Origin of the sequence: Streptococcus tangpeifui, from assembly GCF_011038795.1 — a bacterium.
In the GTDB taxonomy this organism is placed as follows: Bacteria; Bacillota; Bacilli; order Lactobacillales; family Streptococcaceae; genus Streptococcus; species Streptococcus tangpeifui.
Window position 1 is genome coordinate 115,344 of the sequence record NZ_JAAKDU010000004.1, and the last position, 57,671, is coordinate 173,014.

At 42.3% G+C, this 57,671-nt stretch carries 53 protein-coding genes (1 of these 53 only partly in view); 10 read left to right on the forward strand and 43 right to left on the reverse strand.

Going from position 1 to position 57,671, the window contains the following annotated elements; translation table 11 throughout:
• Window positions 1-60 precede the first annotated feature (60 nt).
• The 3 genes from G7Y32_RS05205 to G7Y32_RS05215 form a co-directional block, all read right to left on the reverse strand.
• Entirely contained in the window at window positions 61-1,521 is a 1,461-nt protein-coding gene (locus tag G7Y32_RS05205; RefSeq protein ID WP_165211618.1) for an alpha-amylase, read from the reverse strand.
• Window positions 1,522-1,885: 364 nt separating this feature from the next.
• Entirely contained in the window at window positions 1,886-2,887 is a 1,002-nt protein-coding gene (gene ccpA / locus G7Y32_RS05210; RefSeq protein ID WP_165211621.1) for a catabolite control protein A, read from the reverse strand.
• A gap of 765 nt (window positions 2,888-3,652) precedes the next feature.
• The gene (locus tag G7Y32_RS05215; RefSeq protein ID WP_165211624.1) at window positions 3,653-5,302 is read right to left on the reverse strand and encodes a phosphoenolpyruvate carboxykinase (ATP); all 1,650 of its coding nucleotides are present in this window, start codon (window positions 5,300-5,302) and stop codon (window positions 3,653-3,655) included.
• 800 nt (window positions 5,303-6,102) lie between these two features.
• On the opposite strand from G7Y32_RS05215, the gene G7Y32_RS05220 reads away from it, so the two are divergent.
• Complete coding sequence (locus G7Y32_RS05220; RefSeq protein WP_165211627.1) at window positions 6,103-7,188, forward strand: M24 family metallopeptidase; 1,086 nt, start codon at window positions 6,103-6,105, stop codon at window positions 7,186-7,188.
• Window positions 7,189-7,936: 748 nt separating this feature from the next.
• Here G7Y32_RS05220 and G7Y32_RS05225 read toward each other — a convergent pair.
• Both G7Y32_RS05225 and G7Y32_RS05230 read right to left on the reverse strand, forming a co-directional pair.
• Window positions 7,937-9,478, reverse strand: coding sequence for a ClC family H(+)/Cl(-) exchange transporter (locus tag G7Y32_RS05225; protein ID WP_165211630.1), 1,542 nt, complete (start codon window positions 9,476-9,478; stop codon window positions 7,937-7,939).
• Window positions 9,479-9,579: 101 nt separating this feature from the next.
• Window positions 9,580-10,479, reverse strand: coding sequence for an ROK family protein (locus G7Y32_RS05230; protein WP_165211633.1), 900 nt, complete (start codon window positions 10,477-10,479; stop codon window positions 9,580-9,582).
• Window positions 10,480-10,587: 108 nt separating this feature from the next.
• On the opposite strand from G7Y32_RS05230, the gene G7Y32_RS05235 reads away from it, so the two are divergent.
• Together G7Y32_RS05235 and gloA are read left to right on the forward strand one after the other, a co-directional pair.
• Entirely contained in the window at window positions 10,588-11,265 is a 678-nt protein-coding gene (locus tag G7Y32_RS05235; RefSeq protein ID WP_165211636.1) for an NAD(P)H-dependent oxidoreductase, read from the forward strand.
• An 86-nt stretch (window positions 11,266-11,351) separates the two neighbouring features.
• The gene (gloA, locus tag G7Y32_RS05240; RefSeq protein WP_165211639.1) at window positions 11,352-11,744 is read left to right on the forward strand and encodes a lactoylglutathione lyase; all 393 of its coding nucleotides are present in this window, start codon (window positions 11,352-11,354) and stop codon (window positions 11,742-11,744) included.
• A gap of 320 nt (window positions 11,745-12,064) precedes the next feature.
• On the opposite strand, the gene G7Y32_RS05245 is transcribed toward gloA, so the two are convergent.
• The 3 genes from G7Y32_RS05245 to G7Y32_RS05255 all read right to left on the reverse strand — a co-directional run bounded on the left by G7Y32_RS05245 (window position 12,065) and on the right by G7Y32_RS05255 (window position 16,652).
• Entirely contained in the window at window positions 12,065-12,967 is a 903-nt protein-coding gene (locus G7Y32_RS05245) for a hypothetical protein (protein ID WP_206221355.1), read from the reverse strand.
• 108 nt (window positions 12,968-13,075) lie between these two features.
• Window positions 13,076-14,548, reverse strand: coding sequence for a glycoside hydrolase family 1 protein (locus G7Y32_RS05250; RefSeq protein ID WP_165211642.1), 1,473 nt, complete (start codon window positions 14,546-14,548; stop codon window positions 13,076-13,078).
• 244 nt (window positions 14,549-14,792) lie between these two features.
• On the reverse strand, window positions 14,793-16,652 hold the full coding sequence (locus tag G7Y32_RS05255; RefSeq protein ID WP_165211645.1) for a glucose PTS transporter subunit IIA: 1,860 nt from the start codon (window positions 16,650-16,652) through the stop codon (window positions 14,793-14,795).
• A gap of 169 nt (window positions 16,653-16,821) precedes the next feature.
• On the opposite strand from G7Y32_RS05255, the gene G7Y32_RS05260 reads away from it, so the two are divergent.
• Window positions 16,822-17,574 carry a MurR/RpiR family transcriptional regulator gene (locus tag G7Y32_RS05260; RefSeq protein WP_165211648.1) on the forward strand — a complete coding sequence of 251 codons (753 nt, stop codon included), beginning with the start codon at window positions 16,822-16,824 and terminating at the stop codon, window positions 17,572-17,574.
• Between the two features lie 54 nt (window positions 17,575-17,628).
• Here G7Y32_RS05260 and smpB read toward each other — a convergent pair whose 3' ends face one another.
• From smpB to G7Y32_RS05425, 33 genes are all read right to left on the reverse strand, one after another.
• Complete coding sequence (smpB, locus tag G7Y32_RS05265) at window positions 17,629-18,105, reverse strand: SsrA-binding protein SmpB (protein WP_165211651.1); 477 nt, start codon at window positions 18,103-18,105, stop codon at window positions 17,629-17,631.
• 266 nt (window positions 18,106-18,371) lie between these two features.
• Window positions 18,372-20,777 carry a ribonuclease R gene (gene rnr / locus G7Y32_RS05270; RefSeq protein WP_004227462.1) on the reverse strand — a complete coding sequence of 802 codons (2,406 nt, stop codon included), beginning with the start codon at window positions 20,775-20,777 and terminating at the stop codon, window positions 18,372-18,374.
• Window positions 20,778-20,896: 119 nt separating this feature from the next.
• Window positions 20,897-21,133, reverse strand: a complete 237-nt coding sequence (secG, locus tag G7Y32_RS05275; RefSeq protein ID WP_004226742.1) for a preprotein translocase subunit SecG — start codon at window positions 21,131-21,133, stop codon at window positions 20,897-20,899.
• 44 nt (window positions 21,134-21,177) lie between these two features.
• Entirely contained in the window at window positions 21,178-21,324 is a 147-nt protein-coding gene (gene rpmG, locus G7Y32_RS05280; RefSeq protein ID WP_004227942.1) for a 50S ribosomal protein L33, read from the reverse strand.
• Window positions 21,324-22,538: a multidrug efflux MFS transporter gene (locus G7Y32_RS05285; RefSeq protein ID WP_165211789.1), complete on the reverse strand. Its 1,215-nt coding sequence runs from the start codon at window positions 22,536-22,538 to the stop codon at window positions 21,324-21,326. The genes rpmG and G7Y32_RS05285 overlap by 1 nt, the downstream gene beginning before the upstream one ends.
• 378 nt (window positions 22,539-22,916) lie before the next feature.
• Window positions 22,917-23,513 (reverse strand): dephospho-CoA kinase, encoded by a 597-nt coding sequence (gene coaE, locus G7Y32_RS05290; RefSeq protein ID WP_277423764.1) that lies wholly within the window; start codon window positions 23,511-23,513, stop codon window positions 22,917-22,919.
• Window positions 23,510-24,331 carry a DNA-formamidopyrimidine glycosylase gene (gene mutM / locus G7Y32_RS05295; RefSeq protein ID WP_165211657.1) on the reverse strand — a complete coding sequence of 274 codons (822 nt, stop codon included), beginning with the start codon at window positions 24,329-24,331 and terminating at the stop codon, window positions 23,510-23,512. Before mutM ends, coaE begins: the two co-directional genes overlap by 4 nt.
• A gap of 157 nt (window positions 24,332-24,488) precedes the next feature.
• A complete protein-coding gene (locus tag G7Y32_RS05300) occupies window positions 24,489-25,013 on the reverse strand; it encodes a mycothiol transferase (protein WP_165211660.1) in 525 nt (174 codons plus the stop codon).
• 64 nt (window positions 25,014-25,077) lie between these two features.
• Window positions 25,078-25,863 carry an alpha/beta hydrolase gene (locus tag G7Y32_RS05305; RefSeq protein ID WP_165211663.1) on the reverse strand — a complete coding sequence of 262 codons (786 nt, stop codon included), beginning with the start codon at window positions 25,861-25,863 and terminating at the stop codon, window positions 25,078-25,080.
• A gap of 291 nt (window positions 25,864-26,154) precedes the next feature.
• Complete coding sequence (era, locus tag G7Y32_RS05310; protein ID WP_004226332.1) at window positions 26,155-27,051, reverse strand: GTPase Era; 897 nt, start codon at window positions 27,049-27,051, stop codon at window positions 26,155-26,157.
• Between the two features lie 169 nt (window positions 27,052-27,220).
• Window positions 27,221-27,625 (reverse strand): diacylglycerol kinase, encoded by a 405-nt coding sequence (dagK, locus tag G7Y32_RS05315; RefSeq protein ID WP_165211666.1) that lies wholly within the window; start codon window positions 27,623-27,625, stop codon window positions 27,221-27,223.
• Window positions 27,606-28,103, reverse strand: a complete 498-nt coding sequence (gene ybeY / locus G7Y32_RS05320; RefSeq protein ID WP_165211669.1) for an rRNA maturation RNase YbeY — start codon at window positions 28,101-28,103, stop codon at window positions 27,606-27,608. Before ybeY ends, dagK begins: the two co-directional genes overlap by 20 nt.
• Before the next feature lie 377 nt (window positions 28,104-28,480).
• Window positions 28,481-29,440: a PhoH family protein gene (locus tag G7Y32_RS05325; RefSeq protein ID WP_165211672.1), complete on the reverse strand. Its 960-nt coding sequence runs from the start codon at window positions 29,438-29,440 to the stop codon at window positions 28,481-28,483.
• A gap of 209 nt (window positions 29,441-29,649) precedes the next feature.
• Entirely contained in the window at window positions 29,650-29,865 is a 216-nt protein-coding gene (locus tag G7Y32_RS05330; RefSeq protein WP_004226230.1) for a YozE family protein, read from the reverse strand.
• A 187-nt stretch (window positions 29,866-30,052) separates the two neighbouring features.
• Window positions 30,053-30,955: a PepSY domain-containing protein gene (locus G7Y32_RS05335; protein WP_165211792.1), complete on the reverse strand. Its 903-nt coding sequence runs from the start codon at window positions 30,953-30,955 to the stop codon at window positions 30,053-30,055.
• 569 nt (window positions 30,956-31,524) lie between these two features.
• The gene (locus G7Y32_RS05340) at window positions 31,525-32,265 is read right to left on the reverse strand and encodes a tyrosine-protein kinase (protein ID WP_165211675.1); all 741 of its coding nucleotides are present in this window, start codon (window positions 32,263-32,265) and stop codon (window positions 31,525-31,527) included.
• Window positions 32,266-32,273: 8 nt separating this feature from the next.
• Window positions 32,274-32,963 carry a Wzz/FepE/Etk N-terminal domain-containing protein gene (locus G7Y32_RS05345; protein ID WP_004225963.1) on the reverse strand — a complete coding sequence of 230 codons (690 nt, stop codon included), beginning with the start codon at window positions 32,961-32,963 and terminating at the stop codon, window positions 32,274-32,276.
• A gap of 12 nt (window positions 32,964-32,975) precedes the next feature.
• Window positions 32,976-33,704 carry a capsular polysaccharide biosynthesis protein Cps4B gene (cps4B, locus tag G7Y32_RS05350; protein ID WP_004228022.1) on the reverse strand — a complete coding sequence of 243 codons (729 nt, stop codon included), beginning with the start codon at window positions 33,702-33,704 and terminating at the stop codon, window positions 32,976-32,978.
• A 2-nt stretch (window positions 33,705-33,706) separates the two neighbouring features.
• The gene (gene cpsA, locus G7Y32_RS05355) at window positions 33,707-35,167 is read right to left on the reverse strand and encodes an LCP family glycopolymer transferase CpsA (protein ID WP_165211678.1); all 1,461 of its coding nucleotides are present in this window, start codon (window positions 35,165-35,167) and stop codon (window positions 33,707-33,709) included.
• Between the two features lie 214 nt (window positions 35,168-35,381).
• Window positions 35,382-35,846: a hypothetical protein gene (locus tag G7Y32_RS05360; RefSeq protein WP_165211681.1), complete on the reverse strand. Its 465-nt coding sequence runs from the start codon at window positions 35,844-35,846 to the stop codon at window positions 35,382-35,384.
• A 296-nt stretch (window positions 35,847-36,142) separates the two neighbouring features.
• Window positions 36,143-36,853: an ABC transporter ATP-binding protein gene (locus G7Y32_RS05365; protein ID WP_165211684.1), complete on the reverse strand. Its 711-nt coding sequence runs from the start codon at window positions 36,851-36,853 to the stop codon at window positions 36,143-36,145.
• Entirely contained in the window at window positions 36,853-37,617 is a 765-nt protein-coding gene (locus tag G7Y32_RS05370) for an ABC transporter ATP-binding protein (RefSeq protein WP_165211687.1), read from the reverse strand. Before G7Y32_RS05370 ends, G7Y32_RS05365 begins: the two co-directional genes overlap by 1 nt.
• Window positions 37,617-38,570: a branched-chain amino acid ABC transporter permease gene (locus tag G7Y32_RS05375; protein ID WP_004227852.1), complete on the reverse strand. Its 954-nt coding sequence runs from the start codon at window positions 38,568-38,570 to the stop codon at window positions 37,617-37,619. Before G7Y32_RS05375 ends, G7Y32_RS05370 begins: the two co-directional genes overlap by 1 nt.
• Before the next feature lie 3 nt (window positions 38,571-38,573).
• Complete coding sequence (locus G7Y32_RS05380; RefSeq protein ID WP_165211690.1) at window positions 38,574-39,458, reverse strand: branched-chain amino acid ABC transporter permease; 885 nt, start codon at window positions 39,456-39,458, stop codon at window positions 38,574-38,576.
• A gap of 52 nt (window positions 39,459-39,510) precedes the next feature.
• A complete protein-coding gene (locus G7Y32_RS05385) occupies window positions 39,511-40,698 on the reverse strand; it encodes an ABC transporter substrate-binding protein (RefSeq protein WP_165211693.1) in 1,188 nt (395 codons plus the stop codon).
• A gap of 396 nt (window positions 40,699-41,094) precedes the next feature.
• The gene (locus tag G7Y32_RS05390; RefSeq protein WP_165211696.1) at window positions 41,095-41,379 is read right to left on the reverse strand and encodes a YlbG family protein; all 285 of its coding nucleotides are present in this window, start codon (window positions 41,377-41,379) and stop codon (window positions 41,095-41,097) included.
• 2 nt (window positions 41,380-41,381) lie between these two features.
• Window positions 41,382-41,834 carry a YlbF/YmcA family competence regulator gene (locus G7Y32_RS05395; RefSeq protein WP_165211699.1) on the reverse strand — a complete coding sequence of 151 codons (453 nt, stop codon included), beginning with the start codon at window positions 41,832-41,834 and terminating at the stop codon, window positions 41,382-41,384.
• A 54-nt stretch (window positions 41,835-41,888) separates the two neighbouring features.
• Entirely contained in the window at window positions 41,889-42,479 is a 591-nt protein-coding gene (locus tag G7Y32_RS05400) for an ATP-dependent Clp protease proteolytic subunit (RefSeq protein WP_165211702.1), read from the reverse strand.
• A 182-nt stretch (window positions 42,480-42,661) separates the two neighbouring features.
• Window positions 42,662-43,291 carry a uracil phosphoribosyltransferase gene (upp, locus tag G7Y32_RS05405; RefSeq protein WP_003048829.1) on the reverse strand — a complete coding sequence of 210 codons (630 nt, stop codon included), beginning with the start codon at window positions 43,289-43,291 and terminating at the stop codon, window positions 42,662-42,664.
• Window positions 43,292-43,414: 123 nt separating this feature from the next.
• Window positions 43,415-44,569: a MalY/PatB family protein gene (locus G7Y32_RS05410; RefSeq protein ID WP_165211705.1), complete on the reverse strand. Its 1,155-nt coding sequence runs from the start codon at window positions 44,567-44,569 to the stop codon at window positions 43,415-43,417.
• 72 nt (window positions 44,570-44,641) lie between these two features.
• Window positions 44,642-45,736, reverse strand: coding sequence for a cystathionine gamma-synthase (locus tag G7Y32_RS05415; protein WP_165211708.1), 1,095 nt, complete (start codon window positions 45,734-45,736; stop codon window positions 44,642-44,644).
• Between the two features lie 314 nt (window positions 45,737-46,050).
• Window positions 46,051-46,944, reverse strand: coding sequence for an ATP-binding cassette domain-containing protein (locus G7Y32_RS10385; protein WP_241154209.1), 894 nt, complete (start codon window positions 46,942-46,944; stop codon window positions 46,051-46,053).
• A gap of 1,232 nt (window positions 46,945-48,176) precedes the next feature.
• Window positions 48,177-49,805, reverse strand: coding sequence for a putative polysaccharide biosynthesis protein (locus G7Y32_RS05425; RefSeq protein ID WP_165211711.1), 1,629 nt, complete (start codon window positions 49,803-49,805; stop codon window positions 48,177-48,179).
• Between the two features lie 93 nt (window positions 49,806-49,898).
• Here G7Y32_RS05425 and G7Y32_RS05430 point away from each other — a divergent pair, with 93 nt between their 5' ends.
• From G7Y32_RS05430 to G7Y32_RS05455, 6 genes are all read left to right on the forward strand, one after another.
• Window positions 49,899-51,362, forward strand: a complete 1,464-nt coding sequence (locus tag G7Y32_RS05430; protein ID WP_165211713.1) for a UDP-N-acetylmuramoyl-L-alanyl-D-glutamate--L-lysine ligase — start codon at window positions 49,899-49,901, stop codon at window positions 51,360-51,362.
• Between the two features lie 270 nt (window positions 51,363-51,632).
• Window positions 51,633-52,418, forward strand: coding sequence for an ABC transporter ATP-binding protein (locus G7Y32_RS05435; protein ID WP_165211716.1), 786 nt, complete (start codon window positions 51,633-51,635; stop codon window positions 52,416-52,418).
• 22 nt (window positions 52,419-52,440) lie between these two features.
• Window positions 52,441-53,370, forward strand: coding sequence for an ABC transporter substrate-binding protein (locus tag G7Y32_RS05440; protein ID WP_165211719.1), 930 nt, complete (start codon window positions 52,441-52,443; stop codon window positions 53,368-53,370).
• A gap of 12 nt (window positions 53,371-53,382) precedes the next feature.
• A complete protein-coding gene (locus G7Y32_RS05445) occupies window positions 53,383-54,555 on the forward strand; it encodes a FecCD family ABC transporter permease (protein ID WP_241154210.1) in 1,173 nt (390 codons plus the stop codon).
• The gene (locus G7Y32_RS05450; protein WP_165211798.1) at window positions 54,555-55,556 is read left to right on the forward strand and encodes a FecCD family ABC transporter permease; all 1,002 of its coding nucleotides are present in this window, start codon (window positions 54,555-54,557) and stop codon (window positions 55,554-55,556) included. The genes G7Y32_RS05445 and G7Y32_RS05450 overlap by 1 nt, the downstream gene beginning before the upstream one ends.
• 456 nt (window positions 55,557-56,012) lie before the next feature.
• Window positions 56,013-56,663, forward strand: coding sequence for a metal-dependent transcriptional regulator (locus G7Y32_RS05455; protein WP_165211722.1), 651 nt, complete (start codon window positions 56,013-56,015; stop codon window positions 56,661-56,663).
• A 142-nt stretch (window positions 56,664-56,805) separates the two neighbouring features.
• On the opposite strand, the gene G7Y32_RS05460 is transcribed toward G7Y32_RS05455, so the two are convergent.
• Window positions 56,806-57,462: a DUF1803 domain-containing protein gene (locus G7Y32_RS05460; RefSeq protein ID WP_165211725.1), complete on the reverse strand. Its 657-nt coding sequence runs from the start codon at window positions 57,460-57,462 to the stop codon at window positions 56,806-56,808.
• Between the two features lie 43 nt (window positions 57,463-57,505).
• On the reverse strand, window positions 57,506-57,671 hold the end of the coding sequence (locus tag G7Y32_RS05465; protein WP_165211728.1) for a YbhB/YbcL family Raf kinase inhibitor-like protein. Its footprint extends 332 nt past the window's final position; the window shows 166 of its 498 coding nt (coding positions 333-498); the start codon falls outside the window, past its right edge; the stop codon is at window positions 57,506-57,508.

Sequence of the window (57,671 nt, forward strand, 5' to 3'; positions counted from 1 at the left end):
CGTGATTTTATCACGATTTACTGATTGAGTCCCACTCTCCTTTTGCTATTAGCCTATTTTCTACTGGATGACAGCTTGATTAACCCAAACCGAGACAGACTGAGCTTGAACTGGAAAATCGGCCCAACCATCCTGACCAATTTCAACACTGTCTGGGCAATTCCCCATAATATCCACAAAAATTTTACCAGCATTAAGCCTGCCCATATCCATCCGCTTTGAATTGGCATCCTTGTTAGAGATAACAATAGCTGAGCCATCGGGATAATCCTTATTTCCTTGATTGACCCAACCGATACAGTTAGGGGCATCGAAGTAATCAATTTGCTCCCCATAAACATGATTTTTACGAACATAGAGGAGACTGTCCAATTCCTGCTGAAAATCCTGCTGGGCAAAGTCGCCAGTAATACCGTAGTAATCGCCATAGAAGACACAAGGCAGTCCTTGTTGCCGCAGGAGAATCAAGGCGTAGGCTGCTGGCTTGAACCATTCTTCTACACAAGACTCTAGAGCTTGACCTCTTTGGGAATCGTGATTATCTACAAAGGTGACGGCAAAGGTTTCTGCATTCTGCATGAGACTGCCTTCTAAAATTTGACTGAGATCATAATTTTCCTTCCGCTGACTAGCCTCAAAGAGGTTCATGTGCAGAACCACATCAACCAGGTCAAAAACTCCTTGTGTTTCTGCTATGTAGTCTAAATTGGCTTGGGCGTCTGTCTTCCAATATTCCGCAAAGGCATAGAGATCTGGCTTGATTTCTTCTTTGATATCATTTATGAAGTCCATCATAAAGCTGGCCTTGATGTGTTTGACTGCATCCAGACGAAGGCCTGATACCCCCGTTGTCTCTAGGAACCACTGGATCCAAGTCTTAAGGTGATCAATGACCTCTGGATGTTCAAAATCAATATCATCAAACATGAGATAATCATAGTTTCCATTCTCATTGTCTACCTGATTGGTGTCAGCCCAGCCCTTATTAATACCTTGAATCATGTAGATGCCTCGTTGGTCGTTAAGAGCATCATAGTCTACACCTGTAAAATGATACCAATGCCACTTAAAATCGCTGTAGGTATCTTTGCGACCTGGAAAATCAAATGCGGTCCAAGCTTCAATTTCAAAAATATCCGAGACCAGTTCCATACGATTTTCAGGATTAACCTGAATAACCTTGAAACGTTCTTTTCTATCTCCACCAGCCTTGTGGTTGAGAACAATATCAGCTATGGTTCGAATATCTAATTTCTCTAAAGTCTGGATTGCCTTGAGGTAATCTTCCTTTGTGCCATATTTCGTTGCGACTGTTCCCTTTTGGTCAAATTCTCCTAAATCATAGAGATCATAAACTCCATAACCAACATCTTCTGAACTTGTCCCTTTAAAGGCAGGTGGTAACCAAACCATACTAATCCCCAAATCTTTAAGATGTTGGGCATCCTCTGCCAAGCGCTGCCAGTGTTTTCCATCTGCTGGCAGGTACCACTCAAAATATTGCATTAAAGTACCATTCATCTTTTTGCTCCCATTAGTTTAACGATTTCGGCCACTTTACTTCTACTTCTACGACCCATTAAAATTTTTTAAAATTGAACACGCCTACGACTCTGTGGAAAAAGATAAAGGCTCCTAGATGCCTACTGCATCTGCGTCAACTTTCCTATTTTCCTTTGAGTCGCTTAACGGCTTTGTATCTTGTATTACTGTCTTTTAGTTTAGCACACTCAGACATCTGCTTAAATAAAAAAACTAGGTATGGTTCGAAAGGGCCCGCCTAAGCAGACCCTTTATTGATGCTATTAAACGAGCTGAGCTATAGCTACGTGGTTAGGCAGACTTATCTCCCTATGATATCAAACTCCGCGAGCCGATTATGGACTTATTTACTTGATGCACGTTTGCTGATGCTGTGGTTGAGGACGATGTCGTGTTCGTCTAATTCTTCCTTGTTCATAATCTTGGTCAGCATCCGCATACTGACAGCACCTAAATCATAAATCGGTTGATTAATTGAGGTCAGATTAGGCCGAGTATATTTGACAATTGGGGAATCATTGCCCGTAATGATTTCGAAGTCATCAGGCACCGTTTGACCAGCCTCAAAGAGACCGTTCAATAGGCCGGCAGCCAGTTCATCTTCTCCAACATAGGCCGCTGAAGCTCCTGAATTGAGCACTCGCTTTGCCAAAGCGAGGCCTTCCTCATAAGAGTAGTTAGCTTCAAAAACTAGGCTTTCTTGGAACTTAAGTCCAGCATTTTTAAGGCCGGTCTTATAACCCGCTAAACGAACCTTTCCATTAATATCATCAATTAGAGGCCCCGAGACAAAGGCAATCTCTTTGTGGCGTTTGGCCAAATCTGAAACAGCATCCTTGGCCGCTTGTTCTTCATCAATATTAACACTTGGGAACTGGTGATCGAGGTCAACAGTCCCAGCCAAAACAACTGGTGTACGAGAGCGGGAAAATTCCAGACGAACCTTATCAGTCAAATGATGTCCCATAAAAATAATCCCGTCGACCTGCTTAGCAAAGAGGGTGTTAATGACATTGACCTCATTATCATCATCTTCATCGCTGGAAGCAAGGACGATATTGTATTTATACATAGAGGCGATATCATCAATACCCTTGGCCAAAATAGAAAAATAACTATTGGCAATATTGGGAATAACAACCCCAACTGTGGTGGTCTTTTTGCTAGCGAGGCCACGGGCAACCGCATTAGGACGGTAATCCAGACGGTCAATCACTTCAAGAACTTTTTTACGAGTATTTTCTTTAACATTTTTGTTCCCATTGACAACTCGACTGACAGTCGCCATGGAAACACCGGCTTCACGCGCTACATCGTAAATGGTAATGGTATCATCAGTATTCATGTGAGCTCTCCCTCTTTATCAGATTAATCAGCTCTGCGCTGCCTCAAAAATCAAGGAAACAGCTACAGATTTACATGAAAATTACGCTTTCACGATTATATTATCACATATTGTAAACACTTTCAATAATTATGGAGTATTTTTTTGAAATTTTTGTATGCCCTTTCAAATTTTAGACAGACGGGCTCGGAAAATTTCTAACGATACCCAATTCGTTTTAAGAATTTACCTTTGTGTTTTAATGAGTTCGGACACAAGAGAGCCAGCCGATCTTTTTAGATTGGAAATTGAGTTGACCCAGCCAGTCTTTGAATTTACTGCGGGGTTTTATTGTTGTTAATATTACTGAGGTAAAACAAGCGTTTTAGGCTCACTTTGGTTTCTTCACATCAATGAGCTATACAATACTAATTTTTGATTTGAACGGAGTATTAAAAATAAAAAAAGTGGACAAAACCACTTTTTAATGATGAACAATCAATTGAACGCATCTGGTTGATAAGCTTATCAGGATAAACATTCTTCGACAACATTGGGAAAATCCTTTAGATGTACAGACAACACCATAACTTACTTGAATCTCCGATCTAATCCGTTTCCCTACTCAGATGATTTTCTAATTAATTAACGATTTTTTCTTAAGGTAAGCGATTTTTATTTTACAGCTGATAAGCTGTTAATAGTGCAACCAGCAGCAACCGAAGTAAGTACAAAGGCTAGTTTCTTCATTACCAGCGTCTTTTAGTTATGCGGCCTACTTACATCCTAATCTAAATGCTTGAGAACGGCTTCCATCTTGGAAATGGCCTCAACAGGCAGGGCGGTGTGGGGATATTTTTGATTAAAGGAAAGCAAGAAATCTTGTCTGACTTGCATTCTTTCACGAATTAACTGCTTATAATGATGGTCGAACGGCGGAACAGGGTAGTTCTCCAACTCAAGGTAGTTGATACCGTTCAGAGAACCGAAAGGTTTGAAAGTCCCTTGCCCATCAACGATGGACTCAATAATACCCAGAGAAACCTCCTTAGGAATGGGCTTGCCCATATAGAGACCGGTGTTGATAATATAGCAGTCGACACCTGATTCAAATAAAGAGCAGAATTTTTTAAAATCTTCAACCAAGGGGTAAACGCGGAAAGGATTGGCAAATGGTTCAATAATCAGATCCTTTTGCTCACCTGAGAGATTTTCTGCGTTAGAGCGCTTAGTCATTAGGGTACAGCCCATGGTGGTAGCCAAAACAGGGTCGTCAATCTTGAGAATAGGAGGAAGACTGTCATCCTTCATAATCCAAAAGATTGCCTTGATAGGCTCATTGATACGGTCAACACGATTTGGTGTAGAATAGCGGGATTTGACTGTTCGACCATTACCATTGCGAATATCTTCGGTCACTAATTTTTTGCGTCCGTTGGCATCCAGAGTTACACCGCAGTTTTGTACAGTCACAAAATAATCTTGTTCCCGATGACCAGTCGGATAATCATTGGTCTTGTCAAAATAGGAGGGCTCTAAGGCAATGGAGGAACCGTCCTTGGTTGAAATGATAAAGGCATCATCATGCAAGACCTGGATATCATACTTGCCATTATGTTTAGCATGGGTCAAGGTTGACTTTCCTGATCCCGACAGGCCAAAGAATGAAGCGACATAGTCGTGTTCAGACTTGCCAGCCTTATCACGAAATATTTTTAAACCGCCGTGACAGGCAACATACCCATTGCGGGCAGCGGTACTCCAAGCAAGAGTCAGGGTAGCCTTTTTAAGCTCACCAAAATAACGCAAGCCTAAAATCATGGCACAATTATGAAGCACATCGAAATAAACTAGGCCTTCCGGATAATCAGGATGAGACCAATCTGGATCAAAGAAGATGAAGATATCATTTTCATTATATTGTTTAGAATCTGCTAAACGATTTTTAAAGGTTTCGTCCAAAATTTGGAAGTTGAGTAGCCAAGAATAGAGGTTGGGACTTTCATCCTCAGGAACCATAAGGTGGGCACGCACCATGAAGTCTTCATTTAGGCCGACAACTGCTGACGAACGGTAGAAAGTCCTCCGCCTAGTCTGTAAAACAGCATCTCGTACAAGAGGAAGAAGCTTCTGATCCTCAGCTGGATTTCTACCATAAATCCGTCTAGCCCTAGCTGTCCGACCGACTACTGCGCCTGAATTGGTTAAAAGCACACGGGCATAGGAAGGCAGGCCCAATTCCTTGGTGTGAATAACCGGCATGTCCAAAATGATTGTCCCAGCTGCTGATGAGGCCAGTTGATAGGCCTCTTCTAAACTTTTTATTGACTTAACATGATTTTCATAAAAAGCTGTTTCAATAACGGTTTTTAAAGGAGAGAAATAGGGACTCTTTGCCCGCATTTCCTCATCAGCAAATTCTCGACGTGTTACCATACGTGTTCCTCCTGTTACTTCTAAGTATTTTTAGCAGACTGGGGAGCGGGGGGCATCCTCAAAATTAAAAATTTGGGTTCTCGCCACGTCCTAGTTTTAAAGTGGTGACCTGAGACGGTCCCTCCCCAGACTATTTTTGACACTTGCTTTGCAAGCTTCATTTCCCGATGAAAAAGGTATCCAGACCTTTTGAGGCTGAAAATAAGATGACTACTATTCATCATATTCGTTTAGGTTTTCTGTTTTAGCCTTGTGGCAAAAGGAAAACAGTCAGCAGTGGTTCATTAAGGGTGGGGGAAAAATATTCTAGCCTTCTATTTTGCAGTAATAATAGTCGCAGTGGTTGGAAGCCCTTATCTTGGGGTGCAGTCCCATTTTCAGGCATCCTCTTAAACAGTCCACTGGACTGTTTAACGACTCCGCAATTGTTAGCGGCCACCCTAATAACTGTGCGGAGGTGGGACGACGAAGTCATTTATATAAAAATTAACTTCTGTCCCACTCTCAAATGAACTATGCAGGGGCAAGACTTCTTGGCCTAGCCAACTAGTCTTACTCCCAGCCACTGCGCCAAGTTTATCCCAAAACAAGAATGCTGAACGAGTTTTGCCCGGCCTCTCGGCTGACAGTCATTTTTAAACGTTTTTGAAAACGTTTGCTTAGATTCATTTTAGCACAAATCTGCGCAAAAAACTGGCAGAAATTTTCTAGCTGGGGGAAAATTTTAGTAAGCCCTTGCAATTTAGAGGATTTTTTGAAAGAATAAAAGCAAGAATTTATGCAGAAAAAGAGGTTTTGACATGTCAAAAATCAATCAAATCCGTAATTATATTGCTCAGCACCAATCACGTTTAGCCATTATTTCTGATCCTGTTACCATCAATTATCTGACTGGTTTCGACTGTGATCCCCATGAGCGTCAGCTCTTTCTCTTTGTTTACAGCGACAATGAGCCTATCCTCTTCGTTCCTGAACTAGAGGCCGCTCGGGCTCGTCAGGTCGTCAGCTTCGAGGTCATCGGCTATCAGGATGCTGAAAATCCTTGGCAAAAGATTCGTCTCAGCCTGCCAAGAATTGACTCTAAGTTTATCTTTGTAGAATTTGATCATCTCAATGTGACTAAATTTAACGGTTTACAGTCCGTTTTCTTGGGACGCTTTGAAAATCTCACGCCCTATGTCCAAGAAATGCGTTTGATTAAATCAACCGATGAAATTAATAAGATGCTGGTTGCTGGGGTTTATGCTGACTATGCCGTCAAGGTTGGTTTTGACAATATCCGAGCGGGTCGGACCGAAATGGACTTGGTGGCACAAATTGAATTTGAACTCAAGAAAAAAGGTATCAGTCAGATGAGTTTTGATACCCTAGTCTTGACTGGAAATAACGCAGCCAATCCTCACGGTATTCCTGGCAAAAATCCAATAGAAAATAATGCCCTTCTCCTCTTTGACCTAGGTGTTGTCTGCGAAGGTTATACTTCTGATATGACAAGAACCGTTGCTGTCGGGCGGCCTGATCAGTTCAAAGAGGATATCTACAAGCTCTGTCTGGAAGCTCAATTAACCGCCCAAGACTTTATCAAACCGGGTGTTACTGCCAGCGAAGTCGATGCTGCTGCCCGCAAGGTTATCGAAAAGGCTGGTTATGGAGAATACTTCAATCACCGCCTTGGCCACGGGCTAGGTATGGATGTGCATGAATATCCTTCTATCATGGCTGGCAATGATTTAGTTATCCAAGAAGGCATGTGCTTCTCAGTTGAACCAGGTATCTACATTCCTGGTAAGGTCGGCGTCCGGATTGAGGATTGCGGCTATATTACGAAGAAGGGGTTCAATCCTCTCACTCAGACTCCGAAAAAATTACAATATTTTGAGCTCTAATTTTTAAATTAGCGGCAGGAAAAGGGAGTGGGATCACCCAAAAAATTGGAAATTTTGATTCTTACCACGTCCTGATTTTTAAGTGGTGACCTGAGACGCTCTCTTCCCAGACCGTTTTTGACACTTGCTTTGCAAGCTTCATTTCCCTATTAAAAGGTCTCTTATACCTTTTTAACCCACCCTCCGCGTAGCTGGCTAGGTTTTCTGCTTTAGCCTTATAGCAAAAGGAAGGCCAGCCAGCAGTGGTTCATTAAGGTTGGGAAAAAGTATTCTAGCATTCTATTTTTTGCAGTAATCACAGTTTGATGCAGTGGTTGATTGGAGGTCCTTATCTTGGGGTGCCGTCCCATTTTCAGGCATCCCCTTAAACAGTCCACTGGACTGTTTAACTACTCCGCAATTATTAGCAGCCATCTAATCAACCGTGCGGAAGTAAGACTTCTTAGCCTAGCCAACAAGTCTTGCTTCCAACCACTGCGCCAAGAATTTATTCCAAAACAGGAATGAGGAGTTTTTGACCAGCCGCTTTTCAATGCTTCAGCTTCCTAACAAATCTTTTAATAGATAAAATCACCTCTGCTTATTTAAACAGGGGTGATTTTTTGTCTTGTTATCATCTGTTAAGCAAGAACAGTCGCACATTAGGGATTGGGCTTTCGGGCTATCCCAATTATTAACGATACCATCTGATTAACTCAAAAAACTAGTTTGCCAGTGGGGTTCTTCCAGCATTCATAAATTAAGTGCTCTAATCTAAGAGCAGGTGTCTGATTTCATCAATCTTATCTTCTGGCAAAACGACATTGATAGCATTTCCTAAAACCAATTTCGTGCCGCCTGAAACGATATGGCTCTTGCCATTTTCCCGCTGGCTGGTAATGAGGACATCCTTGGGCAGTTCCAGCTGATAGACAGATTTACCGGCAATCTTTGTGGAAACCGGCACCTCAATCCACGTCAGCGGACTATCTTCATCATGGGGATGGCCCCCTTCAAGCAGATTCTCCAACATGGCTTCATAGACGGGGGCTCCACCCAGTAGGTCCATGACGATATAGGCCATAAGGGTCGCTGTTCCTAAGGCCATAAGATGATGAAGATCACCAACCATTTCACAAACCAAAATCATGGCGGTCAAGGGAGCCTTAGAAATAGCTCCAAAATAGGCACTCATCCCCAGAATAATGAAAATTGGAAATTCATTTTGAGAAATCCAGCCTAGATGGAGAAAGACACTGCCAAAGAAGGCACCAAGACAAGCACCAAGCGTCAGAATGGGCAGAAAGATACCCCCCGGTAGACCTGAGCCATAGCTCATCATACTATAGAAATAACGGAGCAAGAAGAAGGCCAAGAAATAAAGGACGGGAGCCTGTAAAGAGGACAAGGAGCGCACAAAAGCATTCCCTCCACCCAAGAGCTCGGGAGCAAAGTAGCCCAGCGGTATAATAAGAACGAAGGCAATCAAGCTATAGTGCTGAGGCTTGAGATGAAAGATTTTACCTAGATACTTATAGTAGAAGCCCATGCGCAGGACCAACCACTCATAATGGTAGGCTAGGAAACCTAGCAGCAGTCCCATCAGCACAAAAATGATATAATTGGACAGGTGCGGTGTTGGCAGATTGCTTGGCATGGCCAAGACCGGTGTTTGCCCAAAAACTCGTAGCGAAATCAGATTGGCTGTCAGGCTAGCTGATAGGGCCGTTATCCAAACTCGGCTGGAAAAATGATGATAAACTTCTTCGACCACAAAGAGAAGACCTGCAATTGGCGCATTGAAAGCAGCTGAAACTCCTGCTGCTGCCCCACTAGCAATCAAGGTCCGCTCTTCAAGTTTACTGAGTTGGAGGTAGTGAGCTAGCCCCTTACCACTAACGGCTCCTACCTGAATACTAGGTCCTTCACGTCCCAGCAGAAGACCACTGGAAATTCCCAGCACGCCTGCCAAGAATTTTTTCCAGAGGATGGACCACCAATTCTGGCTCATTAAACCTTTGAGTTCGGCCTCAACTTGGGGAATCCCCGATCCCTTAATATCAGGCTCTGACACCATTAAACGACCGATAATAAAGGTAAAAATCAAGTAGATGACAAAAATCAAAGCCAAAATCCAGGGAAGCTTGTGCGCAAGGACATAACTCCTTTGAAATTGAGTAAAAATCAAGGTAATAAGGTAACGAAAGAGGCTGACTGTAAAACCTGAAAAAAGACCAACTAGAACCCCTCGGAAAACGGATGTCAGAATTGAACTAGAGAGATAGCTAAATTCTTTCCGTTGATTTTGCATGATAACTCCTTTGCAAGTGACTATTTTATACTAAGCTCAATAAAAGAACTCCTGAAAAAGGCAAGCCGACAGTTAAAAGTAAGTAACTCCCCCTCAATTCCTTACCTCATCTTCGTCTTCAAAAGGTAGACAGCCCCGATTAAATTGGCATTATTATGGTGACGGCAGGCGACGATATCCGGACGCTTGATGATGGTCTTGACAGGGGTTATCTCTTCCTTGAGTCGGTCAAACTGGCGATTGATTTCCTCTAAAAGTAAGGGCTGGGCACTGATACCGCCGCCAATTGCAAATCGTTCAAGATCTAATGTTGTCTGTAAATTTAGAATGGTTAGGGCCACATAACGACAATAATCTTCAAAAAGCGGATAGATGCGACTGTCCCTCTGAGATAAGGCCTGAAAAACCGCTGGGCCATCTTTCTTATCATCTAGATTTAAAATTTCAGCCAAACGAGCAATCAGACCAACAGCAGAGACTTGAACCCCACGCATATCCAGAATCTCATTTTTCCCCAGCTTTGGGGGAAGTAGGAAGGTTAGCTCACCTGCTTGGAAGTGGGAGCCTTGGTAGAGCTGGCCATTGATAATCAGGCCGCCTCCTAGACCCGTCCCTAAGACCAAAGCAGCGCCATTTTTAACGCCCTCTAAGTTTCCTTTGGCCAACTCAGCTAAGACAGCTGCCTTACCATCATTGATAGCGCAAGCAGTTAAATCATAAGTACTGGCAAAGTAGTCCTTGACATTAAATTCATGAAGAAAGGGAAGGGTACCACCATGGTAAATAACTCCCTGATCAGTATCAATCGTTCCTGGTGCACTGATGGCAATTCCTGAAATGTCTGAAATATGGGGCTGGATCAGAACATCCAATAAAGATAGGCAGTCCGATAAATTATCAGGTGAAGCTAGTGGAGGAAATATCTTTTCTACCACATAATCATCTGATACTAGACCTGACTTGATGTGCGTTCCTCCTAAATCAATAGCTAAAATGCTCATAGACCTCTCACTTTCTTAGTTTAATCTTATCATAATTTTTCCTAAGATTAGCAGAAATTTTTAGAAAATGATATGATGAAAGCACAAATATAGATAGGAGGTTCTCAGATGACAGCTGATAGTATTAAAAAACAAATTCGACAGGCCTTTGACCGACGAGTGGCTGTGCGGGTCTATAATGGAGATGAGATTCCGCGTAACGATATGGAAGCTATCTTAGATACTGCTTGGCTCAGCCCATCCTCTATCGGATTAGAAGGCTGGCGCTTTGTCGTTTTGGATCGGCAGCACATCAAGGAGTTGGCTTCTGAACTCAAGGAAGTTGCCTGGGGTGCTCAATCCCAACTGGATACTGCCAGTCACTTTGTCCTTCTTTTGGCTGACAAGAATGTCCGCTACGATAGTGCAGCCATCAAAGATAGCTTAATACGTCGAGGACTGACTGAGCCAGCCGATTTGACATCCAGATTAGATCTTTACAAGACCTTTCAGGAAGTCAATATGAAAATCGCTGACAGCCCTCGTGCTCTCTTTGATTGGGCTGCCAAACAAACCTACATTGCCATGGCTAATATGATGACCTCGGCTGCCCTCATGGGGATTGATTCCTGCCCAATTGAAGGTTTCGATTACGATAAAGTCGATGGCATTTTAGCCCAACATGGTATTATTAATCCTGATGATGAAGGCATCGCCAGTATGGTTTCCTTTGGTTATCGTCTGCGCGATCCTAAGCACCTACGTTCCCGCAAGCCACGTGAAGACGTTATCACTTGGCTAGACTAATAACTATTTATATTATTAAAGAAAGGAAATAGAATGGACAGCTACAGCCTTATCGATTACTGTTTTGTCTGTTCTTGGTTTTGTTTATGAAATTCATGCATACTTGTGTTCGCGTCAAAGACTTGGACGCCTCTCTCAAATTTTATCAAGAAGCTCTCGGTTTCAAGGAAGTCCGTCGCAATGATTTCCCCGAATATGAGTTTACGCTGGTCTATATGGCTTTGGATGATGATCCAGACTATGAATTAGAACTAACCTACAACTACGGCCACGGTGACTATAACCTAGGCGATGGGTACGGTCATATTGCTGTTGGGGTTGATGATCTTGAAGCTACTCATCAAGCTCATGAAAAGGCTGGCTATACCGTTACCGACATCAAGGGGCTCCCAAACAAACCTAAGATGTACTACTTCGTTACTGACCCAGATGGCTATAAAATTGAAGTTATTGATTTACAAAAGTTTAATAGCAAATAAAATTTTAAAACTAGTCTGAACAGTCCCCCATAGTTGGATGTCAAAATTTCCAGCTATGGGGGATTTTTCTGTCTAGAATTTACCATATAAGTGCAATAAAAAACTCATAAAATTTCCAGTAAAATAGACTTGATAAACCATTTTAGCTGAAAAAATTTTATGAGCTACTATCATTCTACCGTGGAGGGGGAGTCCCCCTCCTGGCAATGATTATTTAATTTTAACTCTTTATTTAACTCTTAGTCACCATCACTCCAACAAAATCAAAGACTGCCATATTCCTTGAGATTCACAGAAACTGCGTATGGTCCTGCTCTTTGTTATTTTAAAATACGATTAAGTTCTTGAGAAACTCGGTTATTCTCATAAGGGACACAGTCCTGAACCCAATTCCACCAAAAGTAGCCTCCAACATAGTGCTCAGTATAGGCTGGCTGGCTGTAATAATGGCGCATCATAGCTATTTTGCTGGCTGTTGTGGCTGAATCAGCTGTATTGCCGCATTCTCCCATACCTACTTTAGATTTTGGAAACTTGCCTTGGAACTCTTGGAAAACAGACTTCCAGTTTGGCTGATAGCCTTTATTATCATCTTCATAATAAGAAATAAAACTAAAATCCAGCCCTTGTTGTAATTTTCGAGAGACATGATGATCGATCCAAGCCATCATATCATGGTCTTTAGGATTTTCATAGTAGAAAGTTACAGCTGTTTGCTGGTCAGCCTCTTTAACGACTTCGTACGCAGCCTCAACCTTGTTCATAATAAGCTTTGGGCGCTGTTTAATCCAGTCCGTTCCATTAACCTCATTGCCCACTTCCCAAATCCTTGTATAGTCGGAGAGATAGTTCAGAGATTCTTGAAAGCGCTGACGATAAGAAGCAACATCGGGATAAGCCTTCATATCATAGGAATCAACAGGCTGAGCCATGATATCAGCCACTGGTGCGATCTTTTTGAAGAGGGGAACATAATCCTTAGGACTTTTTTCCTTGGACATCACAATTCGGACAGTCGGCCGCACGGGCATGGCCTTCAAGGCCTTGACAATTTCTTTGGTAGAAACCTCACCGTCCCAAGTGTCATCGATGGTTACACCATAGATTTGAGTCTCTTCACTGGTGTTTTTGGGATGCCAAATTAGAAATAGCATGCCCAAAACAACTATTAGGCCTAGGAAGAAGACTAGCCATCTTGAAGTTTTTTTATGTTTTATGGCCATTTTTGTCCTCCTACTCTACTGTGTATCTGGAGTTTCTACACTGAAACAATTCCCTCACTGTAACCAACGACTAAAGAGAAAGCATCCAACAAGCCTACTGATAGTTTCTTACATTTCAGCTAACTTGGCACCATTAGAGGCAATGATGGCTTTCATCCATTGGTAAGACTTTTTAGGAGTGCGTTTAAGGCTACCGCGACCCTTATCATCCATATCCACATAGACAAAGCCGTAACGTTTTTTCATCTCACCAGTGGATAAGGAAACGAGATCGATCGGTGCCCACATCGTATAGCCAAAGCAGTTGACACCATCAATATTAATGGCATCAGCCATATTTTGCAGGTGATCACGCAGATAGTCGATACGATAGTCATCCTCAACATAACCGTCTTCATCAGCCTGATCGATAGCTCCCATACCATTTTCTACAATGAAGAGCGGTTTTTGAATACGATCAAAAATCTCATTCATGACATGCCGAAGGCCCAAGGGATCAACAGCCCAGCCCCAAGGAGTTTCTTTAAGATAGGGATTGCTAGATCCGCCTACATTGAACCAATCATCGCCTGCTTGAGTTGTGTTCGAACGGTAATAACTAAAAGAGATAAAATCCAACTGACCCTCACGCAAAATTGCCTCATCACCGTCTTCAATTTGGATCTCATCAACTCCATGCCGTTCCCAAAGGGATTTGCTATATTGCGGATAATAGCCACGCCCCATAATATCGATAAAGTACCAATTTTCACGGCGTTCTTGCAGCCGGTGAAAAACATCTTCGGGTTTACAGGTGGCAGGATAAAGTTCACTCATGGCATACATGGCCCCAAATTGACTGTCTGGCATTAAATCGTGCCCCAATTTGACAGCCTTAGCGCTGGCCACAAACATGTGGTGAGCTGCTTGATAGCGATCCTGCCCAGTTGAGTTTCTGGTACCGCAAGGACCAAATCCCCGAACCGCATTGATTTCATTAAAAGTCAGCCAATAGCGACAGCGGTCGCCATAATGCTCAAATAAAGTTTTACAGTATTTAAGATAGGCATCAATAACATAACGCGAGGACCAGCCATCGTACTTCAGAGCCAGATTCATCGGCATTTCATCATGACAGATTGTGATCAAGGGTTCCATACCATATTTCGCCATCTCATTAATAACATCATTATAAAAGGCAAGCCCTTCTTCATTTGGCTCTGCTTCTTCTCCCGTTGGATAAATACGGCTCCAACAAATTGAAAAACGAAAAACATTAAATCCCATTTCTGCCATCAATTTAATATCTTCTTTGTAATGGTGGTAAAAATCAACAGCTTTATGGCTTGGATAGTATTCACTATCCAAAAAAATAGGTTCTGCTTCTTGAGGAACAGGATCGGCATAAAAGAAAGATGAACGTGGTGTAATAATGGAACCATCAGGCATACTCATGGTATGATGACGAGGAGACTCCACAGAACCATCCGTTTCAAAATCATGGGAGAGAAGTCCCCTCCCACCTTCACCAAAACCGCCTTCATATTGAAAATCAGCGGTCGCACCTCCCCATAAAAAACCTTGAGGTAATTGATAAGACATAGCTTCCTCCTTATATTAAGATACGGCAGAGGCTTGTTAACTAAGTGCTCCGCACTTGATACCAAACGCCAATCACTAGAGTGAATTGGCTACCTCTCCCACTAACTTCGTTTGGTTAGTAAAATCGACTAACCAAACGTCACGTCGCAAAGGGTGTCCGCGGATCAAGCAAAAATAGGAGGTTCGACGAAGACGCTTGCGTCTAGGAAGAAACTATCTTTTTTGCACAAGCCGCAGCCCGTGTTCAATTCAACCGTTCGCCTTGCTTAACTTTACCTTGTGTTTTAAGGGTGATATCCTTACCATTTGCATTAGTGATAACCAACATTGTTGTCGTATCATACCCCTCTTGAGCAATTGCTTCACGATCAATTTTAACCACTGGCTGACCAGCACGAACAGTTTCTCCGGCTTGAGTTAAAACATCGAAGCCTTGTCCTTTTAATTCAACTGTATTGATACCAATGTGAACCAAAATTTCTACACCATCGGGTCGCCTTACTCCAAAAGCATGTCCCGTTGGAAATACTGTAGTTAGTTCACCATTGACTGGAGAAGTGATAAAGTCACTCTCAAGTTGAAAGGCAAGACCGTCTCCCATCAATTTTTGAGAAAAAACTTCGTCGTTGACCCTTTCAAGCGGCAGCAGCTCTGCATCGGCAACTGCTAAGATAGCGTCATCTGAAACTACCTTTTGCACAGGTTCTGTAACAGTTTCAATAGCGCTTTTTTCTTCAACGTCAACTCCCATAAAGAAGGTCACAAGGGCAGCAACAATGATGGAGACTATAATCCCAGCAACCGCTGCCATAGCTGTATTAGCAAAGATTGGCAAAGCTAAGACATTGGAGTAACCCATTTCAAATGCACGGGCTCCTAATAGGCTGGCAACAAAACCACCGGCAAACCCACCAGCCATAACGCCGTACATGGGCCTTTTATATTTAAGGTTAACACCGTAAATGGCAGGCTCTGTCACACCAGCGACAATACAGCCAATGGCTATAGAGACAAATTCACTGCGTTTCACTTTGTCTCTAGTTCGTCCGATAACACCAAGGACAGCACCACCTTCTGCCATATTGTGCATAAGGAAGGCTGGGCGAAGCATGGCATCATAGCCCGGATTAGAAAGCAATTGGGGCATAAACGGTGTGATAGCTGTATGCATCCCTGCCATAACCATCCAAGGCAAAACTGCTGCAAGAAGCCCTACAGCTAGAGGACCTACGGTACTGTCTAGAAACATGAAGACTGCTGCAATACCTTGTCCGACAATGTTGCCAAGAGGTCCTAGGACAAGATAGCCCAAACTACCTGCTATGAAAATTGTCCCCATACCAACAAAGATAGCTTTAAAAATATTAGGGATAATCTTATTTAAATATTTTTCAGCATAGTAGGCAACGATTGCAATGAGCAGGGCCGGCAGCATGGAAGTTCCGTATGATAACAGGCGAACATCCATTCCAAAGAGATCAATTGGCTTCCCTGCCGTCACTAAAGTGGTGAAATTCGTATGCAATAGAGCGGCAGCAGCTACCATAGCATAAATAGGGGTACCACCTAATTTTGTAGCGGCACCGTAGGCTACAAAAATAGGCATAAAGTAGAAGGGAGCGTCCCCGATGGCTGACAGCAGCAAATACGTTGAAGAAGTTTCAAAGTCTTTACTGATAAAGGTCGTTATCAAGATTAGAGCGACTTTTAGCATACCACCTGCAATTAAGGCAGGAATCATCGGAGTGACAGAACTGGATATAAAACCGATAATCTTATTTGGCGCATTCTTCCAAGTCCAGCCTTCTTTATTTTCTAAGTCCCCATCCAAATTCTCATCAACGACACCGCCAGATTTAATATCATAGGTCTTCATGATAGCATCGTAGACTGGAACTAGATGCTGCCCTAAAATAACCATATACTGACCGCCAGCATAAACCGTACCGATAACCCCATCTAACTGCTCTAGGGCTTCCTTATTGACCTTAGAAACATCTTTTAAATTAAAGCGTAATCGTGTCATGCAATGAGACAGAATCGTTATATTATCCACACCACCGACATTTTTAACAATGCTATCTGCTAATAGTTGGTAATTCATAGGACCCTCCTTCTAATTTTGATAATTTTATCGTTGTTAGATATTATTTTTAACGATTTGATTTTATCTTTTTTTGAAAGCGTTGTCAATCTTGTTCTGATGCAAGTCGAGAGTTTTGACAATTGCTTTAAAACTCAGTAAAATGAATGCTACAGGAGTCCTTCTTAACATGAATTTTTTAGAACAAATAGAACAGCACCGCTCGGATTTTTCTAAAACTGAACAAAAGGTTTACCAGTATGTTATTAACCATATTGATACTCTGGAAACGTATACCATTACTAAAATTGCTGATCTTTCACATACATCTACGGCAGCTGTACAGCGATTTTGCCAAACGCTGGGCTACAGAGGATTCAAAGATTTTCGTTATGATGCCATAGACTATCTCCACCACCATCACCGCAAGGAATCTCTTGATCCTCTGGATGATATGACCGATAATTATATCAGTCTGGCTAGGCAATTTAAAAATGTTGATCGAAATAAGGTTAGTCAGCTTATTCAGGCCATTTTAAATAGGCAGAGGGTTCATATATTTGGGATTTACTACTCATCCTTGCCAGCAAGGTTTTTACATATGGGGCTTCAGGATTTGAGAATCCCCAGTTATTTTGCCGGTGATTTAAACAGCGGAGCCCATTTGACCAATATTATACGGGAAGAAGATACCCTGATCATGTTCTCACTATCAGGAGATATGGGCAACTACAGAGCTGCTCTAGCCGCATTGCAGCATAATATGCCCCAAAATTCTTATCTTATTACCCTCAATAATCACTCACAGATTGATAAATTTTTCAGACAGACTATCGTCCTGCCAGGCAGTGCGATTAATAGGCAATCCATTATTAACCCTCAATCTATTTCCTCCATCTTTGTTGAAATCTTGCTGAATCTTATTCATCAGGAAATGCGATAAAAGGAGCTTTTGAAGGCTAAATAAAAAGTTTGGATCCGGTGGCTTCCAAACTTTTTATCTAGTATTAAAATTTTTCATCTGGCGTTTGATATCTCGCTCCTGGTCTCGACGTTTGATCGTTTCCCGTTTGTCATAGTCGTGTTTCCCTTTGGCTAACCCCAGCAAAATTTTGGCAAAGCCCCGCTTGATATAAACCTTAAGAGGAATCAGAGTCATACCAGTTCCTTTAAGCTCATTTGCCAAACGATTAATCTCACGTTTTTTAAGGAGGAGCTTGCGGGTGCGCTCAGGATCCTGATTCCAGATATTGCCTTGCTCAAAAGGAGCAATATGAACATTAACCAGCCAAGCCTGACCATCTTTTATCTGAGCATAGCCATCTTTGAGCTGGATGCGAGAAGCCCGAACAGATTTGATTTCGGTTCCAGTCAGCACTATGCCAGCTTCGACGGTATCAACGATGGTATAATCATGCCGGGCTTTTTTATTTTGAGCCAAAACAGGGTCAGTTTTTGTTGTTTTTTTTGCCATTTTTCTCCTTTCTTGCATTGTTCAGCTAATGTTTATCTCGTTAGGATAACATAGAATGAGTTGTCCTAAGACTTACTGACATCCCCCAAGATGCTGCAAGTCTTTATCTTCGGTCTCAATTATTATGAAAAGTCTTAGGGGATTCTCTCTGTCTTGTTTAAGGCCAATACTATCAACTGGTTAAACGCCTACCGCAGCCAGTTTTAGACTGTTACTCTTATGACCAAGTGAATGAACAGCCTGCTATTTTATTTTTAAAGGATCTCTTAGCGTTTTTTGCGACGGCGGCCTGATTCCCGCCCTTTTTTATCGTTATGGGGACGGTTCTGGTTCTTGCGTTTATCCGGCTTTTTCTTCCGATGATCATCCGGCTTCTTGTCCCACTTGCCTTTGCCCTTATCGGCCTTGTCCTTGTCGCCAAAGCGATCTTGTCGCTTATCAAAGCGGCGTTTGCCTGAACCTTGACGATTACGGAACTCCTTAGCTTTTTCTTCACGGGCCTTTCTAGCCTGTCTATCTACCTTTTCGATGCTATCAAAGTCGCTAGGCAAATAGGCAAAGTCAATATCTCCCGTCTCCTTGTCTGCTCGGGTCAATCGCACCTTAATCTTCTGACCAACACGGAAGACTTTGCCAGATTTTTCCCCTTGCAGGGTCATAGTCCGCTCGTTGTAATTGTAAAATTCAGGCAGGGTAGTAATGTGGACCAAACCTTCAATAGTGTTTGGCAATTCGATAAACATGCCAAATTTAACCACACTAGCTACCACGGCCTCAAATTCCTGTCCAACCTGATCAGCCATATATTCGGCCTTCTTCATAGCCTCAACAGTCCGTTCGGCATCAATAGCCCGACGTTCCAAGGCTGATGAAGAGCTAGCTAATTCTGGAATAACCTCTTGGAAGTGTTCTTTCTTCTCCTCAGTCAAATCGCTGTATTCCCGCACCATTCGGTGAACCAGCAAGTCAGGGTAACGACGAATAGGACTGGTGAAATGAGTGTAATAATCGGCCGCCAAGCCATAATGACCATGATTGTTTTCGGAATATCGGGCCTGTTGCATGGACCGCAGGAGCATCATGGACATGACCTCGTGTCCGGGTTGTCCTGCAATCCGATTCATAAATTCCTGCAGAGCCTTCTGACCGAGACTATTAGCCGTACCGTAGATAGGCACTCCAAAGAGGGAGGCGTAATCCATGAACTTCTGCAATTTCTCAGCCTTGGGCGTTTCATGAATTCGATAGATGAAGGGCAGTTTACGTTTGGCAAAGTGTTCAGCTACACATTCGTTGGCAGCCAGCATAAAGGACTCAATCATCCGCTCAGCGGTTCCTCGGTCTCTGACGACAACATCAGTCGGCAGTCCCTTATTATCAACCAAAATCTTGGCTTCTGGACGATCAAAGTCCAAGGCTCCTCGCTTGATGCGCATAGCCACCAAAATCTTATGGAGCTCAGCCATGTGGCTAACAGATTCCATAATGGGCTTGAACTGATCGATAACAGCGGGATTGCCAGCCAACATCTGGTTGACATCATCATAAGTCATACGAAAAGTTGTCTTAATGACCGTCTGAGTAATGGTGTGCTTGACGACCTTCCCCTGTGGATTAATCTCCATAATGGCGGATTGGGTCAAGCGGTTGACATTAGGATTGAGGGAACAGATACCATTTGAGAGACGCTCTGGCAGCATTGGGACCACACGGTCCGTCACGTAAACAGACGTGCCACGGGCGACTGCCTCCTTGTCTAGGGCTGACCCTTCGGTCACATAGTAAGAGACATCCGCAATATGCACACCCAGTTCAAAATTACCGTTAGGCAATTTCTTAATATGAACCGCATCATCCAAGTCCTTGGCTTCCTTACCATCAATGGTAAAGGTGATTTCGTCCCTCAGATCCAAACGGCCTTCAAAGTCACTTTCAGATGGGGCATCTGGGATAGCTTCGGCCTCAGCCATTACCGCTTCTGGAAATTCAGACACGATGTCCATAGATTCCAGAACTTCCAGCACATCAATTCCCACATCATCCTTATGACCGATAATATCACGTACATGGGCGACAAAATAGTCATGGTGGCGGGTGGGGTATTTATCAATCTCAGCCTTGATGACCTCGCTGCCATCTAAGGCAACCGGTTCTTTTTTGATGTAGATTTTTTGAGGAATTTTCTGGTTCTTAGACTTGATATAACCGGCATACGGTGGTCGTTCATCATCGAGGATGAACGTGCCGACAACAGTCTTGAGAGCCCGCTCGACCACATCAACAACGCGCACCTCTGCAGCTGTTCCCTTGAGGCGGTCAGCTGGCTTTTTGATCACAACGTCAACGGTATCTCCGTCAATAGCATATCCAACATCATTGCGACCGATGAACATGTCTTCTTCATCATCACTGACATGCAAGAAACCAAAGCCATTCTTATTGGCCCGGAAGACCCCCTGAATGGTAATTTCATGCTTTTTCTTAGGAACTTCCTTGCGCAGGGAGACATAGCCATCCTGATGAAATCGAAGCTTCTTGTTGCTCTCTAGCTGAGAGATAACCTTAATCAGCTGGGGAAATTTTTGTGAACCAGCCATGTCCAGAGCAGCAGCCAGATCATTGACACTGGATTTGCCTTGCTCTTTTAAGTAGTTAATAATTTGTTCTTCCATAATTTTCTTGACAGACCAGACGTTTGTTTGGACTGTCTTTTCATCCTCTTTATTTCTTGATTTTGTGGGGAATTTTCTATAAAAAAGGAGCCAGACCAAGTCTCGGCTCACTTTCGTCATTACTTACTTGATAAAATCGCAAGCACTAGGGCATCCAGCAACCAAAGGAAGATTAGGATACCAGTAAAGCGTTCCATGAAGGCCTCAAATCCGCGGGCTTTTGTTCGCTCGAAGAGGGCTTCTGAACCGCTGCTATCAAATACATTACTACTTGGGTTTTTCTGAGGCTGCATAAAAATGGCAATAATCAAAATCACAGACATAACCAACAGAGCAGTCAGTAAAATATTGTACATATCTTTCCTCCACTATTATCCTAAGTAGTTTATCATAAATGCTTTTAAGATTCAAGATGAAGGGTCACTTTTCGCTCCTTGGGACAGTATTTGGGCACCTGAATTTTTTCAGGATGGTTTACCTTATTTTTTGAAGTCAAATAATTGAGACTGCCGCAGGAACTACATTTCAAATTTATTTTTATCCGCACTAGATTTCCTTAACTTTCAGATAATGTCTAAAATTGATAAAACTCCATGAGAAATTAACAAAGACGATGATTGAGGTGGCATAAAAAACCCAGTGATAGCCTAAACCTGCCGCTACGCTGGAACCGATAAAGGGACCGACGACTTGCCCTATATTGAAGAACATCTGGTTGTAACTAAAAATCCTAGAGATCCCTTCCTTAGGCGTAATCTTGGTCAGCAGCGAATTGATACTGGGCATTAGGGCCCCTGTCCCAAAACCATATAGAAAGCGAAGCAGTCCTAACTGCAGAGGCGTTTGGGCATGGGCGAAGGACAGATACATACAAAAACTATAAAAAAGGGCCAAAAGAAGCAGACGATGATTGCCGATTTTATCGCCAATTTTTCCTAGGAAGGAACTAGATAGCATACTGGAAAAACCCATACTGGAAACAATCAAACCGGATACGAACATGAGGTTTTCTGTCTGCCCCAGATGACGGATGTAAAGCGTCAAAATAGGGGCAATAGATTGGGCCGAAACCTGAATAATCATGCTGGTAACAAAGAGGCCCAGCATGACCTGACGGTCCTTGACTTGGTGCAGCAGGTCTTTGGTCGGAAGTTCATGTTCCCTCTTTACAGGCACAAAATCCTCTCGAATCAAGAAGACTGTCATAAGGTTTAACAAAAGCAAGAGACCGCCAACAAAGAGAAAGATATTACGAATGCCTAAGAGGTCAGCGAAATAGCCTCCTAAGAGAGGCCCAATTAAAGTTCCTGCTGTGACGCCAGTTGCCAGAGTCCCTAGAGCTGCTCCTAACTTTTCCTTGGGCGCTTGACTGGCAATTAAGGCTGTCGAATTAGGGACATAGCCAGCAAACATTCCATTTAAAAGTCTTAGAGCCAGCATCCAAAAGACATTGGGGACAAAGGCCAATCCTCCCATAGTAAAAGCCATAGCAAGACTGGCCCGAATCATCATAGGTTTACGCCCATAGCGGTCAGCTAGAGAACCCCAAATAGGGGCAACTAGAGCCGAAGCTAGGGCTGAAAGTGAAACAGACAAGCCAGCGTAAAGCTCAACTCTCCCTGGTTTAGCTCCCAACTGTTCCACAAAGAGGGACATAAAAGGCATCACAAGTGAAAAACTTGCCCCAGTGAGAAAATTACCGAACCAAGCTATCCTTAGATTCTGTTGCCAATTGACAGTTGCAACACTTGCTGTCTCTATAAGTCATCATCTTCTTTCTTGGATCATCTGTTAAATATTATACCACAAGTTGGACTTGGAAAAAGTGCAAGGTGATTGACTTTTCCTCAAGTCCATAAAAGCAAAAATACTAATTAGTAATTTTCGGCATTAGCACTTCTTCGTAAGATATAGCAGAGGCTTGTTAGCTAAGTGCTTTGCACTTGATGGCAAACGCCAATCACTAAGGTGACTTGGCTACCTCTCCCACTAACCTCGTTTGATTAGTAAAATCGACTAACAAACGCAGTGTCGCTAAACCGTTAAGCACTCCAACGAAAAATAGGAAACCTGATGATGAATCATACAAATTCAAGAAAGGTGAAGCTTTTTTCACAGGAGTGTAGGCGGGTTCAGTTATCAGTTGGCGCTCAGTCGTTCTAACTGCTGCTCCAGCTGAGCATAAGTCTCCTCTAGGCTACCATTATTGTCAATCACTCGGTCAGCTAGACGAATTTTTTTAGACAAAGGGAGCTGGGCAGCAATCCGATTTTCAGCCTCTTCTAAGGAGTAACCATTTCTCGCCATCAAACGCTCGATTTGCTGGTCCTCATCTAAGGCGACCAGCCAAATTTCGTCGAACCAGTCTTGATAATCTAGCTCAAAAAGTAACGGCAAATCCATAAAGAAAATTTTTTCAGACTTTGCTAGCTGATCTCGCCTTTTTGCCAGCTCCTGATGGATAATGCGATCTTGAAGATCAGCCGATTTCTTTCTGGCAGCTGGATCGTTAAAGATAAGTTGGGCAAATTTAGGGCGATCCAATTCTTGGTCGGGAGCCAAAATTCCAGTTCCAAAAGCTAAAATTAGGGCCTGATAGAGCGGTTTCCCTTTTGCTTGCAGGTCATGAACCAATTGATCAGCATCAATAACCTGATATCCTTTTTGTCTCAAATAGGCTGTCACCGTCGATTTCCCCGAAGCGATACCACCTGTTAATCCGATAATCTTACTCATTTCTTTTGACACTTGGGACAATAGTGGCTGCCCCGTCCTCCTACTTTTACCTTTTGAATCTCTGTTCCGCAACGCGGACAGGGTTCACCTGTTCGGCCGTAAACTTGTAGATACTTTTGCATGGTGCCGTCTTCACCTAAAGCGTTACGATAGGTTCGAATGGTCGATCCGCCCTTGCGAATGCCAAGCTGCAAAATACGAATAGTCTCATCATGCAGCCGCTTAATTTCTGCTTTTTTGAGACTGGGTGCCTGACGTTCTGGGTGAACTTTAGCTGCCCAGAGCACCTCATCAACATAGATATTTCCTAGGCCAGCAACTAATTTTTGCTCCAAGAGCAGCGGCTTGATGGGCTTATGAGAAGACAAGACAGCTCGCTCAAAGGGCGCCAACTTAAAATCTTCCTTGGTCGGCTCAGGGCCAATTTTCTTTTTGACAAAATAAGCCTCTTCTGCTGATTTTGCTAAGAGCTCAAATGTCCCAAACTTGCGGACATCTTGATAAACCAAGGTTGAGCCGTCATTCAATGTAAAGAAGGCATGAAAATGCTTATTGTTGGGTACCTCATCTGGAAAGAGCAGGTACTTGCCTTCCATACGCAGATGCGAGATTAACACCTGAGCGCCTAAATCAAAAATAAGGTATTTCCCTCGGCGGCGCATAGTGCAAATCGTTTGACCAGGCAGATTCATCTTAAAAGTATCGAAATCCGTCTTAACCATCTTGGGCACGCGCACATCTACTGATACAATCTTCTTGTTGACAATCAGGCCTTCCAAACCGCGCCTGACGGTCTCAACCTCCGGTAATTCGGGCATATCTAAAACATCAGGAACAGCCAGAAAAACTAATCGAAATAAGACTAAGACATAGAAATTGGCTTTTCTATGCCTCTTATCTTTTTCATCAGCTCTTCCACTTGGATTCTAAGCTGATCCTTCCTTTCTTTTGATACTTCTTTGCTTTTTTAACAGCTTAATCCTTCAAACCTAACAAGCGCCTAGCATAGATAACCTGACCTGAATGCATGGCAGCATCATCAATGATTGACACCAGACGGGCACCGCGAGTGACTGCAGGTGTCCAAGAATCGTCCACAATGTCATTAAGAGCGGCTTCATCAAGCGAGCTGAGGTAGTCTTTTGTTAAGACAGCCGCTGCATTCAGGTAAGCCAGCACCAAATCCACATCATCCACCTGAACTTTTTGGGCTTCCTCTAACGAGTGCTGCCAGTCTTGTGTGTCATCAGGCAAGTCCAAGTTGAACTTTTCTTTCCAGCCCTGAGCCAACCAAATCGGCTCTGTTTTTGCCAAGTCCGAAATCTGTAAATCCATTTCACGCGCAGTATGCCAAGCCAGCCAAGTCATAGATTTAATTTGACCTGAAACTTCTGCAGCTGGAAAACGATTGGCCTCTTCAACTGTTACTCCTTCAAATAATCGTTCAAACCGCTCCTGTGCGCGGTCAACACTTTCTACTAACATATCTAAATACGTCATATTATTACCTCCTCATGGCAAAAGCCGGGATCTCCCCCAGCTTTAAACCTTATTTGACATCTTCTTAATCAGCAAACCGCCTCAATTTATGGGGAAAGACAGCGCCCTGCAAAAAATACTGCACGAGCTGAATGTGGGTGGTCACATCACTAAACAGCCAAGCATGACCCTTGTCGGGATAATAAGCATACTCGCTGGCTGGATTTTGACTTGCCAGTAATTGGTGCGATTCATGTATCGAACCCGACTCTTTTCCACCTGAAACAAAAAAGATAGGATTATCAACTCTCAGGTTTAATCTTAAGAGATTAGCTTGGGACATAGCACGGCGAAAAGAGCGCTTTGAAGCCTGCTGTAAATCAGCAACAAAGGTTCGATACTCTTCTTCAGGAACACCATCTTTTGCCATCATGCTGCTCATGAGTTTGGCGACTAACATCGTATTTTTGAGCAATGACATAGCATAGACACCAGCAATAACCTTCCGATAACCTTTGATGGGATAGTGGGCCATGCCATCGACAACAGCACGCTCAACCAAATCGGTATGTTTCGCTAGCAAGTTCAAAACGAGACCGCCACCCAGCGAAAGACCAACCAGATGCGGTTTACCGTGAGCTTTCACCTTGATAATGTCAGCAATCATTTCTGTCACATCAGCAAAATTTGTCCATTCGATATCACGACTATTGCCATGCCCAGGCAAGTCAATGGCGACACAGTGGAAATTATTTTTTAGTGCTGCCATGTGCTGCTGCCACATTTTACTGCTGGAACCCGAAGCATGCAAAAAGATTATCGTTTGTTTCTGTTCGTACCCTGTTTCTTCGATAAATAAGTTACCTGTCATTGGTCTGTCTCCTCACTAAGCCCAACTTGGACTACAAGTCTATCTGTACCTCGCTCCCCCATTTCTGGGATCGGATTAAAAAGGTCCGCCGACCCTCATCGCTTTCTTATTTTCAGGCGACCCTTTAAACAGTCCACTAGACTGTTTAACTACCACGCAAGTGATAGCTCCAACAGTTTGGGGAACTGTTGGAGGAATCCCATGAACGTCAGTTCATGTCAATAGTAATCAACTGTGCGGAGGTGGGACGACGAAATCAATTTCTCCGAAATAATGATTTCTGTCCCGCTCTCAATACTCCTTCTTATTATAGCCAAAGTCAGCCAAGTCCAGCTTTTTATCACGCCAGTTTTTCTTAACTTTGACCCAGGTTTCAAGGTAAACTTTGTCCCCCAGCATGAGTTCTATGTCGCGTCTGGCCATCTTACCGATTTTCTTAAGCATAGCACCTTGCTTACCGATGATGATGCCTTTTTGACTGTCGCGTTCGACCATGATGGTCGCGCGGATATGAACCTTGTCTGTTTCTTCGTCGCGCCTCATAGATTCGATAACCACAGCTACGGAGTGCGGTACTTCCTGCTCGGTCAATTTGAGGATTTTCTCACGAATCATCTCAGATACTAAAAAGCGTTCTGGATGATCTGTGATTTGGTCTTCAGGGAAATACTGAAATCCTTCTTCCAGATTATCCTTAAGAATGGTCAATAGGGTTTCCACATTATTACCCTGCAGGGCAGAGATTGGTACAATCTCTTTAAAATCCATCTGAGAGCGAAAATCTTCGATCTTTTCTAAAAGTTGGTCAGGGTGGACCTTGTCAATCTTATTGATGACCAAAATGACTGGAATCTTAGCTGCCTTAAGGCGCTCCATAATCATATTATCGCCTTTGCCACGCTCCTCATCGGCTGGGACCATAAAGAGCACCGTTTCCACTTCACGAAGGGTCGAATAGGCGGACTCGACCATAAAATCTCCCAGTGCTGTCTTGGGTTTATGGATCCCCGGTGTGTCGATAAAGACGATCTGCTCCGTATCTGTTGTATAGATACCCATGATTTTATTGCGCGTTGTCTGAGCCTTATCACTCATGATGGCAATCTTTTGGCCCATGACATGATTGAGAAACGTTGATTTACCAACATTAGGACGGCCTAAAATAGCCACAAAACCTGATTTAAACATACGATATAAAGAACGTTACAAGCAAAGTAAACATAGACCATTAACAGAAAATCAGGATTTTCTAAATGGCTCGGTTTTTACCCAGCCTTAATTGTGTTCAGGTCAGAACACAAACTCGTTCATTCCTTTCTATTCTAAGAAATAAGGCCAGCTGCCAATTGCAGCTGACTCAGTGAAAAAGCAGTGCCCAAATTTTTGGCACAAAGATAATAACGCCAGTGGCAACTGCGTAGCCTGAAATAACCAGCACAGCACCCGCAGCCATATCTTTAGCATTCTTGGCTAACATTGAAAAGTGGTAATTACTGGCTAAGTCAACGACATTTTCAATAGCCGAGTTAATAATTTCAAAGGTAATCACTAAGAAAATTGCCAGCAGCAAGAATAACCATTCGATAGCTGTAATGTGAAAAATAATGCCTGCTAAAGCAGCCAGAACAGCCGATATCCCATGCTTGCGCATGTTACGCTCTTCCTTAAAGGCTGTAAAGATACCGGTCAAGGCAAATTCTAAACTGGATGTCAGCGTTCGGTTTTTCCATTTCTTAGGTGAATTAGTCTCTCGTAAGTCCATAGGCTTCTAAAATCTCTTCCTGTAAAGTGAACATCTCTTTTTCTTCTTCTGGGGTATAATGGTCATAACCATTGATGTGCAGAAAACCATGAACAGCTAGAAACCCCATCTCACGCTCGAAGCTGTGGCCATAACAGTCAGCCTGCTCATGAGCCTTGTCAACAGAAATAAAGAGTTCACCGATGTAGGCATCATAGTCTGCCATCATCTCTGCTAATTCAGGATTTTCAGCTAAATCTTCGTCAGAAAAAATGATGGGCGCTTCTGGCTTGTACTCCAAACTGACCACATCTGTCGGGCGATCCATGCCACGATATTCTAGGTTAATTTGGTGTATCGCCTCATTATCCACAAAAGTGACAGCCATCTCTTTATTTTCTTTGCCCAGCTTTTCGGCAGCAAAATTAAGCATATCTCCGATCTGGGTCAGCATCTCTTGGGAAACCTGCTTGGTCTCATCAGTCATTTCAATATACATAACTCTTCCAATCTAATTATCTTTTTTATTATAGCATAAAAGCCTAACCTTCGGACAAAACAAAGAGAAGAGATAGGCCGGTGCATTGATGATTATTTCGTTTTTAAAACGGCTCTATTGCACCTACCAATACTCAAAATAAGAGCGACGGTACAAATGGATAGCATCCTTTTCTTCAAAAATACATCAAACTGTTATCCTAGCATAAAGTTTTAGAAAAGATTTATTTGCCACATTCTCTAGTTTTCCATTTTTTTAACAAATTTAACCCCATCCACATTATGGCCCTGCCAATACGCCAAAAGTTTATGACAAAACAGAAAGACTGGACGAGTTCGCCCAGTCTCTTTACACTTACACACTTAAAAAGATTCTAACTACTCAGCTTCCTGTTCGTAAGCCTTGATAATTTCAGCCACTACCGGATGGCGGACGACATCCTTGGCTGACAGGTAGACAAAGTCAATCTGCTTGATAGCTTTGAGTTTCTCAATAGCATCAAGCAAGCCAGAGTGGCTGTTTCTTGGCAGGTCAATCTGACTGACATCGCCATTGACAATCATCTTAGAGTTAAAACCTAGACGAGTCAAGAACATCTTCATCTGCATGATGGTCGTGTTCTGGGCTTCATCCAGAATAACAAAGGCATCATCCAAGGTCCGTCCCCGCATGTAGGCTAAGGGAGCGATCTCAATGATCTCACGCTCCATAAGACGCGTGGTCTGGTCCTTGCCCAAAATCTGGTAAAGAGCATCATAAACCGGTCGCAGATAAGGATCTACCTTTTCCTTGAGGTCACCTGGCAGGAAGCCCAGACTTTCGCCAGCTTCAACAGCTGGACGCGTTAGGATAATGCGCTTGACTTGGCCGCGTTTTAGGGCTGTCACCGCCAAGGTAACAGCCAGAAAGGTTTTCCCAGTCCCTGCTGGACCGATACCAAAGACGACATCATGACTTTTGACACTATCGACATAGACCTTCTGCCCCAGCGTCTTAATGCGAATAGGCTTACCGTAGTTATCTTTGATGATTTCTTCTTCATAGAGGGCGATAAATTGGTCAATTGTTCCATTTTGGGCCATACTCAGAGCGGTAACAACATCGGAAGTATTGATCAGCATACCCCGGTCCACCAAGACTAAGAGAGCCTCAATGGTCAAGCGGGCAATCTCTAAAGATTCCTCATCATCACTTAAAATCTGCACCACTTCAGTTCTGGCATGGATAACCACGCCCGTATTTTCTTCAATCAATTTCAGATGACGCTCATTACTGCCGAAAAGAGCCATCAAATCATCGGGATGTTTTAAATTAATATCAACAGAATAGTCCTGCAAATAGACTGCCTCTTTCTTTGCTTAATGTAGTCCCATTATAACTTATTTGATTAGAAAAATCATGCTGGAAAGAAAGGCAAGTTAAGACCGGCCTAGGTTTTTGCTAGCTGATAAAATTACTACTCTGAGAAGGTGCTTCCAAATACTGATTGAGTAGAAGTCAAAAATAAGTTTGTCTTTAGTCTTTACTTCCTCATTTATAATAATGCCTAGTGAGCCAAATAGTCTTCCCAAATCTTATCAAAATCGCCTAGGTTAAAGCTAAAGCTGGCGTAGTCCTCTAAGTAGCGGCTGACTTCCTCGAAATTATCGGTATGCTTGGGAAAGGTGCTGTCGTTAAAGGCCAGATCTGCCAGCAAGGCTGCTGGTTCCTGAGACTTGGGATTGCGCTGGGTCATCAGCCAGGTATAAAAAGATTTTCTCATTGCTTATGTTCCTCCAAAAAATGGTGCTGGATGGCACTTGGCTTGGGATTTTTCTTACTAAAACTTCTGATCCTAGCTCTCAGCTAGGTAGATCGGCTCTTTACTTGCGTTTTTTCTATTATAACACAAGAAAAAAGCCAAGCCAGAAAACCAGCTTGACTCGTATAAAAATAGGCTCGCTATCTATTTATTCATATTCATCGTTCAAATCTTCATCATCGTCGCCATCATCATCACCGTCGTGGTGGTTTTGATCATTATCACTGTCATAGTCACCATCTTGATCATCGATTCGACTAGAAGCACTATTGTTTGAATCTTGGCTTCCTTGTGACGCTTGACTTGAATGGTCGGTTTGAGTTGACTGGCTAGTTGAATTTGATTGTTCTGATGAATTTTCAGTATCATTATCGATTTCTAAAATACTGCCATTTGCGGCACTAACAACGTATGAATAATCACATTCACCATACTTAAAGTTAATCTTGTAGACTGGTGAGTCATCTTGTTGATCCTTGTCGACCTTTAGTTCATTAACTTGAGTTTCTGTTAAACCAGCATTGTTCAAAGCAATTTGCTTAGCTTCTTCATTGGTAACCATCGCTTGATTTTGGCCACCTGATGATTGAGAAGATGAATTCGAGCCAGCTTGACTAGAGGAAGAACTTGAACTGCCAGCTTGTGAGCTTTCACCAGTACCATTAGTTGGGGCAGAGGTGCTAGGTGCTGAGTCAGTTGGGGTAGTATCTGTGCTTGCTTGTGACGCTTGAGACTTATTATCCTTTTGCGTTACCGTTCCTTTATGGGCATCAACAGTATAGTTATATTCCTCTTGACCCTTTTGGAAATCAATAACATAAACTACCTTATTTTGGTAACTTGTCTTTTGGACCCTAGTAAAGTGAGCTTGTTTTTCTTTGACTCCGCAATCTTTAAGAGCTACTGTTTTAGCCTGTTCTTGGCTGATACAGTCAGCACTAGAATGGGAGTTGGCAGAAACTGCCGATAGGCCACTGAAACTTGCTATTGTAAGGCCAATAGTTGTCAAAGCGGCGTAAGGTAACTTTTTAGTCCTAAACAATTTAGTCATTTTTGTCATTGGTCATTCTCCTTATTGGTCTAACACTACTAGACTGGCATCCCAAACCGGTTACAAGGAGCCAGTTAGCTTTTGAACGATCCTCTACCTTCCGGACACAGTAGCGAACATTATTTATAGAGATAGCCTTGGCTAACTCCGTTCCACATTTTACCGAGGTAAGATTATTCTGTCAAACCTTCAAAAGGCTTGTAAAATTAGATTAAAGATTAAATATAAGGACTGTTGCCATTCTGTTTCAGGAAACAAAAGCGCTACTAAACTTTCTATCCCAAAATAGCTTGTGAGCATTACATTTTTCTTACAGAGAATATCGAATTTGAAATTTATTCAAGCTTAATAGTTCATACATTTTTTATCTAAATTAATGAGACATTTAAAAGCCACTAAAGAATCGTTCCAAAAGCCAAGGGAATTTGAGGTTTGAAACGCTGGCTTCTTCTGATTTTAGCACAAGTTGTACGCCTCCATCACATCCTTGCTCTTCTGATAAATCTTATTGTTTGAGAACGGTGTTGCTCTTAAATAGAAAAAAGAAACCTTACGGCTTCTCTTAATTTTTATTTGGCCCGGCGAGTGTGACTAGTATGATTAGTGCGGGTTGCGGCAGTTCGCTTACCGTAATCCCCGTAGCTACCATAACTGCCATAGTTGCCGTAGTTTTCTGATTTTTCATCCACCTTATTGAGGATAACACCGAGGAACTGGGCCCCGCTTTTTTCCATCTGCTCAATGGCCTTTTTCACAAAGCGGCTGCGAATAACGCCTGCTTCAGTAATAAGGACGGAAGCATCACAGTCTTGGGCAATAATAGCAGCATCGACAACCTTCCCAATCGGCGGCGTATCAAGCAAAACATAATCGTAATGCTCTCTAACGGCCTCAATCATACGTTTGAAATTATCGCTTTGAAAAAGGGCCGTTGGATTAGGCGGCACCTGCCCAGCAGGAATCATGGTTAAATTAGGAATATTAGTCCGGCTGATAGTCGTTTGCAAGTCTGCATTTCCTGAGAGGAAATCCGTCAGGCCCTTGACTGGACCGTCCGGTTTGAAGCTCCCCATCATAACAGAATTGCGAGTATCCGCATCAATCAGGAGCGTTCGATAGCCAGCACGGGCAAAGGACACAGCCAAGCTCATTGTAGTTGTCGATTTCCCTTCTTTGGGTTGGACAGAGGTCAAGGCAATGACCTTAATGTCGCTTCCGCTAAACTGGATATTGGCACGAATGGAATTGTAATATTCTTCAGCTTTATCAATTGTTTTTTCTTGTTTACTGGATAATTCTAAGTAACCCATAATTCCTCCTATAGGCTATTAATATCTGGAACAACCCCGAGCAAGGTCCGATCAAGAGCTTTTTCAATATCTTCACTCGTTTTGATGCGGTCGTCAAGAGCTTCAAAGATTATCAAAGTCACAACTGCAATAAAGCCTCCTGCTGCTGTGCCAAGAACCAGATTCCTCTTGATGCGCGGTGAGGTTGGCGAGGTTGGAACCTTAGCCGTTTCAGCAGTTGTTACATCATCAACTCTGGTGACATCCTTAATTTTTTGAATAGCAACTTCTCGGACAGCGTTAGCCAGCCGACTAGCTTCCTGAGGACTTCTATCTTGGACAGCAATGGTAATGAGGCGAGTATCAGTAGGTACCTGAACACTAACTTTTTTAGCCAGCTCATCCGAACTGATATCTAATTTTTCCTTTTTGACAACATCATCAAGGACATCTTGCGACTGGATGATTTCTTTGTAGTCATTAACCAAGTCAGTCCCTGCCTGAATATCCTGATAATTGATCGAGTCACTCGTGCTGTTATTGACGACATAAATCCGAGTTCCAGCTGTGTAAGTCTTTGGAATAATGAATACACTGACAAACAAGGTTACAAAGCCGAATAAGAGGGCTACGAAAATAATTAAAAATTTCCGGTTCCATAATTTCTTAAGTAGGGCGAATACATCAATCTCAAACGATGCATTTTCTGCTGAAGTCATAGTCTCTCCTTATTAGTTTTCATTCTTGAGTAGAACGTGAATGTTTTCTTTAAATAGCTCTTGAGCTTTGGCTTCGCCATAAACCTTGGCAACAAGCTGGTAGGCCTGCTCCATATAAGGAGGGCGCTTATCCAGATTATGCATGTCGCTGGCGATGCAGTGGACAAGGTCCTGCTCTAAAAAGTAACGGCCTCTCACCTTAAAGCGTTTTTCCTTGTCTCCAAAAAGTTTGGGCTTGAGGACATGGTTGCTGTTGACTTGAGTATAACAGCCCATATTGATAATTTCCTGAACTCGCTCAGGTTTTCCTTCTAAGGCATTATAGCGCTCAATGTGGGCAACAATAGGAGTAATCCCCAGCATCAAAACCTTCGTCAAAGCTTGGTGAATATCTCTCCAAGGTGTGTGCATACTAAATTCAATCAAGGCATAGCTTGTTCCAGCCATAGTCGGCACTGTACCTTCTTCTAACTTTTGTCGGAGATTCTCGGTATAGAAGAGCTCTCCTCCATATAGGATGGTTAAATCAGAGAATTTTTCCTCCGCTGCTTCTTTAACCTGCAAAAAATTAGCATAAATTTTATCTTCAGGCGTTTCAAACATATCTTTACGCCGATGGGAAGTTGACACTATCGTGCGCACCCCTTGCCGATAACTCTCAGCAATTAGCGCTAGACTTTCCTGGAGCGTTTTAGGCCCATCATCCACATCAAAAACGATGTGTGAATGGATATCAATCAAGTCTATTTTCCTCCTAAGACATCTTTAATCTGATCACCGGCAGCACTGACACTCGCATCGTCTAACTGCATCATATAGAGTGAGGCACCTGGCATAGCATAAGATGGTAATTCACCTGTCGAGCCAGTTCCTGTAACAGACTGAGAGCTGACCTTGAACGAAGCACCAGAGGCCAATTGGGTATTGGCAATCGTCATGATATCATTCAGAGGCATGTTGGTTTGGATAGAATCTTGCAAATTATTAGCAATCGAAGAAATCTTAGAGACAGACTTAGCAGATGCTAACTTATTGATGATAGCAGTGATAACCTTCTCTTGGTTCTTACCGCGGTCATTATCGCCATTTTCCAGGCTGTAACGTTCACGGACAAAAGCCAGAGCCCCTTGCGAATCGAGATGAACATTTCCGACTTCAAAAGTATAATCCTTGTTGGTATGGGCCGTGAAGGCTTGGTCATTATAGACATCAATCCCACCCAGAAGGTCAACTAACTTGAGGAAAGAAGTGAAGTTGAGGCGCGCATAGTAATCAATATCAATATTGTAGAGATTCTCTAACGTCTTCATCGAGGTTTCAACACCATAGATACCAGCATGGGTCAATTTATCCTTTTGGTTATTGCCGCCATCAGGAATTGGTACATAGGCATCACGTGGAGTTGTTGTCAAGAGCACCTTGTGAGTTTTGAGATTGATAGTTGCAATAATATTAACATCTGAACGGGAAACAGAGTTGATGGGACCATAAGTATCAATACCTGAAATATAGATATTAAAGGCGTTGGTATCAACCTTTTTCTTTGAGCTCGTTTTATTAGCGGTTTGAATTTTATAGGTGTAGATTTTTTTAACTTTTTTATTAAAGTCCTTATCTTGGCTTTCAATCAGGCTTGAGTAGGCACTGTTGAGTACGATAGCTTGGGTTGAACCTGCCATCAAGTCGCTGTAGGCTTGGGCATAGGAGTCAACGTGATTAACGGATAAATTCTTAGACTGGTCTACCTTAATCTGCTTGATGAATTCATCAATATTCGTACCATCACTCTGAGTTGGTGCTTCCACAGCGTCAAGTTCTTTAACACTTTTAATCGAGCTGTCCTTAGGGACAACAACACTCATTTCAACCTCTGAATACTTAGTTGAGTTATTGAGGCCTCCGGCTAAATTAACCACTTTATTAAACCCGAGAAAGGTTATGGTCGATAGGACCGTAAAAATTACAAGCAAGAAGCTATTGACAAGTTTAGCTCTTCCCTTGACGGTCAAAAAAGCAGACAAAAGAAAAACAAGACCTAAAACCAGGGTCAAGATGACATTCAAATAACGGAAGGCCAAAAAATGATAGGTATACATGGTAAAGAGAGTCATACCAGTGACCGCCGTATAAAGTATAAATAATAAAATATTTACGAAATAATGCGTACTAAAACTTTTTGCCTTTGAGCGATTATGTCTTGCCATTAATTTTGCTTCTCCAGTATCATTTATTTATGGACTTATTATACCGAAATTTCATCTCAGTTCCAAGGAATTTTAATTCATTTTTAATATGTCTGTCATAATTTTAAAGATATTAAAAGTTAGAAAAAGCCTGTAAAATCAGGCCTTCTCCCCTAAAAAAACCGAAACAAAGATGGATAAAATTTTATTTTTAACTGAAATCATTTAATAAAAATTAAAGGCCGGCGGTTTGGCTCGCTTGATTAATCGTATCCAGACGAGCTTGGAGCTCATCCTTTTTAGATTGAGTGGATAGTTCATCAATAGCAGCCTGCGCCTCTTGGATGCTGTCGGCTGTCCGATTGGTGTCTGCTTCATCGACAGCAAGATTAGCTTTAACAATATTCAGGCGTTCCTGATAGTCCGACTTCCGACTCTTATCACTGACTTGATCAATTTTATCTTGAATATCTTCAATCTTATCTTGACTTGGGTTGTTTTCTAGATGCTCCAAGTCTGATTCGACAGAATCAGATTCTTTATCGGATGAAGAGCTGGTTGAAATATGCGTTGGGGCGACTTCGACATTGCCAGTCTTGGCCGTATTGGAGCGCTTAGCCAGCATATACATTGCCAAAATCAAGATAAGTAAGATAATGCTTATCAGTAAATACAGTCTTTCACTTTTTTTGAATTTCATAAGTCCCTCTCTCTTTTTGATTTAAATTTGGAAAATCCTTACCAGTTCATTCGCTCAAACCCTTCTAAAGCAACGAAACTAGCCATCTCTCCCTTAGAAATAATTCTTCCTGCTCAGCAATATCTCATCTGAGCTCAAGCAAGCCTGATGTAAAGCGGATTGTCCCTGCTTTTAAAGCAGACTTAATTCTCATTATAGCTTATTTTGGTAATTATTCAAGTTCGTACAAATCTGGTGATATAAAAAGTGACTAGAAAAATATTTCTAGCCATTTTTATGATATTTAGAGAAATTACCTAACCGCCCAAGTAGGCCTTGCGGACTTCATCAGATGCCAGCAATTCTTGACCTGTGCCGGAAAGAACAATTTTTCCAGTTTCAAGGACATAACCGCGATCAGCAATGGAGAGCGCCTTATTGGCATTCTGCTCAATCAGAAGAACCGTTGTCCCTTGCTTTTGAATATCCTGAATGATATCAAAGATTTCTTGGATAAAGATTGGGGCCAGTCCCATAGAAGGTTCATCTAATAATAAGAGCTTGGGCTGGCTCATAAGAGCGCGCCCCATGGCCAACATCTGCTGTTCACCACCAGAAAGAGTGGCTGCATCCTGATTTTTACGTTCTTCCAAACGCGGAAAGCGATCGAAGATTTTCTTTAGATTAGCCTGATTTTTATCCTTATCATTCTTGAGGAAAGCTCCCATTTCCAAGTTTTCTAAAACGGTCAGTCCCGGAAAAACATGACGGCCTTCAGGAACCTGAGCTAACCCGTCTGCTACGATCTTACGCGCAGCTACCTTTTGGATCTCATTACCCATGTAGGAAATGGTTCCTTGACTGGGACGAACAAGACCCGAAATCGTTCGAAGGATAGACGTTTTACCGGCACCATTAGCACCAATGAGGGATACTACTTCCCCCTCGTTGACTTCAAAGCTGACGTCTTTTACAGCTTCAATGGCACCGTAACTGACTGAGAGGTTTTCAATTTTTAACATAGACACTAGGCTTCACCTCCAAGATAGGCTTCAATAACGCGTTTGTTGGCCTTGATTTCATCCGGTGTGCCATGAGCGATAAGACGGCCATATTCCAACACGTAGATACGTTCGGTTACATCCATCACTAAATTCATATCGTGCTCGATTAGAATGATTGTGATTCCAAATTCTTCCTTAATCTTACGAATTAAGGCGGTCAGCTCTGCCGTTTCCTGCGGATTCATACCGGCAGCGGGTTCGTCTAAAAAGAGAATTTTAGGTTCTGTAGCCAGAGCACGCACTATTTCCAAACGCCGTTGTTGCCCATAAGGAAGATTTTTAGCTAAAGTATTGGCATCGTTAGCCAAATCAAAGATGGCTAACAGATCCATTGCTTTTTGCTTAAGTTCCTTTTCACTTTGATAATACTTAGGCAGGCGGAAAATGGATGCCAAAATATGAGCGTTGTGACGATTGGCAAATCCAATTAAAACATTTTCCAAAACAGTCATATCCTTAAAGAGACGGATATTTTGGAAGGTTCGTGACAAGCCTAGTGAGGCAATTTTGTGCGGGGCCTTACCATTGATGAGGGTACCATCAAGTGTTACCGTACCTTCGCTGGGAACATAAACACCCGTCAAAAGATTAAAGAGAGTTGTTTTACCGGCACCGTTAGGACCGATAAGACCAACTAACTCACCTTCATTGAGCTCGAGGGAAACATCACCAACCGCAGTCAGTCCGCCGAAATTTTTGGTCAAATTTTTTACATCAAGAAGTGCCATCAGTGGTTGCCCTCCTTATTCTTTTTAAAGAAACGCGACAGCGTGAATTCCTTAGTTCCTAAGAGACCGCTCGGACGGAAAATCATTACCAAAATAAGGGCGATAGAGTAGATGATCATCCGAAGCTCCGATACATTTTGTAGGAACATGTTCAAGATTCCCAAAACAATCCCTGCGATGATCGTCCCTGTGATAGAACCCAGACCGCCGAGAACGGCCACGATGAGATAATCAATGGATTTCATCAATTGGAAATCTTTAGGGACGATGGTCCCAATATAGCTGACGTAGAGGGAACCGGCAATAGCTGAGATAACCGCACCGATTGCAAAGATTAGCACTTTTCTGTTGGTAACATTAACACCCATAGCTTCGGCTGCGATCTCATCCTCACGCAAGGTGATAATCTGACGTCCCATTGATGAGCGCAAAAGGTTTAATACAAGAATGGTAATGACTGCTACAAAAAGAAAGATGACTTGCCAAGTTGTATAAGGCAAAATTCCTGTTAGCCCAGCGGCTCCATTTGTCAACGTTCCGCCGTTAATGATTAAAATACGGATAATTTCCGCCATACCTAAGGTAGCAATGGCGAGATAATCCCCTTTTAAACGTAGGGTCGGCAAACCGAAAACAATAGCGACGACAGCTGCAATAACAGCGCCCACTAGGATAGACCAGTAGAAGGCAGCATAGGTTGGATAGTAGGTCGTAATGATGGCTGAAGAATAAGCACCAATAGCCATGAACCCAGCCTGTCCTAAAGTTAATTGACCTGAAAATCCTAAGACTAGATTAGTCCCCAAGCCCATCAAAATACTGATACCAATTCCCATTAGGATCTGGATATAGTAGAGGTTCAAAATACCACTGCTAGCTAAAATTTGCAGAACAGCATAGATGAGAGCAATCAGCGCAAGCCAGATAAGATTTAATTTTAAATTCTGTTTCATGTCTTACACCTTCTCTTTCACATTTTTACCGAGGATTCCAGCTGGACGAACCAAAAGGATAATGATCAGTACAATATAGACAATCGCATCGCGGTAGGTTGATAGGTTGACCGTATTTGCCAAAGTTTCCAAAATCCCGATAACAAAACCACCCAAGGCAGCACCCGGAATGATACCGATACCACCCAAAACAGCAGCGACGAAGGCTTTGATCCCAGGAATCATCCCCATCAAAGGATCAATAGAATTATAGTACAAACCAATCAGAACACCTGCTGCACCAGCTAGAGCTGACCCCAGTGCAAAGGTAAAGCTGATAGTTGAATTTACATTAATTCCCATCAGCTGAGCAGCATCACTGTCCACCGACACAGCCCGCATGGCCTTCCCCATCTTGGTTTTTTTAACAATGACTTGGAGAGCTACCATCAACACAATGGCCACAACCAAGATTAGGAGCTGAATATTGGTGACTGTCACTGGTCCTAAATCGTAATTGTGCTGTTGAATAGATTCAGGAAATGAACGAGGATTAGAACCAACAAAGTAAACCATCGTATATTCCAATAGGAAAGATACCCCGATGGCTGTAATCAAGGCTGAAATTCGCGTGGAATTGCGCAGAGGGCGGTAGGCTAAGAATTCAATCAACATTCCCAGCAAAGCCGTCAATACCATAGTAAAGGTAAGGGCCAGCCAGAAGTTCATGTGGAGTCCATTGATGGCATAGTAGCCGATAAAAGCCCCCATCATGAAGATATCTCCATGAGCAAAGTTAATCAATTTAATAATCCCGTAAACCATGGTATAACCTAGGGCCAGCAGGGCATAGATACTTCCCAGAATAATACCATTAACTAGTTGTTGTGGGAGTTGTTCAAGTAACATAAAATACCAAACTTTCTAGTTTTATCCATTAATGCAGTTGTACAAGTATGACTTATTTTTTAACCGTTACAGCTTCGGCAGAACTTTCTGTACCATTGTCCAATTTCACCATAACAGCTGATTTAATCGGATTATGGTATTTATCAATAGTCATCTTGCCAGTGACTCCTTCAAAATTCTTCAAAGCTGCCAGATTAGAAGCCAATTCGATGGAATTATCTGCCCCTTTTGCTGCTGCTGCAATCATATAGACCGAGTCGTAGGCAAGGGCCGAGAACATATTGGGTTCTGAACCGTAGGTTTCTTTAAAGTTGCTAATAAAATCATTAGCTTTTCCGGACAAGGCAATCTTGGTAGAGTAGCCCGACACGTAGTAAACATTCGTCGTATTCTTCTTACCTGCCAAACTCACAAAAGTCTTATCGCTGAAACCATCGGGACCAAGGATTGGTGCACTGATGCCCATATCACGCGCTTGTTTGGTAATCAGTCCCGTTTCAGTATAGTAACCCGGCATAACAATAGCATCATAATCGAGGTCCCTGATACTTGTCAGAGCTGACTGGAAGTCTGTATCTTTCGCCGCAAAAGTCTTAGTGGAAACAATTTCCCCCTTGTAAGTTTTCTTGAACTCATCAGCGATTCCTTTGGCGTAGTCACTGGAGTTATCATAAAACAGCACAACCTTTTTCGCCTGTAGGTTTTCCGATGCATACTGAGCTAGTACTTGCCCTTGAAAACTATCTCTAAAAGTCGTACGGAAAACAAACTGCTTGGTTTGTGTTTTTCCATTGAGATTATCAATAGTCAAATCATCCTGCGTTCCGCTAGGGGAAAGGAGAGGAACTCCTGTTTTTTGAGCATTCAGCGAAGCTGCTGAAACCGCTCCAGATGTAGCTGGACCGACAATGGCATTAACTTGGCTTTGAACAGCTAAGTTTGTTGCTGATGTAGAAGCTTCAGCATTATCGGACTTATTGTCCTTGGTCACCAATTCCAGCTTTTTACCATTGACACCGCCCGCCTTGTTAATTTCCTTGACAGCCAGCTTAATCCCCTGATTTTCGGCTGAGCCATAGGCAGATACAGGTCCCGTTAATTCCATATCTACGCCAATTTTAATGGTGTCACCAATTTCTGTCCCAGCAGCGTTGCTGGTAACGTCAGGGGACTTACCACAAGCTACTAATGTTACAGCAGCCAGCAGAAGCATACCAGTTGCGATAATCTTTTTGTACATCAGATTATTCTCCTTAAAATAAGATGCAGAGACTAAAAGTACAAGACAAGCCCCATGGACCAAATTGCGTTTTGGAAGTCAAGGGGCTTTCCTGTAACTCAAGTCATGCTCAATTAGTATAAGATACAAGAGAACGCTGAAAATTAGTTCAGGCTGGTCTCAAAAATCTACTTCATAGAATACAGAATTATCTGATAATTGTCAAGAGCATTTGCTTATCCCTATTCAAAAGCTGCTAATAAAGACAATTTAGACGGGGCTTAATTAGTTCCTTTTGTGACGCCTATCTTTTAATTAGAAAATCTCAACAAAAAGAGGCTAAGCTTAACACTTGCCTCACATAAAAATTGACGATGTTTTTAGCCTTAGAGAGCCCCTTTAAAGCTACAAAGCAATTCAAGACTGCTCTGGCTCCAATTCTGACTTATTGTCTTCTCGGTAAAGACTGCCAACAAAATCACGATCAATCTCATCAAAATGTGATTGCCTCACGCGCTTGACAAACTTTAATTTTTTCAAGATTTCTAAGGTTTCCTCCAGCTTATCAGCATCCAGATAGAGATGAACGTAGCGAAAACGCCGTGAATGATAAATCATATCCCCATAGCGGTTTAACTTGCGGGCATCTCGATTATAATAGAGGTAAACAATAATCCCTAGTCGCTCTTGTTTTTCAAACATGGCTATTGTACTTTTCCTTTCTCACGAATATTCTGACCCCGCCCATGGCCGTGCTGATGATGGTGAGGGGCTAAGGGAAGGCCTGTATCAACAAAAATATCAGATGAAATGGTCTGGGCTAACTGCTCAGTGATGCCAGCCAAGACCTCTTGCAGAGCTACTTCTGCTGCCCGAAACTCCTGCATGGTCTGGGTCAAATCTATCTGGCGTTTGAGCTGTAAGACCTGTCGGCGAAGGTCAACCACTTCCGACCGATACTTGACAAATCCTTTTTGCTCTTCGTAACTCTCCTGTAAGTCTTGAAATCGAGCTAATAGACTCTGCAGTTCTTGATCAGCTAAGACATTAGCTTTAGCTATTTGATAATTTTTAGCCTGTGGGCTGGCTAAAATAAGCTTAGCGAGACGGTCAACAGCATCATCGATCGCCAGTAACTCTTCATTGATTTCTAACATGTTTCTATTATAGCACATTAAAAAACTGGTCAGATCAACTGCCAGTTTTTCATTTTATTTCAATTCATTATTTTCCATAATTTCATCAATGAAGCCGTAATCAAGAGTTTCCTTAGCCGACATCCAATAGTCACGTTCAGCATCTTTATGGATTTGCTTAACCGTTTTGCCAGAATTATTAGCTAGAATTTGCTCTAAATTATTCCGTGTTTTTAGCAACTGCTCTGCCGCAATAGCCATATCTGTTTGCTGCGTACCAGCGCCAGTGCCGCCCATTGGTTGGTGAATGAGGTATTCTGCATTTGGCAGCATGAAGCGTTTGCCTTTGGCACCGCTAGAGGCGATAATCGTTCCCATAGAAGCAGCCATCCCCATGACAATGGTTTGAACATCTGACTTGATAAAGTTCATTGTGTCAACAATAGCCAGACCAGCTGAGACAGAGCCCCCTGGTGTATTAACATAGAGGTAGATGTCCTTAGTGCTATCTTGGGCATCTAAGAAAAGCAACTGAGCAATAATAGAATTGGCCATATTATCTTCGACAGGTCCTGTCAGCATGACAATACGGTCTTTTAAAAGGCGGGAATAAATATCGTAGGAACGTTCTCCACGGCTGGTTTGTTCAATAACTACTGGAATCATAAAGGTTCTCCGTTTCTTAACTTAAATTTTGATAAGACAAGTCAGCTATGCAAGCGAATCTTTCCCCGTCTTATCATCGTGTCACTATTATAGCTGTTTGGTCAAAATAGGTCAAATAAAAAACTTACAGACATCAAAAGAGAAACAATCCGAAAGACTGTTTCTCTTTTTCACTATTACCTCTACTTGGTTCCAAAGAGACGGTCACCCGCATCACCAAGACCCGGAATGATATAGCCGTTGTCATTAAGTTTTTCGTCCAATGCTGCGGTATAGATATCAATATCTGGATGAGCTTCTTGGAGAGCCTTAACCCCTTCGGGAGCAGCTACCAAGCAGACAAATTTGATATTGGCTGCACCACGTTTTTTTAAGGAGTCTACCGCCAGAATTGCCGAACCTCCGGTTGCCAACATTGGGTCAACTAAGAAGATTTGTCTTTGATCAATATCTTCTGGCAATTTAACGAGATATTCAACTGGTTGAAGCGTTTCCTCATCGCGATACATCCCGATATGACCAACTTTAGCTGCCGGAACCAAGCTGACTAAACCATCAACCATGCCAATTCCAGCCCGCAAGATGGGGACAATAGCTAATTTCTTACCAGCTAATTGCTTTTGAGTCGTCTTGGTGATTGGCGTTTGAATGTCAATATCTTCCAACGGCAGATCCCGAGAGACTTCATACCCCATCAACATAGCAATTTCATTAACCAATTCACGGAAAACCTTAGTTGAGGTATCCTCACGACGTAAAATTGATAATTTGTGTTGAATCAGTGGATGTGAAATAACTTGAAATTTTCCCATAATGTGTCAGCTTCCTAGAAGCTTTCCACCTTTCTAGTTGTTTTCTTTATTATATCAAAACATCTAGCATTTAGCAGGAAAATTCAGAAATTCCAGCCGCTGCGAAAGACAAAGATTCCCTTTTTAGAAGACTTGAACTAAACGATTTAAGGCTTCCTGCAGAGTGGCTTTAGGAGTGGCCACATTTAATCTAGCATGGCCTATGCCTTCTCTGCCGAAGGTGGAACCAACATTAAGAATCAGCTTGCCTTCTTCTTTGATCTTTTGATGAAGCTCTTCATCAGATAGGTGATAGTCTGAGAAGTCTAACCAGACTAGATAAGTTCCTTCTGGCTTCATGACCTTAATTTGGGTCTTTTGCGTCAAGGTCTCAAAGACCAGATTGATGTTGTCTTCCAGAACTTTTTTGAGTTCAGTCAGCCAAGGTTTGCCATATCGAAAGGCTGTTTCAGTCGTCATTAGACCAATCGTTGGTACCTCATGCTGATTATTAGCCAACTGACGCTTTTTGAAGGCCGCTCTCAAGGCAGGACTTTCAATGATAGCAAAACTATTTTTAGTCCCTGCAACATTGAAAGTCTTGGTAGCACTAGAGAGGACCAAGGCGAAATCTTTAAAGTCGCCCAGTGTATTGATGGAATGATGCTTGTGCCCAAAGAGAGCTAGGTCTTGATGAATCTCATCAGAGACCAGAATGACACCGTGTTTGCGACAGAGTTCGGCTACTTTAATAAGCTCTTCCGGACTCCAAACCCTACCGCCAGGATTGTGGGGACTGCAGAAAATATAGAGCTTCACCTGATTTTCCACCAAATCTTTTTCCAATTGATCGAAATCAATCTCAAAATGGCCATGCCTTTCGACCAAGGAATTTTCAACCAACTGTCGGTTATTGAGCTTGACCGAACGGGCAAAAGGGGGATAGACTGGGGTGTTAATCAAGACCGCGTCTTCTTCTTTCGTGAAAGCCTGAATTGCTACCGAAATAGCTGGAACGACTCCTTCAATCAGAATCAGGGCCTCTTTATCAAATCTATAGCCATGCTGCTCCCTTTCCCAAGTCTGAATAGACTCCAGAACTTGGTCTGAAAAATAAGGGTAACCGTAAACCCCACGGTCAGCATAGGCCTGAACGGCCGCCTTCATTTCAGGGAAGGCCAGAAAATCCATATCAGCCACCCAGAGCGGTAGGAGGTTGCGATTGTTCTCTACTTCTTTCCACTTCATAGAATGGTTGTTGAGACGATCGGGTAAGGTAGTAAAATCATATTGTGTCATTGTCTTCTCCTCAAGAGCTAATCGTATATTATAGTGGCTAGTTTGGTTTACCAACTATCATTCTATTAACCTTCAAGCTCCCAGAGCTTGTTTAAGATCTGCAATCAAATCCTGACTGTCCTCAATACCTATAGAGAGACGCAAAAGATCATCAGTCAAGCCATAGGAAGCTCGAATATCGGCAGGAATGTCAGCATGGGTCTGGGTTGTTGGGTAGGTAATGAGACTTTCCACTCCTCCTAGGCTTTCTGCAAAAGTAAAGACTTGCAAACTATTGATAATTTCTGGAATCTTAGTTTGATCTTTAACCTTGAAGGAAACCATGCCGCCCTTGCCAGTATAAAGAACTTCTTTAACTGCTGGCGACTGCTGTAAATATTCAGCAACAGCTTGGGCATTCTGGGTCGAGGCTTCCATCCTGAGCTTGAGTGTTTTGAGCCCTCGCATGAGCATGTAGCTATCAAAGGGCGATAGATTAGGACCAGTTGTATTGAGATTATAGAAGAGCTTGTCGTAATAGTCTTGATTACTGGTAATGACCACTCCTGCGAGGACATCATTGTGCCCAGCCAGATATTTAGTGGCTGAGTGGAGCACGATATCAGCTCCCAGCTCAATGGGATTTTGGTAAATCGGACTGTAGAAGGTGTTGTCAACGATGACCGCCGCTCCCTTTTGGTGGGCCAGTTCAGCTACTGTTTTAATATCAAACTCAATCATGAGCGGGTTCGTTGGTGTTTCAATATAGACAATATCTGTCTCGTCAGAGATAGCTGCCAGCATCTCTGCTTGAGAATTAGTATAGGTGAAAGAAAACCGTCCTTGCTTTTCTTGGTCATTAAACCAGCGAAATGAACCTCCGTAAAGATCTCGAGCTGCCACTACCTTAGAGCCGACTGGGAAAATTTCTAATGCCAGAACAACGGCACTCATCCCAGAGCTGGTTGCGATAGCATAATCTGCCTTTTCAATGGCTGCTAGAGTTTTTTCCAGCGTCACCCTCGTTGGGTTTTTAGTCCTAGTATAGTCAAATCCTGTTGACTGACCAAATTCTGGATGCTGGTAGGTGGTTGAAAAATGCAGAGGAGCTGCCAAAGCTCCTGTTTCCTTGTCAGAATTGATACCAGCATGGGCCAAAAGGGTCGCCAATCTATAATCATGTGTCATCAAATCGCCTCCTAAACATTTGCTTTTTATTGTAACATGATTTCTGGCTGTAGTGGGTGCCAATTCCATATTTATTAATGATAAACAGGTATAAGAAAAAATTATAAGGCCCTTAAACAGAGATATCGCATTGGCCAGTCAAATCTCTTTTACTTCTCTATTATTTTATCAACCTTTCTCTAGCAGATCATTCCCTGACTATTAAAATCAAATCCTTCTGTGAGCCTCTCTTCTAGGTCATCCAAACTTTAATAGGCCATATCCATGAAACGATATCCACTAACTCTAATACTCTTCTGTTTATAGTTTTGTATTCATTTTACCTTCCAGTTTGACGATGACTTGAGCGATACTATATTTTTAAAATAAGATTTTTCCTCTTCTCTGTGGGTGACACAAATCATCATTTTATTAGCTGCTTCATTTTGGATGAGACGATAAAATTCCTGTACCGATGCTGTATCCAAGCCACTTGTAATTTCATCAAATAATATGATATTACACTTGGATAGCAAGGCCCTTATGATTAGGATCTTTTGTTTTTCACCACCTAAAAAGGATTTTACCATTTCGCCCGTGACCTCATTGTTGAGAGCCTCACTAGATGACAGTAGATTGTCAATGTTTAACATCTTAGCTAGGGCAAATATTTTTTCAAGCTGCTGTGAGGCTATATCAGTTTCTGGATATATAATATTATCGAGCAGACTTCTGTTAAATAGCATGGAATCCTGATTAATATATAAAATGGCGCTTCCTTTCGGCTGAAAGATCTCTCCGCCAGTCGGAATTAATAAGCCAGCTATCAGTTTTAGCAAGGTTGTTTTTCCAGAACCATTGCTTCCTTCCAAAAGGTTCAACACGCCACTCTTAAAACGGCAACTAAAGTCATTGATTAATTGAATCTCTCTGCCTGACTTATGGTAATGGTAGGAAATATCTTTTAGAACTAAGTCTCTCTTTTCATAACATTTTTTATAAAAAGTTTGCCTGTCAGCTGCTGATTTTGGCGGGATTTCAAAATTTATTTTTTCAAGAGCAACGTTCAAGCGATTATTTAATTCAATTCCGCCTAAAAAATCATTGCCAAAACTAGATAAATTCAAAATAGAATACACCAGAATGAGGATAAATTCCAAATTTTGCTGACGGCTAGGGCTAAAGCTAGTAATGCTAATGCCTAAATAAAATATAAAGCCAATCACCATAATAAGGAGTATCTGCTGGACAGCGTAAATGCTATTAATATGATTTTGTATCCGCCAATAAGTATTTTTTCGTCGCTTAATTTAGAATCAAAGAGAGTCAATTCATGCTTGAACGACTTATACGAATAAATCGTGTCAATATTTTTGACGTAATCATCAATGGATTTATTGACTTCTACTGTCGCGTCTAAGGCAAGGGCGATATCACTGCTATTTTTTCGGGATAGCAGTGCTGATAGAACCATATACAAACCACAGGCAAGCAAGTAGGCTACCCCTATTTTTGCATTGTAACAGCCGATTATGAAACTATAAAAAAATACAGTGATCCCAATACTATTGAAAGTAAAGTTTCCTGGACTAAATTTCTGCAGACAAATGAGATTTCTGAGATGACACTTTGCAAGGTTGACGACTTATAATCATCGTAGTAGTCGTATCCTCGCAACGCTAAAAACAGCAATAGAATCTTTTTAGAGGATTTCCGAATGACTTGAACCAAATAATTTTTAATAAAATTTATAGCGGCTGGCATTAAAAGAGAAACCATAAAAAGTAGGAGATAATTATAATGCAACCCGTCAGCAATTATCCTAGATAGAAAATACGGCTGCAAGCAGTTCACAAGAGTAAAAGATACTAGGAGGACCATCGCCCAAATATACCTAGACCTTCCAATTTCTGACATAACCTGTTTTAAATAGCTAACTATCATTTTCTAATTTTTTGAATTCCTCCAATGTTTTTGCAGGACTTGGTTGAAACTGTTTTCTACGGAGCAGTCTAGCTCTACTCCCTTAATTTATTGATAAATTTGGGATAGACTTGTTTGGAAACTGCAAGGATTATCCCTTGTGGGAAACTTATAAAAAAATTTAAAAGTCTACGTCAGAGCTGTCAGCTTTTATTAGAAATCAACTTGAAACTTGCCCTAGTGGCATTTCTATCGCAAAATGACTTGAACCAATTTCTAAAGGAACTGTGTAACTGTTTATTTTGACATCAACTAAGGTAGCAAACAATATTAATATTCATATTTCTATTTTGCGTTTCAAAGTCGTTAGTTTCCTCTTTGAAACTTGATGACAGTGTAATTACAGCCATGCTATGTGAGGCAGACTCTTCAAAAAATAAAACTGCCATTGCTTTAGCCAGCATTGACAGTTTCTAACTATTATTAAATATTCCAACGCTAGTATTAACTGTTGACAAAGTCTTCTAGCCGCTACTTTTTATCCAATATGGAATTTCTGACGCAGGGCATCTGCACGGCGACCAAGGAGACCGTCAATCTGACGGGTACGGAGGGCAAAGTAGCCGTAGACACAGACGCCAAGAGCCCCTAAGACGGCTACGTGAACCAGGCTGGAGACACGACTGACGACAGGGTAGACCTGACTGAGGCCGAAATAACCAAGGCCGACAACTGCACCCATAATCAAGGTCATCCAGAGAATGGTTCGCGCGTCCTGCCTAATTTCTGCATGGTCAAAACCGGTCACTTCTTGTATCTTGAAATACATCAAAACGATAGGAATCCAAAGAGCCAGAGCTGTCGCCACTAAAGGGCCGTACGGGCCAAAGACATACATCATTGGTATTTGGAAAAGCACCTTGACCAAAATTCCCCAGAGAAAATACTGGATGGCCTTGCGATTTTGGAAGAGAGCCTGCAGCATGGGAGCCATGAGGGAATAGAGGGCCAACAGAACTGTCTCGGCCATAACAAAGACAAAGAGGTAATGGGCTGTCTTAGTTGGCAGGCCGTAAAAGACGACATAGATTGGCTTGGCTAAAATAACCGAACCAACAACTGCTGGTAGGATAAAAAGCCAGAGCATCTGCAGGTTATTGACCACAACTTTACGCAGTTCCTCCCAATTTTTTTTAGTAAAAGATTCGGTAATGACAGGAATGCCAACTCCTCCGATAGAGGTGGCGACCGAAATTAAAATCATATTAATCTTGCTTGGATTGGCAGACATGTAGCTAAAGAGAATATTACGTTCCGTTTGGCTATAATTGGTGAAGAGGGCAAGGACGTTGTTGAAGGTGCCTTGGTCAATCAACTGCAAGGTCTGGATGGCAGAGCCTGTGATGATAAAGGGAATGGCTTCCTTGAAGGTCTCTTTAAGAAGCCCTAAGGTATCAATTTTGATTTTCTCCCTTTGTTTAGCAAAAATTTTCTTGATCAGACCAGCTTTATTGAGGTAAAAGATGAGAACTGCCATACTGGCAATCATTCCAATGAAGGCAGCTAGAGTTGACTGACTGACAGCCTTAACGTAATCGCCAGAGCCTAGCTGCATGATGAAATAGGCCGTCAGAAGCATCCAGATAACTCGGATTAATTGTTCAAAAATCTGACTCATGGCATAGGGTTTGAAATCATTGTAACCCTGAAAAATCCCACGAATAACGCTCATGGCTGGAAACACTAAGACAGCCAACGAGAGACTATGGATAACCGGCTCCAATTCTGGACCAGTCCCTGAGATCACAGCAAAAAGAGGTGAAGCCAGATACATGATAACGGCGAAGACTAGACCGACCACCCCCATGAGTTTGAGAAAACTCCTAATCAGGTGGATAGAATGGTCTTCCTTGCCCATGGCATTATATTTGGCAATCTGTTTGGCAACAGCCACATTAATTCCTGTAGTAGACAAAAGCAGGAAATAAGCATAAATATTATACCCCATTCCATAGAGGGCATTGGCTTGATTGCCATATTCCCCCATCCAGGCATACCAAGGGATGATGTAGAGGGCCCCCATGAGACGACTTAGAGTATTTCCGGTCGTCGCCCAAAAGGTCCCGCGGGCCATCTTCTCATTCTGTGTTAACTGTTTTTCTGCCATATCTTCTTTCTTCACTTTATTAAATTAGCTCTACTATTATAAACTTTTGCCTGTGACTTGTAAAACGGGAACTTTCCGTCTAAAATAGTAATCATGATAAAGATGACACAGGTGCTTGACATTCTCAAGCAAGATAAAAATTTTCGAGACATCAGTTACCAAGGGAATTTTGCCTATGCTTGGAAAGAGGTGACTTTTGACCAACTCAGCTACGATAGCCGCAAGGTTAGCTCTTCGACCCTCTTTTTTGCCAAGGGAGCTGCTTTTAAAAGAGAATTCCTAGAAGCAGCTGTGGATGACGGTTTAGCCTTCTATGTTGCTGAAACAGACTATGAGGTAGGAATCCCGGCTATCCTTGTCAATGATATTAAGCAGGCTATGAGCCTGATTGCCATGGCCTTCCATGGTAATCCTCAGAAAAAGTTGAAAATTCTAGCTTTTACAGGAACCAAGGGCAAGACTACAGCGGCTTACTTTGCCTACAATATTCTCAAACAAAGCCATAAACCTGCCATGCTTTCAACCATGAATACCACCTTGGATGGCGAAACTTTCTTCAAATCGCAGCTGACCACGCCCGAAAGTCTCGATCTCTTTCAAATGATGGCTCAAGCAGTAAAGAATGGCCGAAGCCATTTGATTATGGAAGTGTCCAGTCAGGCCTTCCTAGTCAAGCGAGTTTATGGCTTAACTTTTGATGTTGGCGTCTTTCTCAATATCAGCCCTGATCATATCGGACCAATTGAGCACCCAACCTTTGAAGACTACTTTTATCACAAGCGCTTGCTTATGGACAATAGCCGAGCAGTCGTTGTTAATAGTGGTATGAATCATTTTGCTATCGTTCGCGAGCAAGTGGCTAATTTACCCCATGATTTTTATGGGCAAGGCTCTGCTAACCAGATTAAAAATGGGCAAGCCTTTGATTTTGATCTGACTGGTAAGCTGGCTGGACATTACGATATCCAGTTGATCGGTGATTTCAATCAGGAGAATGCTCTGGCTGCCGGTTTAGCGAGTTTACGATTAGGGGCTAGTCTAGCCGATATCCAAAAAGGCATTGCTGAGACCAGTGTGCCGGGGCGGATGGAAGTTCTTACCCAAGCTAATGGTGCTAAGGTTTTTGTTGACTATGCCCACAATGGCGATAGCCTGCAAAAGCTCCTGTCAGTGGTCACCCAACACCAGACAGGTAAAAATATTCTGATCCTTGGGGCTCCTGGTAACAAAGGTGAAAGCCGGCGGGCAGACTTCGGTCGGGTCATCAATCAGCATCCTGACTTGGAGGTCATCCTGACAGCTGATGATCCTAACAAAGAAGATCCTCAAGTTATTTGTCAGGAAATCGCCAGCCATATCAGCCGTCCAGTTGACATCATCGTTGACCGAGAAGAGGCGATTGAAAAGGCTCTGCTAAAAACCCAAAAATCCAGCGATGCTGTTATTATCGCTGGTAAGGGGGCGGATGCCTTCCAAATCGTTGATGGCAGACGAGCTAGCTACGATGGTGATATCGTTATTGCTAAAAAGTACCTGAATCGCTCATTAAAATTCTAATTAAAAGCTACAAATAAGAACCATTACAAATAGCCAAATCCCTTGGGGGACTTGGCTTTTGCTTTGTTCATTTTTTGAAAAAATAGTTCTAAATTTTAAATTCCTATGCTATAATGTGAACAGAATTTTGAAGATCTGATCCTGTCAAAATTCAGAGAAACTGACTTTGTAGGCAGTATTTCAAAATTTTAGTGGCAAACGAAATTCTAAGCTCTAAAAGGTAATTTCTTTTGCCCAGATTCATATATCACAATAGAAAGGAGGTTTACAATGACTCATATTCGTGCAGACCAGATTCAAGTAGCCTACGATGATCTAACTATCATCGAGAACTTATCACTACAGATTCCTGAAGGAAAAATTACAACTATTATTGGGGCTAACGGCTGTGGAAAATCCACCTTACTCAAGGCTTTGACGCGGATCCAAGCTGTCAAAAAAGGACAGATCTATTTGGATGGCCAGGCTATCTCTAGTCTACCAACCAAAGAAGTTGCTAAAAAATTGGCCCTGCTCCCTCAGGTAATGGAGGCAACTAAAGGGATTTCTGTCTATGACTTTATTTCTTATGGACGTTTTCCCCACCAGAAATATTTGGGCAGTCTGACCCAAGAGGATCGCAATACCATTCACTGGGCTATGGAAGTCACTAAGGTCACTGATTTTGCCAACCTAGATGTAGAAAGCCTGTCTGGCGGTCAACGCCAACGGGTTTGGATTGCTATGGCTCTGGCCCAAGATACCGATATTATTTTTCTAGATGAGCCAACAACTTATCTTGATATGAATCATCAATTAGAGGTTTTAGAATTACTTCAAGAGCTCAATCAAAGAGTTGGTAAAACTATTGTTATGGTCCTGCACGACCTCAACCTATCTGCCCGTTTTTCTGACAGATTAGTTGCTATGAAAGATGGCAGAATTCTTTATCAGGGCTCTGTCAAAGAAATGATGACCCCTGATATTTTAAGGGAAATCTTCAAAATTGAGGCTCAGCTCTCTGAAGACCCTGTTACTCATCGTCCTATACTGCTGACTTATCAGCTGATTAAATAGATTGATTTCAAGGAGAAATCGTATGAAAAAAATAATGACAATATTTGTAGCCTTGCTAGCTACTCTGTTGCTCGTGGCTTGCGGCAACAAGCAAAAAGATTCTGGGAAAGACTCTCTATCTTCCATGCCAAAGATCGAAGGCTTCACCTATTATGGCAAGGTTCCCAAAAATCCAAAAAAGGTAGTCAACTTTGCTTATTCCTACACTGGCTATCTCTTAGAACTGGGAGTCGATGTTTCCAGCTATTCGCTCGATAATGAGAAAGACAGTCCTGCCTTTGGTGATAAGCTTAAAAATGCTAAAAAGCTGACTTCCGAAGATACCGAAGCTATTGCTGCACAAAAACCAGATTTAATTATTGTCTTTTCAACCGATAAAAATATCAAGCAATTAAAAGAAATCGCTCCTGTTTTGGTTATTGAATACGGCAAACACGATTACCTGCAGATGCTAACTGATTTTGGTAAGGTCTTTGATAAAGAAGATAAAGCTAAGGCTTGGCTTAAAAATTGGAAAGCAAAAACGACTAAAGCCAAGGAGGAACTTAATGCTGTTCTCCCTAAAGATACTACCTTTACCGTTATGGACTTCTATGATAAAGACATCTACCTCTATGGCAAAAACTGGGGGCGCGGCGGCGAACTCATTTACGACACTCTTGGATTTTCGGCACCCCAAAAAGTAAGGGATGATGTCTTTAAAACCGGCTATTTTGGTGTCTCCCAAGAAGTTCTTGGCGATTACATTGGCGACTATGCTCTCCTCAATGTCAGCAAGGCAACTAAAAATTCAGCAGCTTCCCTCAAGGAGAGTGATGTCTGGCAAAATATTCCTGCTGTCCAAAACCATCATGTTCTAGAAGTTGATGAAGCCCTCTTCTATTTCTCTGATCCAATGTCACTGGATAAGCAGTTGCCAGCCTTTGTTAAGGCTGTGAAAAATGCCAATTAGATTGGACGCCTTATGAAGAAGAAAAGCTCCCTTCTTAAACAAAAAAGCAGGGCTAAAAAGGGGAATATCAATCTAAGCTCTCGACATCCTCTGGTTAGTCTCGCACAGTTTGCTAGACTGGTATTTCTCCCTTGTCTAACAAGGAATAAGCACAAGCAACCAATCACTGTGACAGCTCATAAAAAACGGGATCGGCAGCATTTTTTGCTTAGACCCGTTTTTTTCACCATCCTTGTCCTACTCATGCTAGCCTGCTATCTTTCCTTAAGATTTGGCGCTATCAATTACAGCAACGACCAACTTTTGCACGTTATAAAAGCTCCCTTACAAAATTCAGCCAGCCAAGACATCATCTTTGATCTACGCCTGCCGAGGCTCTTTGCCGCCATCTTAGTTGGTGCTGCTATGGCGCAAGCTGGTGCTATTATGCAGGGAGTCACTCGAAATCCGATTGCAGACCCAGGGCTTCTGGGGATCAATGCTGGCGCTGGGCTTGCTCTGATTGTAGGCTATGCCTGCTGGGGAAGTCTCCACTATAGCCTGATTCTGCTGCTATGCCTGCTGGGGTCGCTTCTAGCAGCCCTGCTAGTTCTAGGCCTATCTTATCGTCCAAGAAAAGGTTACCATCCTATCCGTCTAATCTTATCAGGGGCAATGGTGGCTACTCTCTGCTCCGCCCTAGGTCAAGCTATCACCCTCTACTTTCATCTGGAAACTAATGTTATCGGCTGGCAGGCTGGAGGTTTTTCTCAAATTAACTGGAAAATGCTGGCAATCGTTAGCCCCTTCATGATTTCTGGTTTCCTCTTAGCTCTGCTATTTGCCCATCAACTGACCATTCTAAGTCTTAATGAAACCGTGTCTAAATCTCTGGGTCAAAAAACTAATACTGTTAGCTTTGTTTTACTGGGAATTGTCATCCTCTTATCCGCAGGCGCCGTCGCCTTGGTTGGCAGCATTGCTTTTATTGGCCTAATTATTCCGCATTTTATCCGTGTCTTTATTGTACGGGATTATCGGTATCTGCTGCCTTTCACAGCTCTTGCTGGGGCTACCTTTATGATTTATGTAGACCTGCTCAGCCGGACTCTCAATCCGCCTATGGAAGTTCCTATCAGCGCCCTCGTCAGTATCGCTGGCCTGCCTTGCTTCCTCTGGCTGATTAGAAGGGGGAGTAACCTATGATGGTAAGAAAATCCTCTTTCAAGATCTTTCTCATCTTATTAAGCCTTCTGGCCTTAGTCATGTATCTATCGCTCTCAGTCGGCTACAGTTATTCCTCTCTGACAAATCTTTGGCAACTAATACTAGGGCGAGGGAATCCAGCTGAGAACTTTATTATCACTAGTATACGTCTTCCTCGAATTCTAGCCTGTCTTCTTGGCGGGGGCTCTCTAGCTTTAGCTGGAATCCTTTTACAAACACTGACCAGAAATGCCCTAGCTGACTCAGGAATCCTAGGAATTAATGCTGGTGCTGGGCTCGTCATGACCATCATGATCAGTCTCTCGGCGGACAGTAACTTAGAAACAAACAACTTCCTGCCCTTTTTTGCTATGCTAGGAGGAGCTGGGGCTATCCTGCTGGTTTATCTGATGTCTTGGCAAAAGAATCACAGTATCAATCCTACTCGCTTGATTATCACAGGTGTAGGAATCTCCAGCATGCTTTCTGGTATTATGGTCGCTATTCTCAGCCTAACTGATGACAATAAAATGACCAGTATCATCTCCTGGCTCAGTGGTAAGATTACAGGCAATGATTGGACGATTCTTGGCTTCTTTGCTCCCTTTTTACTGATTATCTGGCTTTTGACCTTTAGTCGCAGTAAATCCTTTAATATCATGGCTCTAAACGAACAGACTGCTCTGGCCCTTGGGCTTAATCTCCGACGGGAACGTTTAATCACTCTAGGGTTGGCAACAGCTCTGGCCTCCTTAAGTGTCGTCCTAGTTGGTAATATCACCTTTATAGGACTGTTAGCTGGTCACATTGTTCGCCGACTACTGGGAGGGCAACATCAAACCATTATACCTGCTTCTCTCATAGTGGGAATGATACTTCTAATAACAGCTGATACTATCGGTCGCCTTCTCTTAGTTGGAACAGGCATTCCGACGGGAATTATTGTCTCAATTATCGGAGCACCTTATTTCCTTTATCTGATGCTAAAAACAACTGATTAAAATGACTTAAAGAGGACTGACGAAAAAAGTCAGACCTCTTTTTTGTTTAAGCATCTTATTAGCTATCGCCTGATAAGAAGGTTTTTGCTTGGGTAAAAAGAAAACTGATGAGGAGATTGCTTGCTGCTGTTAGAACAATGGCTGATCTTACAGTAAAATTAGGACGCTACCAATAGCAGACCTAAAACGGAGGACATAACCCCTAAAAACATAACTACGATTTTTGTTTTGAGCTATTAACATAAGAATAGAGCAAGGGGCTGACAAACACAAATATAACAAGCAGTCTTGTTACTAAAATCTGGTTTTTTATCTTACCGCTCAAAGTAGCTAATGCTAAGTTTATTTATTTTGATAGTTAAGCACTTCTAATAAGAATTTTAGTGTCCCTTTCCTGATTCTTTTGTCAACCAGAATTTTATTTTGTTATAATACTAGCAAGAAAGTGAGAGAACTATGACACCTAACCGCGAAGACTATTTAAAATGTATTTATGAACTCGGTCAAATTCATCATAGGATGACCAACAAAGAAATTGCCGAAAAGATGAAAGTGTCTGCACCGGCTGTCTCTGAAATGATCAAAAAAATGATTAGCGAAGAACTAATCATTAAAGATAAAGACTTAGGTTATCGTTTGAGCCATAAGGGGCTCTTATTGGTATCTGATCTCTACCGCAAACACCGCTTGATCGAATCGTTTTTAGTCAGAGATCTCCACTACACGCCTGACGAGATCCACCAAGAAGCTGAAGTTTTAGAACATACGGTCTCAACAATCTTTATTGATCGCTTAGAAGAAAACCTCGGTTTTCCTGAGTACTGCCCTCATGGTGGCAGTATCCCCAAAAAGGGAGAAATTCTAGAGGAGCGCTATCGAATCCCACTCAGTCAGATTGACAAGACTGGTTTTTATCGAATTGGTCGTGCTCGCGATGACTTTCAGCTCTTAAACTATCTCGATGACCATCGGCTCCACATCAATCAGAGCATTGAACTGATTGCTATAGATAACTATGCTCAGACCTTTACCATTCATTATAACGAGAAAGAGTTGGTTATTCCCAAACTAATTGCTCAGGAAATTTATGTGAAAGCATTACAGTAATTAGCCCTCTCTTTCACTTTTTCTTTTTTACGAATCTCCTGAATGGAAAAATCCCTGCCCATTTGTGTAATGCTCCCATGCGTTAGATTTTTTGTCTAACTTTTGGGAGCATTACATTGTGAGCAAGGATTTTTTTAATCTATCAATGTTTAGCCTTAAACACCAGCTTTTCTCTATCAAAGTCCAATTGCAGGCTGTAAGTTCCCGCCTCTACTTCTTCTATATAGCCTAGTTGATTCAAACTTTGAACAAAAATATCTGGTCGTTTTTGCTTGACCAAATCCTTATTAGCAAATTTCAGAAGAAAACTAGTCATATATTTAAGGGTATAATCAGGATTGACATCACCTAAAATTGCATAAAGCTTCCTTTGTTCCTGAGATAAAGGGAAACTGGTCCTCAGTCTGTGAAAATAATTGGACAAGGTCAATGTATTTCGTTCAAAGTCTGTCCATTCGACTAGAATGGCTTCATTAGTAGTATTGGTCAGCCTTGTTTTAAATACTAAGGATTTGAGCTCCTGATAGACAGAACTATCCCTATCAAGGATGACTTTATCACCTAAAGATAACTGGCCTATGTTTTCAAGCGGAGTCAGGTTCAAATAATACCGACGCTCCCGACGTTCAATATAACCCGCTTGGATATAATCCTCAAGCTTCCTATCCAAGTGCTCAGTTCCTCCAAATTCCTGCTTAATTTGCCTCAGACTAACATCAGAGTGCTGTGACAGGTAGTTTATCAAGGCTTGAAAAAAAGTTTGACGAGTCAATTTATCAGGATTTAAAACAATCAGCAAGATTAATCTCCTAGGTTCATAAAGTCTTATTATTTATTATCGCTTAACCAACAGGGAAGAATGTAAGATTTTTCGGGCTGCCAAAACTAGCAGTCAGTTCCCCCTTTTGTAAAATATGCCCTTCCATAGCCTTTAATAACTGATGTTTTCTGGTCCATTTCCCTAGATCTAAGATTGTATCTAAGACATAGATGGTAAAGCGGTAGGCA

Coding starts and splice junctions, on each gene's coding strand:
- mutM (WP_165211657.1), bottom strand. CDS start 24,331: ATGCCCGAATTACCGGAGGTTGAGACCGTCAGGCGCGGTTTGGAAGGC.
- G7Y32_RS05255 (WP_165211645.1), bottom strand. CDS start 16,652: ATGAATTACCAACTATTAGCAGATAGCATTGTTAAAAATGTCGGTGGT.
- G7Y32_RS05260 (WP_165211648.1), top strand. CDS start 16,822: ATGAATTTTTTAGAACAAATAGAACAGCACCGCTCGGATTTTTCTAAA.
- rnr (WP_004227462.1), bottom strand. CDS start 20,777: ATGGAAGAACAAATTATTAACTACTTAAAAGAGCAAGGCAAATCCAGT.
- dagK (WP_165211666.1), bottom strand. CDS start 27,625: ATGGACTTACGAGAGACTAATTCACCTAAGAAATGGAAAAACCGAACG.
- G7Y32_RS05395 (WP_165211699.1), bottom strand. CDS start 41,834: ATGTTAGAAATCAATGAAGAGTTACTGGCGATCGATGATGCTGTTGAC.
- G7Y32_RS05415 (WP_165211708.1), bottom strand. CDS start 45,736: ATGACACATGATTATAGATTGGCGACCCTTTTGGCCCATGCTGGTATC.
- ybeY (WP_165211669.1), bottom strand. CDS start 28,103: ATGTATATTGAAATGACTGATGAGACCAAGCAGGTTTCCCAAGAGATG.
- upp (WP_003048829.1), bottom strand. CDS start 43,291: ATGGGAAAATTTCAAGTTATTTCACATCCACTGATTCAACACAAATTA.
- G7Y32_RS05235 (WP_165211636.1), top strand. CDS start 10,588: ATGACAGCTGATAGTATTAAAAAACAAATTCGACAGGCCTTTGACCGA.
- G7Y32_RS05215 (WP_165211624.1), bottom strand. CDS start 5,302: ATGGTAACACGTCGAGAATTTGCTGATGAGGAAATGCGGGCAAAGAGT.
- smpB (WP_165211651.1), bottom strand. CDS start 18,105: ATGGCAAAAAAAACAACAAAAACTGACCCTGTTTTGGCTCAAAATAAA.
- era (WP_004226332.1), bottom strand. CDS start 27,051: ATGTTTAAATCAGGTTTTGTGGCTATTTTAGGCCGTCCTAATGTTGGT.
- G7Y32_RS05440 (WP_165211719.1), top strand. CDS start 52,441: ATGAAAAAAATAATGACAATATTTGTAGCCTTGCTAGCTACTCTGTTG.
- G7Y32_RS05300 (WP_165211660.1), bottom strand. CDS start 25,013: ATGACGTATTTAGATATGTTAGTAGAAAGTGTTGACCGCGCACAGGAG.
- G7Y32_RS05345 (WP_004225963.1), bottom strand. CDS start 32,963: ATGACTTCAGCAGAAAATGCATCGTTTGAGATTGATGTATTCGCCCTA.
- G7Y32_RS05425 (WP_165211711.1), bottom strand. CDS start 49,805: ATGGCAGAAAAACAGTTAACACAGAATGAGAAGATGGCCCGCGGGACC.
- G7Y32_RS05385 (WP_165211693.1), bottom strand. CDS start 40,698: ATGTACAAAAAGATTATCGCAACTGGTATGCTTCTGCTGGCTGCTGTA.
- G7Y32_RS05340 (WP_165211675.1), bottom strand. CDS start 32,265: ATGGGTTACTTAGAATTATCCAGTAAACAAGAAAAAACAATTGATAAA.
- G7Y32_RS05330 (WP_004226230.1), bottom strand. CDS start 29,865: ATGAGAAAATCTTTTTATACCTGGCTGATGACCCAGCGCAATCCCAAG.
- ccpA (WP_165211621.1), bottom strand. CDS start 2,887: ATGAATACTGATGATACCATTACCATTTACGATGTAGCGCGTGAAGCC.
- G7Y32_RS05250 (WP_165211642.1), bottom strand. CDS start 14,548: ATGTCTTATCAATTACCTCAAGGTTTTTTATGGGGAGGTGCGACCGCT.
- G7Y32_RS05435 (WP_165211716.1), top strand. CDS start 51,633: ATGACTCATATTCGTGCAGACCAGATTCAAGTAGCCTACGATGATCTA.
- secG (WP_004226742.1), bottom strand. CDS start 21,133: ATGTACAATATTTTACTGACTGCTCTGTTGGTTATGTCTGTGATTTTG.
- G7Y32_RS05455 (WP_165211722.1), top strand. CDS start 56,013: ATGACACCTAACCGCGAAGACTATTTAAAATGTATTTATGAACTCGGT.
- G7Y32_RS05380 (WP_165211690.1), bottom strand. CDS start 39,458: ATGTTACTTGAACAACTCCCACAACAACTAGTTAATGGTATTATTCTG.
- G7Y32_RS05430 (WP_165211713.1), top strand. CDS start 49,899: ATGATAAAGATGACACAGGTGCTTGACATTCTCAAGCAAGATAAAAAT.
- G7Y32_RS05305 (WP_165211663.1), bottom strand. CDS start 25,863: ATGACAGGTAACTTATTTATCGAAGAAACAGGGTACGAACAGAAACAA.
- G7Y32_RS05360 (WP_165211681.1), bottom strand. CDS start 35,846: ATGAAATTCAAAAAAAGTGAAAGACTGTATTTACTGATAAGCATTATC.
- G7Y32_RS05445 (WP_241154210.1), top strand. CDS start 53,383: ATGAAGAAGAAAAGCTCCCTTCTTAAACAAAAAAGCAGGGCTAAAAAG.
- G7Y32_RS05225 (WP_165211630.1), bottom strand. CDS start 9,478: ATGCAAAATCAACGGAAAGAATTTAGCTATCTCTCTAGTTCAATTCTG.
- G7Y32_RS05230 (WP_165211633.1), bottom strand. CDS start 10,479: ATGAGCATTTTAGCTATTGATTTAGGAGGAACGCACATCAAGTCAGGT.
- G7Y32_RS05410 (WP_165211705.1), bottom strand. CDS start 44,569: ATGACACAATATGATTTTACTACCTTACCCGATCGTCTCAACAACCAT.
- G7Y32_RS05400 (WP_165211702.1), bottom strand. CDS start 42,479: ATGATTCCAGTAGTTATTGAACAAACCAGCCGTGGAGAACGTTCCTAC.
- cpsA (WP_165211678.1), bottom strand. CDS start 35,167: ATGGCAAGACATAATCGCTCAAAGGCAAAAAGTTTTAGTACGCATTAT.
- G7Y32_RS05245 (WP_206221355.1), bottom strand. CDS start 12,967: ATGGCCATAAAACATAAAAAAACTTCAAGATGGCTAGTCTTCTTCCTA.
- G7Y32_RS05375 (WP_004227852.1), bottom strand. CDS start 38,570: ATGAAACAGAATTTAAAATTAAATCTTATCTGGCTTGCGCTGATTGCT.
- G7Y32_RS05205 (WP_165211618.1), bottom strand. CDS start 1,521: ATGAATGGTACTTTAATGCAATATTTTGAGTGGTACCTGCCAGCAGAT.
- G7Y32_RS05220 (WP_165211627.1), top strand. CDS start 6,103: ATGTCAAAAATCAATCAAATCCGTAATTATATTGCTCAGCACCAATCA.
- G7Y32_RS05335 (WP_165211792.1), bottom strand. CDS start 30,955: ATGACTAAATTGTTTAGGACTAAAAAGTTACCTTACGCCGCTTTGACA.
- G7Y32_RS05370 (WP_165211687.1), bottom strand. CDS start 37,617: ATGGCACTTCTTGATGTAAAAAATTTGACCAAAAATTTCGGCGGACTG.
- G7Y32_RS05390 (WP_165211696.1), bottom strand. CDS start 41,379: ATGTTTGAAAAACAAGAGCGACTAGGGATTATTGTTTACCTCTATTAT.
- gloA (WP_165211639.1), top strand. CDS start 11,352: ATGAAATTCATGCATACTTGTGTTCGCGTCAAAGACTTGGACGCCTCT.
- G7Y32_RS05450 (WP_165211798.1), top strand. CDS start 54,555: ATGGTAAGAAAATCCTCTTTCAAGATCTTTCTCATCTTATTAAGCCTT.
- G7Y32_RS10385 (WP_241154209.1), bottom strand. CDS start 46,944: ATGGTGATTGGCTTTATATTTTATTTAGGCATTAGCATTACTAGCTTT.
- coaE (WP_277423764.1), bottom strand. CDS start 23,513: ATGAGTAAGATTATCGGATTAACAGGTGGTATCGCTTCGGGGAAATCG.